Source organism: Pseudomonas frederiksbergensis, from assembly GCF_003732275.1.
GTDB lineage: Bacteria > Pseudomonadota > Gammaproteobacteria > Pseudomonadales > Pseudomonadaceae > Aquipseudomonas > Aquipseudomonas frederiksbergensis_H.
Window position 1 is genome coordinate 479852 of sequence record NZ_MOBM01000039.1, and the last position, 57434, is coordinate 537285.

Genomic DNA, 57434 nt, shown 5'->3' on the forward strand with positions numbered 1-57434 from the left:
CGTTGGCTGGACCAGAAAGCGTTGGCGGGGATGACGGGCTTCACGCTCGTAGAAGGCGTCCAATGGCAAACGGGAAGCAGCAGACATGCGACTTGCTCCTTTATTTTTTGTCTGGAGCAAGCGTAGTCAACCAAGCAAGTGCTTGGTTGACTATTTCACACAAAAAAATCAGGAGCGACACTAAACCTGTGGGAGCGGGCTTGCTCGCGAAGAGGGAGTATCAGTCGACACCATTGTTGCCTGACACACCGCCTTCGCGAGCAAGCCCGCTCCCACATTAGCCCGGGTTCGTCGGGAACTATGGGTGTTTGATGCCGTTGAGCTTCATCGCCCCGATCAGCAGTTCATTGTTCTCAAGCTCGGCCAGGCCGGCGGTGCTGACCTTTTCCGGTGGATAGCCGGCGCCGTGCTGCAGATAGCTCAGCAGGTTGCCCACCAGCGGATTGTGACTGACCAGCAGCACATCACTCACCGATACAAGCTGCTCCGCCACCTTGTCCGGATCAGTATCCGGGGTCAGCCATTCGACGGTGCGGATCTCTGGCTCGAACCCCAGCGCCTCACGCACCAGCAAGGCCGTCTCCTGCGCTCGCAGGAAAGGACTGGCATAAATGGCGGTGAGCGGCTTGCCGATCAATTGGGCGGCCGTGCGCAACACCTCTTCACGCCCCTTGACGGTCAATGCCCGCTCGGAGTCCGGACGAGTACCGTGAGGTTCGGCTTCGCCATGACGCAATACCCAGAGTTTCATAGTTTTGGCTCCTCATCTCGGGCCGGATGCGGTGCTGGCGCCACAACGTGCGGAGCTTCACCTTCCGGTGTACGCGGCGTCGGCCAGTCGGCGAACGGCCAGGGCTTCTGGTCGCTGTGAAAGCTGCCGAAACGACCGATCTGCGCCAGAAACTGGCTCAGGCTGTCACCGAAGTTCATCAGGCTGGCGCTCGGTGCGCCATAAATCAAACGATAGATCAGCTGCACCAACACCACCGCACCTAGGATCAATTGCGCCACTTGCCAGACCAGCACATAGACAATCATCCACAGCACCCGCAGCAGGATGGATTCGTACTTCGCTTCTACTTTCGGATCATTCATGTCTCGCTCCCTGCCCTGTAGATGGGGTGTTTAGTTGAAACCGCTGGTGGAGATAAAGTCGACGTCGGTTTTAGGCTCGGCACGCATCAGTAGACCGATGACCTGCTCCAGCGTGCGCCCTTCGAAGAGGATGGCATGCAATCCGGCGACCAGCGGCATATACACGCCCGCTTCCTGCGCCTTGGCCTTGAGCACCTTCAGGGTATTCACGCCTTCGGCGACTTCGCCAAGACGCGTCACCGCATCCTCAAGGCTCAACCCCTGACCGAGGGCAAAACCGACCTGATAGTTTCGGCTTTTCGGCGACGAGCACGTCACGATCAAGTCGCCCACGCCCGCCAACCCAAGAAACGTCATCGGGTTGGCGCCCTGATTCACCGCGAAGCGGGTCATTTCCGCCAGCGCCCGGGTGATCAGCATGCTCTTGGTGTTTTCACCCATGCCCAGCGCCACCGCCATGCCGGCGATGATCGCGTAAACGTTTTTCAACGCCCCGCCCAACTCCACGCCAAAGCGGTCGGCGCTGGCGTATACACGAAAGGTCTTGCCGTGCAGCGCTTCCTGGACCCGTTGGCAGAGTTCTTCGTCTTCGCTGGCAACCACCGTGGCGGTCAGGGCGTGTTCGGCAATTTCACGGGCCAGATTCGGTCCCGACAGCACGCCAATGCGCGCTTGCGGGGCGATCTCTTCGAGGATCTCGCTCATCAGCTTGAACGTATGGGCTTCGATGCCTTTGGTCAGGCTTACCAGCAGTTTGCCGCTCAAACGTTCGGCGTACGGAACCAATACCGAGCGCAGCGCGCTGGATGGCAGCGCGACGAAGCACAGGTCGCAGGCCTCCAGGGTGGCTTGCAGGTCCGTGACCGCCTCCACCGCCGGAAGAATCTTGATGCCTTTTAGATAACGCGGGTTCTCACGATTGACCCGAATGGCCTCGGCCTGTTCGGGGTCTCGCATCCACAGCCGGACCTGATGCCCATTCTCGGCCAGCAGATTAGCCACGGCGGTACCAAAACTTCCGCCTCCCAGGACCGCAATCGGGCGCTGTTCAGTCATATGCAATCCGTTAATCCATACCAGTGGAGATGCCGGCATTATACGGAGCGGCCCGGTGGCGGCCAGCCCCAGCATCAATTACCGACATTTGTAGGAAGAAGACCAAGAAAACCGAGGAAAATGCCCACAACGTGACTGGAAAAGTCTTTACGCTCGGTTAACATGCGCGCCAACTAATCGCTATCAAGGCCGCGCCGTGTCTTTTGGCTTTCCCTGTCCTCGCTCGCCGCTGGTATTGGCGCTGATCTTCAGCTCGCCATTGCTGGCCGACGACCTGTTCCTCGACAATGATCCGTTGCCGCAAGTGCTGACGGCGACGCGCCTGAAGCAGTCGCCTGCGGCCGTGCCGGGGAGCATGACGGTGATCGACAGCGAACTGATCAATGCCAGCGGCGCGCGGGACATCAGCGAGTTGCTGCGGCTGGTGCCGGGAATGATGGTCGGTAATATCAGCGGCAATCAGGCGGCGGTGAACTATCACGGCACCAACGCCAGCGAAGCGCGGCGCATGCAAGTGTTGATCGACGGCCGCTCGGTGTACCGCGCAGGCCTGGCCACGGTGGACTGGAGTGATATTCCGGTGGCCATGGAAGACATCGAGCGCATCGAGGTTTTCCGTGGCCCGAACACCGTCAGCTACGGCGCCAACGCGCTGATGGCGGTGGTCAATATCATCACCCGCAAACCGACCGACAGTCATGACACGCGGCTGAAAGTCACCCGTGGCCAGCGCGGTATCAACGATTTCTACGCCAGTCAGGGCATGGGCTGGGACAGCGGCGACTTGCGGCTGTCGTTGTCCGGTCAACAAGACGACGGCTTCGACTCGGATCGCACCGGCGCCGATTACCGCGACAGCCGTCGCTTGAACCGCTTCAATCTCGCCGTCAGCCAGACGCTCAATGAAAACCAGAGCATCGACTGGCAACTGAATGCCAAGGACGGGACTAACCAGCGGCCCTATACCTACCGTCCGGTGTTCTCGGGGATTACCGCCGCCGGGAACAATTCCGACGTCATCGCCAAGGACTATGCCGGCTCGCTGCGCTGGAATCTGGACATCAATCCCGATCACAGCCTTTATATTCAAGGCTCGGCGCAACACTGGGATCGCCAGCAGACCTGGCGTGCCTGCGATGCGGAGGTCTCGTTCAGCCCGGAACTGACCCGACTTTGGCAGCTCAACCCCAATTACACCGAACGTCTGGCACGCAACATCGCACGCTTCGCCGGCCTCCAAGCTCCCCCCGGCACCGCGGCGGAACAAGCACTGGCCAATTCGGTTCTGGCGCAATGGCGAAACGGTGCCAGCAAAACGCTGTGCGGCGACATCGACCAGAGCGCCCGGGAATCACGCTACGACCTCGAACTGCAAGACACGCTCAGCCTGTCCGACAGTCTGCGGCTGGTCAGCGGCGTGAATTATCGTTACGACCGGGCAGATTCCGAGACCTACTTCAATGGCACGCTCGACGACACAACCTGGCGGGCGTTCGGCCAACTCGAGTGGCGCGCCACCGAGCACTGGTTGCTGCAGGGCGGGGCGATGTTCGAAGACACACAATTGACCGGCCACTCGCTGACCCCTCGGGTGGCGGTCAATTACCTGATCAATCCGCGCCATGGCTTTCGCGCGGTGTATTCGGAAGCCATCCGTTCGCCGGACATGTTCGAGAACAATGTCAACTGGAGCTATCAGGTCACCAACCTGCGACCCAGTGCCTACGGCCAGACCAGCGCCCGCTATTTCGTCAAGACCCGTGGCCCGGGCGACCTCGAACAGGAACGCATGCGCTCCCGGGAATTGGGCTACAACGGCTACTTCGCCGAATGGGGGCTGGCGGTCGACGTGAAGCTGTTCTATGACGAAATCACCGGCATGATCAGCGAACCGCTGCGCAACAACCAGTACATCGCCAGCAACTCGAACAGCTCGCGCTTCAGCGGAACTGAAACCCAGCTGGATTGGCGCCTCAGCAGCGCCGATCGTCTGCGCCTGACTTATGCCTACGTCGATGCCGAGGCGAGCAACCCGCTGGATGCACAACAGACTGCGCGCAACAGCGGCTCCGCCGGCTGGCTTCGCAACTGGGGCCTGGGCTGGAACAGCGCGCTCTTCTACTATGGTGCCGACGCCCTCAACGGTTACCGCTTCGAACGGGTCGACACCCGCATCGCCAAACGCATCGGTCTGGGCAAGGCCAATCTGGAGCTGGCCGGGGTCGTCCAGCAACGCCTCGACAATCAGCCCACCACCTTCGTCGACAACAACTACGACGAACGCCGGGTGCTCTACTTCAGCGCGGAGCTGGAGTTTTAAGATGCCGCATCGCCCGTCACCGAAGACGCCAACCCTTGGCCGCCTGCTGGCCGGATTGTGCCTGGTGTTTACCGGGCTGCTGTGCAATCTGCCGGCACGGGCCGCTGACATTCTGCTGACCAGCGCCGAGGACAGTCCCGGCGTGCAGTCTTTCGTTCAGGCCCTCAGTGAATTGCGCCCCACCGACAGCGTGCGCTTTCAGCCTGTCGCCAGCCTGCCGGCACCAGGCCAACTGCCCGTCGACATCCGCCTGATTCTGCTCGACTTGCCCAGCCTCGACTGGCGCCTGCAAGACACTCAGGGCCCGGCAACGCTGGTGCTGCGCATCAGCCGCCTGCAAGCCCGCCAACGCTTGGGCAACGACCTGCCCCCGCACCTCAGCCTGCTCTGGAGCGATCCGCCGCTGGACCGACAGTTGCGCCTGACCCGACTGCTCCTGCCTGAAGCCCGGCAGGTCGGCGTGCTTTTCGACAGCCACAGCGAATTCTTGTTGAAGGAACTGCGTCAGGCCGCCCTGCCCCTGGGCCTTGAAGTAGTCACCGAGCGTTGGGATAACACCCATGACAGCCGCCCCTTGCAGGCCTTGCTGAAAAACAGTGATGTGCTGCTGGGCCTGGACGACCCTGATCTGTACAACCCGAAAACCGTGAAAAACCTGCTGCTCAGCAGCTATGCCCGGCAACTGGCGCTGATCGGTCCCAACGCAGCCTTTGTCAGGGCCGGCAGTCTGGCCAGTACCTACAGCGACCAGAACGATTGGCTGAAGATTCTCGACGAGCTGCTCGACCACCCCTCGAGCACCTGGCCGCGCGCACTTTATCCGCAACACTTCAAGGTCTTGAGCAACCCCCAAGTGGCTCGTTCACTAAGTATTGAACCGATGAATGAAGCCTCTGTCGCAACACAGCTGGCCGAAGGAGAACGCCGCCCATGACCTTCCGTCGCGGTTGGGACATCAATACCCGCACCCAGATCATCAGCCTCGGCCCGGCCCTGCTGCTGACGTTGCTGCTGATCAGTTTTTTCACCTTCGTGCGAATCCAGGACCTGCGCCAGGAACTCAATCACACCGGTCAGTTGATCGCCAATCAACTGGCGCCGGCCACCGAATACGGGGTGATTTCGGGCAACAACGAGGTGCTCGAAAGTTTGCTCAAGGCCACCCTGGCCACGCCCAACGTACGCTTTCTGGAAGTACAGGACCGCGCCAACCGGATTCTTGTGTACGTCGAGCAACCGTCGGAAACCCACAACCGCTCGCATCAGGTCGAAGTGTTCCAGGCACCGGTGCGCCTGCAACGCATCGCGCTCCACAGTGACTTTTTTCAGAACAGCCGTACCGCCGCCAGCGCGCCGGGCGAGGATTATCTGGGCCGGGTGATCGTCGGCCTGTCCAATGACGCCTTCAACCAGCGCCAACAGGAAATCCTCTTCAAGGCCGGGATCCTGGCCTTGTTCGCGCTGTTATTTACATTTTTGCTGGCTCGGCGCCTGGCCGGCAGCCTGTCGCAACCGATCCACGACATTGGCAATGCGGTCAAGGCGATCCAGAAAGGCGACTATAAAACGCCCCTGCCGATTGTCGACGACACCGAACTGGGCGCCCTGTCGCAACACATCAACAACCTTGCTCGAGGCCTTGAACAAGCCAGCCGCGAACAACATCAGGCCATGGCGCAATTGATCCAGACACGCGAAGAAGCGGAAAAGGCCAACAACGCCAAATCCGATTTCCTCGCGATGATGAGTCACGAATTGCGCACGCCGATGAATGGTGTGCTGGGCATGCTGCAACTGCTGGAAACCACCGCGATGACCGAGGAGCAGATCGAATACGCGGCGCTGGCCTCGGAATCCACCGAACACCTGCTCAAAGTGATCAACGACATTCTCGACTTCTCGCGCATCGAGCGTTCGGAGCTGGAGCTGGAGCACATTCCGTTCAACCTCGCGGACCTGATCGGCAGTTGCGCCCAGTCGTTCCAGCACAGCGCCGCGCAACGCAGGCTCGACCTGCAACTGCGGATCCCCGAGGACATGCGCGCCCTGCAGGTTCAGGGCGATCCGACGCGGATCCGGCAGATCCTGGTCAATCTGGTTGGCAATGCGCTGAAATTCACCGAGCGGGGTCGCATCACGATCGAATCGCAGTGGCAGTCCCTGGATCACGAACTGCTGTGGTTCACCTGCACCGTGCGCGATAGCGGGATCGGCATCCCGCCCGCAAGCCTGGAATTGATGTTCAACGCGTTCCAGCAGGCCGACAGTTCTATTTCAAGACGTTACGGCGGCACCGGACTGGGCCTTCCGATTGCCCGCACTCTGGCTGAGCGGATGGGCGGCACCTTGCGCGCTCAGAGCGAAGAAGGCGTTGGCTCGGTGTTCACCCTGGAAATCCCGTTGGCTCTGTATAAGCAGCCACTGCCGGTGCTGACCCCGAGAGGTCATACCGGCAATGACCACGGCGAAGGTCGCAATGTGCTGCTGGTGGAGGACAATCCGGTCAACCGCACTGTTGTTGAAGCAATGTTGCGCAGTCTGGGCTTTACTGTCAGCGTCGTCACCGATGGTGCACAAGCGGTGCGTAGTGCCGAGAGCCTGATTTTCGAAGCGATTCTGATGGACTGCCGACTGCCGGTCATCGACGGCTATGAGGCCACCCGACAGATTCGCCGACTGCCCGGCTGCGCTGACGTGCCGATCATCGCCCTGACGGCCAACGCCTTGCAGGGCGACCGCGAAGCCTGCTTATCGGCGGGAATGAACGATTACCTGGCCAAGCCCTTCAAACGCACTGATCTGCAGCAAATTCTGCAGCGGTGGGTGCAGTAGTACAGGCCTTTCGGCTATCTGCGACTGGCGTGAATGACGAAAGTGCGGCAGTCTTAGGCACCCGAACAGGCCCGAAAAGGGGCTTGAATAATAATTTCAGTGCACAAGTGTACATTCATGTCCTTGGTGCTGTGACTTTCACCACAACGCAATAGTCTATGAGTAGGCTGCTGACTCGAGGCATGAACGCTTCGATCGGCCGGGAAGATTCGCCCCACCCTGCCGCATGGACTATTGAGGAGCTCGCATGACCAAACAAAACGCCTTTACTCGGGAAGACCTGCTGCGCTGCAGTCGCGGTGAGCTGTTCGGCCCAGGTAACGCGCAACTGCCCGCCCCGAACATGCTGATGGTCGATCGCATAACCCTGATCAGCGAAGAAGGTGGCAAGTACGGCAAAGGTGAATTGGTCGCCGAGCTGGATATCACTCCGGACCTGTGGTTTTTCGCCTGCCACTTCGAAGGTGATCCGGTGATGCCGGGCTGCCTGGGCCTCGATGCCATGTGGCAACTGGTCGGTTTCTTCCTCGGCTGGCAAGGTCTGCCGGGCCGCGGTCGTGCCTTGGGCTCGGGGGAAGTAAAATTCTTTGGCCAGGTACTGCCGACCGCCAAGAAAGTCACCTATAACATCCATATCAAGCGCGTCCTGAAAGGCAAGCTGAACCTGGCCATCGCCGATGGTTCCGTGACTGTCGACGGCCGCGAAATCTATACTGCCGAAGGCCTTCGGGTCGGCGTTTTCACCTCCACTGACAACTTCTAAGGGTTATCCGCATGCGCCGCGTCGTTATCACTGGTCTGGGCATCGTTTCGTGCCTGGGCAATGACAAAGAGACCGTCTCCGCTAACCTGCGTGCAAGCCGCCCTGGCATCCGGTTCAACCCGGAATATGCTGAAATGGGTCTGCGTAGCCAGGTTTCCGGCTCCATTGACCTTCCCCTCGAAGAGCTGATCGATCGCAAGATCTATCGCTTCGTCGGCCACGCGGCGGCTTACGCCTACCTGGCCATGAAAGATGCCATCGCAGACTCCGGTCTGACCGAAGAGCAGGTTTCCAACGTACGTACCGGCCTGATCGCCGGCTCCGGTGGCGCGTCGACCTTGAACCAGATGGAAGCGCTGGACATCCTGCGCGAGAAAGGCGTCAAACGCGTGGGCCCGTACCGCGTCACGCGGACCATGGGCAGCACCGTTTCGGCTTGCCTGGCCACGCCGTTCAAGATCAAAGGTGTGAATTACTCGATCTCCTCCGCGTGCGCCACCAGTGCTCACTGCATCGGTAACGCCATGGAACAGATCCAGATGGGCAAGCAGGACATCGTGTTTGCCGGCGGCGGTGAAGAAGAACACTGGAGCCAATCGTTCTTGTTCGACGCCATGGGCGCACTGTCCAGCCAGTACAACGAAACCCCGGAAAAAGCTTCCCGTGCCTACGACGCCAAGCGTGACGGTTTCGTCATTGCCGGTGGTGGCGGCATGGTCGTGGTCGAAGAGCTGGAACACGCTCTGGCCCGCGGCGCGAAGATCTACGCGGAAATCGTTGGCTACGGCGCGACCTCCGACGGCTACGACATGGTCGCCCCAAGCGGCGAAGGCGCCATCCGCTGCATGCAGATGGCCATGTCCACCGTCGACGCACCGATCGACTACCTGAACACCCACGGCACCTCGACTCCGGTCGGCGACGTCATGGAAATGAAAGGTGTGCGTGAAGTGTTCGGCGACAAGGCTCCGGCCATCAGCTCCACAAAAAGCCTGTCGGGTCACTCCCTGGGCGCCGCCGGCGTTCACGAAGCGATCTACTGCCTGCTGATGATGGAAGGCAACTTCATGGCGGGTTCCGCCAACATCGACGAACTGGACCCGGAAGTGGCAGACATGCCAATCCTGACCAAGACTCGCGAAGACGCCACCATCAACACTGTGATGAGCAACAGCTTCGGCTTCGGTGGCACCAACGCCACACTGGTACTGAAGCGCTGGCAGGCGTAGGAGCTGCCGCAGGCTGCGATCTTTTGATCTTTAGCGTCCGCTAAACGCTGAAAAGATCGCAGGCTTCGCCAGCTCCTACAGGTTTCGCATAAACCTGATAGAGCGCCACACAAAAACGCCCCGACTGGTTCGGGGCGTTTTTTTTGCGCCTGAAATAATTACTCGGGCAAGGCACAAAACCTGTGGGAGCTGACTTGCGTGCGATAGCGGTGTGTCAGGCAATATCCATGTTTGATGTGCCGACGTCATCGCAGCGGTGCGGCGATCCGACAAGCCAGCTCCCACAGGTTCAGCGGTATGCAATTCATCAGGCTCGAACCGGGGTTTTCATCCTCTCAAACATGAAACATTTGTCATGAAACTCAATGGCCTGCAACTGAATGCCGCGTGTTTCGCGGGCTGCAGGATTTTTGCCGATTCTGCAAAAATGGGTTGCCGAACTCTGCCATTTACTTAGCCAGCTAACAAAATATATAACAAAGGCCTGCACACGCCTTGCTGCAGATAACAGAGATTGGAGCTAGCAGATGACTGTAAAAGTAACTGAACGCGACGATTCACATATGTCCCATGAAGGCATCGCCGCCGGTATCCGCATCTGGGATGTACATCAACAAGACCTGCTGGTCGGGATGTTCCACTCCGAGACCGAAGCCCACCAATACAAGGCCGAACTGGAAACACTGGAGCAGCAGCGCGAAGCGCGCTCTGCATAATGACCGCATTGAAAACGACAAACCCCGCCATGAGCGGGGTTTGTCGTTGTTGCAGTCTCTAACGGCTTACCACATCAGATCATCAGGGATCTGATAGGCCGCGTACGGATCGTCCTCGACGCTGACTTCTTCTGTCTTCACATTCAGCTGCACGATGCGCTGTGGATCGCGCTCCTGGATCTTCAGGGCCGCCTCACGCGGGATCACTTCATAACCTCCGGCGTGATGCACGATCGCCAGGAAGCCATTGCTGAGCTGGTTGCGCATCAGGGTGTTGACGGAGATGCGCTTGACCTTCTTGTCATCGACGAAGTTGTAGTAGTCCTCGGTGGTCAGCTTGGGCAGGCGCGAGACTTCGATCAATTGCTTGACCTGGGCGGCACGGGCCTTCGCTTCGGCCTTCTCCTGCTGCTGGCGGTTCAGCTCCTGGTCGCGCTTGACCTTCTCGGCCATGGCTTCCTGAGCGGCACGCTGCTGGGAGTCATCGAGTTCAATCTGACCTTTATGGGCTAGACGTTGCTGCTTCTGCTTCTCTTTGCCGACCTGTTTGGCCTGCTTTTGATTGACCAGCCCTGCTTTGAGCAACTGGTCGCGAAGGGAAATGCTCATGGTGCTTATTTCTCACTTAGGCAACTGCTCAACCGCAGCTGGGCAAATTCTTTTCCTGACGTTTGGCTTCGCCCCACAAGGCGTCCAACTCTTCGAGGGTGCAATCTTCTATGGGACGGTGGGTATCGCGCAATGCCTGTTCGATAAATCGGAAGCGTCTTTCAAACTTTGAGTTCGCACCGCGCAGTGCGGTTTCCGGATCGACCTTGAGGTGTCGCGCCAGATTGACCACGGAAAACAGCAGGTCGCCAACTTCATCGGCAATCGCCGCCGAGTCATTGTCGGCCATGGCTTCGAGCACTTCATCGAGCTCTTCGCGAACTTTGTCGAGCACCGGCAAGGCGTCCGGCCAGTCGAAACCGACCTGCCCTGCGCGTTTCTGCAGTTTTGCCGAACGGGACAGCGCCGGCAACGCGGCAGGCACGTCGTCGAGCAAGGATAACTGCTCCGGCGCCGAAGACTTCTCGGCCCGCTCTTCAGCCTTGATCTCTTCCCAGCGTTGCTTGACCTGTGCCTCATTCAGACGCGGCACATCCAGCGGCGCGTACAGATCGCCGGCAGGAAACACATGAGGATGACGGCGGATCAGTTTGCGCGTGATGCTGTCGACCACGCCATCGAACTCGAAGCGCCCTTCTTCCCGAGCCAGTTGGCTGTAATAAACCACCTGGAACAGCAAGTCGCCCAACTCACCCTGCAGGTGATCGAAGTCACCGCGCTCGATCGCGTCGGCGACTTCGTAGGCTTCCTCAAGGGTATGCGGGACGATGGTCGCGTAGGTTTGCCTGATATCCCACGGGCAGCCGTACTGCGGGTCGCGCAGACGGTTCATCAGGTGCAGCAAATCTTCAAGTGAATACATCTATCAATCTCTGCGAGAACCTGTGGGAGCGAGCCTGCTCGCGATTGAGGAGGGACAGGCAACACATATGTTGAATGTCAGACCGCTTTCGCGAGCAGGCTCGCTCCCACAGTGGATCAGTGCAAGACATGCCATCAAGGCGTGCGGTTACGGCGGGTTTCGATGATGTTCGGCAACTGGGAAATCCGCCCCAGCAACCGCCCCAGCGCATCCAGCCCCGGAATCTCGATGGTCAGGGACATCAACGCCGTGTTGTCCTCTTTGTTCGAACGGGTGTTGACCGCCAGCACGTTGATCCGCTCGTTGAGCAGCACCTGCGACACGTCACGCAGCAGACCGGAACGGTCGTAGGCGCGAATGATGATGTCCACCGGATAGGTGAGCACCGGCACCGGCCCCCAGCTGACCTGAATTATCCGCTCCGGCTCACGCCCGGCCAGTTGCAGCACCGAGGCGCAGTCCTGACGGTGAATGCTCACGCCACGGCCCTGGGTGATGTAACCGACGATCGCATCCCCCGGTAGCGGCTGGCAGCAGCCGGCCATCTGTGTCATCAGGTTGCCGACACCCTGGATCTGAATGTCGCCGCGCTTGCCCGGTTTGTAGCCAGTAGCTTTGCGCGGGATCAGTTCCAGCTGTTCGTTACCGCGTTCCGGCTCGACCAGTTGCTGCGCCAGGTTCACCAGTTGCGCCAGGCGCAAATCGCCTGCACCCAACGCGGCGAACATGTCCTCGGCGGTCTTCATGTTGGCCTTCTCGGCCAGCTTGTCGAAGTCCACCTGCGGCAGGCCGAGGCGATTGAGTTCGCGCTCAAGCAAGGTTTTACCGGCCGCGACGTTCTGATCGCGGGCCTGTAATTTGAACCAGTGAACGATCTTTGCCCGCGCCCGCGAGGTGGTGATGTAACCCAGGTTCGGGTTCAGCCAGTCGCGGCTCGGGGTGCCGTGCTTGCTGGTGATGATCTCGACCTGTTCACCGGTTTGCAGGCTGTAGTTGAGCGGCACGATCCGCCCGTTGATCTTGGCGCCGCGGCAGTTGTGACCGATTTCGGTATGCACGCGGTAGGCAAAGTCCAGCGGGGTCGCGCCCTTCGGCAAGTCGATGGCGTGACCGTCCGGGGTAAAGATGTAGACCCGGTCCGGCTCGATATCGACCCGCAGTTGTTCGGCAAGACCACCAATATCGCCCAGCTCTTCGTGCCACTCGAGAACCTGACGCAGCCAGGAAATTTTCTCTTCGTAGTGGTTCGAGCCGGACTTGACGTCGGTGCCCTTGTATTTCCAGTGGGCGCAGACCCCCAGCTCGGCTTCTTCGTGCATCGCATGGGTGCGGATCTGCACTTCCAGCACTTTGCCTTCAGGGCCGATTACCGCGGTGTGCAGCGAGCGGTAGCCGTTCTCTTTCGGGTTGGCGATGTAGTCGTCGAACTCTTTCGGGATGTGTCGCCACAGGGTGTGGACGATGCCGAGCGCGGTGTAGCAGTCGCGCATTTCCGGCACCAGCACGCGAACCGCGCGCACGTCGTAGATCTGGCTGAACTCCAGACCCTTGCGCTGCATTTTGCGCCAGATCGAATAGATGTGTTTGGCACGGCCGCTGATATCGGCATCGACGCCGGTGGCCTGCAACTCGTCTTTGAGTTGGGTCATCACGTCGGCGATAAAGCGCTCGCGATCCAGCCGTCGCTCGTGGAGCAACTTGGCGATCTGCTTGTACTGATCGGGCTCAAGATAGCGGAAGGACAAGTCCTCCAGTTCCCACTTGATATGACCGATACCGAGGCGGTGGGCCAGCGGCGCGTAAATGTCGAAGACTTCACGGGCGACGCGGTTGCGCTTCTCGTCGTCAGCGGTTTTCACCGCGCGGATCGCACAGGTGCGCTCGGCCAGTTTGATCAGCGCGACGCGCACGTCGTCGACCATCGCCACGAGCATTTTGCGCAGGTTTTCGACCTGGCCCTGAGTGCCCAGCACCAGGGATTGACGGGGGCTCAGGCTGGCGCTGATCGCCGCCATGCGCAACACACCGTCGATGAGTTTGGCGACCACAGGACCGAAACGCTGGCTGACCGCCGGCAACTGGATCTGGCCTTCGCGCACGCCGCGGTACAGCACGGCAGCGACCAACGAATCCTGGTCGAGTTTGAGGTCGGCGAGAATCTCGGCGATCTCAAGGCCCGTGCGGAAACTCGAGGTCCCTTCGGACCACAGATTCTTCGCCGCATTGGCTTGTTGTTCGGCCTCGCGAGCGAACTCGCAGGCTTCCTTCAAGGCTTCGCGATCCAGTGCCGCATCGACACTGACCGCATGATCGAGCCAAGCCTCGAGGTTGATACTGCCGTCAGTGTTGATCGGCTGGTGTGCTCTCACCTGTACCATCTTGCTTTACCTTCCCTACGACGCAGATTCAATGCGTCAAATCGCTGACCTTTGCTGCCCGTGTGCACTCGTGGGGCTAAGACGAATGCGCTTTGCACGAGCGGGTCAGTCGGACCAGACGAGCCGTCCTAGCTCGCTTCAAATAACGCCATGGCCTCGACATGCGCCGTTTGAGGAAACATATCGAGAATCCCGGCACGTTTTAACCGGTAGCCCTGCTTGATCAATTCGACCGTGTCGCGCGCCAGCGTTGCAGGGTTGCACGACACATACACCAATCGTTTGGCGCCCAGGGACGCAAGCTTGCGCACCACCTCGAAAGCGCCGTCGCGAGGAGGGTCCAAGAGTACCGCACAAAAGCCTTCATCGGCCCATTCGGCATCGGCCAAAGGCTGGGATAAATCGGCCTGAAAAAACTTCGCATTATGCAGATTATTGCTGACAGCATTCGCGGCGGCACGCTCGACCATCGCCTGCACACCCTCCACCGCCACGACTTCGCGAACGGTTTTGGCCAGCGGCAAGGCAAAGTTGCCCAACCCACAAAACAGATCCAGAACCCGTTCATCAGATTTCGGCGCCAACCATGCCAACGCCTGGGCGACCATCGCTTCGTTGACCCCGGCGTTGACCTGGATGAAATCTCCCGGCCGATACGCCAGGTTCAAGTCCCACTGCTCAAGGCGATAGCCCAGCGACTGATCGGCCTCGACCGGTTGCGGTTCGCCGTTGCCATGCAGCCACAACTGGGCTTCATGGAACGCGCAGAATTCCTTGAGTATGGTCATGTCGGCTTCGGACAACGGCGCCATGTGCCGCAGCAATACCGCCAATGACGAACCGCTGAACAACTCCACATGCCCCAGCGCCTGAGGTTTGCTCAAGCGCCGCAGCATCTCCGGCAAGCGGGTCATGATCGGTTGCAAGGGCTGTACCAGCACCAGGCATTCGTTGATGGCGACGATGTCCTGACTGCCGGCAGCGCGGAAGCCGACTTCGAGTTTTTTCGCTTTCATGTCCCAACGCACCGCCACTCGGGCGCGACGACGGTAGCCGAATTCCGGACCGCTCAACGGCGCTGCCCACTCTTCAGGTTCGACACCGGCAACCCGCGACAATTGCTCGGCGAGCATGCGCTGTTTCAGGGCGAGCTGTTCGTTGTGGGGCAAATGCTGCACGCTGCAACCGCCGCAGCGAGCGGCATGAGCGCACGGTGCCGGGCGGCGCAATTCACTGGCCTGGAACACGCGCTCGGTGCGCGCCTCGACCACTTTGCCGTGGGCACCCAAGACCCGCGCCTCGACGTCTTCACCGGCCAATGCGCCGATGACGAACCAGGTGCGGCCTTCGAAAAACGCGATACCGCGACCGTCATTGGCCAGGCGCTCGATGGTCAAGCGCTGCTTTTTGCCGGTCGGGACTTGCGGGGCCTTGCTGCCGCCCGTGGGCTGGAAGCGCAGGCCTCTCTCTTGCTTGGCCATCAGTTGGGCGCGTCGAAAATGCCGGTCGACAGGTAACGGTCGCCACGGTCGCAGATGATCGCGACGATCACCGCGTTTTCAACTTCTTTGGACAGGCGCAGCATTGCCGCCACGGCACCGCCTGAAGACACGCCGCAGAAGATGCCTTCTTCGCGGGCCAGACGACGGGTCACGTCTTCGGCTTCGCTTTGCGCCATGTCGACGATCCGGTCCACGCGCTCGGCCTGGTAGATCTTCGGCAGGTATTCCTGCGGCCAGCGACGGATGCCCGGAATCGCCGAGCCTTCCATCGGTTGCAGCCCGATGATCTGCACGTTGTCGTTCTGCTCTTTCAAGTAGCGCGAAACGCCCATGATGGTGCCGGTGGTGCCCATCGAGCTGACGAAATGAGTGATGGTGCCTTCGGTCTGGCGCCAGATTTCCGGACCGGTGGTGGTGTAGTGCGCCTCGGGGTTGTCACCGTTGGCGAACTGATCCAGCACCTTGCCACGACCTTCGGCTTCCATTCGCTGGGCGAGGTCGCGAGCGCCTTCCATGCCTTCTTCCTGGCTGACCAGAATCAGCTCGGCGCCATAGGCCGTCATGGCGGCTTTACGCTCGGCGCTGGAGTTGTCCGGCATGATCAGGATCATCTTGTAACCCTTGATCGCGGCAGCCATCGCCAGGGCGATCCCGGTATTGCCCGAGGTCGCTTCGATCAGCGTATCGCCGGCGTGGATCTGCCCACGCAATTCGGCGCGGGTGATCATCGACAGCGCCGGACGGTCCTTGACCGAACCCGCCGGGTTGTTCCCTTCAAGCTTGAGCAAAAGGGTGTTGCTGGTGGCGCCAGGCAGGCGCTGCAAACGGACCAGCGGAGTGTTGCCGACGCAATCGGCGATGGTTGGGTACTGCAAGGTCATGGCGTATTCGCAATCCAGACTGCGGGGGCGCCTATCATACCGGCAAACGTGCGCAGGCCATATCACGCAAAGTAAGGGACTTATGGCTAATGGGAATAAGCAGTCTCAGCGGGTTCAGGATTCCTCTGCTTGCGCGACATTCAATGCATAGAACTCATGCAATTTGGCCTGCAATAGCTGTTTGTCCGGTAGCTGGACTTGATACTCAGCAATCAATGCAGGCGACAAGCTGCGGTTAAGGGCGTATTCGACCACCTCGTCATCCTTGCTGGCGCAGAGCAATACACCAATGGCCGGGTTCTCATGGGTTTTGCGCTCCTTGCGATCCAGCGCTTCCAAATAGAAGTTCAGCTTGCCCAAATACTCCGGTTTAAAACGACCGACCTTAAGCTCAATGGCTACAAGACAATTAAGACCACGGTGGAAGAACAGCAGATCCAGGGCAAAATCACACCCACCCACTTGAAGCGGATACTCGGAACCGACAAAGCAAAAATCGCGGCCGAGCTCGCTCAGGAATTCTTTGAGGCGCGCCATCAACCCTTTATGCAGATCAGTTTCGGCATGGCCACTCGGCAGGTCGAGAAAGTCGAGCATGTAAGCGTCGCGGAATATCTCAAGCGCTGCCGGGTGGGCTTGTCTCAGCACTGCTGAGATTTTTGCTGGTTGGGTCACGCTTCGTTCGAAGCGTGCGGTCTTGAACTGACGCTCTAGTTCGCGCTTCGACCATTTTTCCTGAACTGCCAAACGGACGTAGAACTCCCGCTCTTCCGGCCGTTTACTCTGGCTGAAAATGATCAGGTTGTGCGACCAGGACAATTGTCGCACCAGTGGTGCGACTTTCTCTTCAGCGTGATAAGTCTCATAGAACTGGCGCATGCGAAACAAGTTCGACCGGGTAAAACCACGCAACCCAGGTTGAGACGTGGCCAGATGCTCAGCCAATTGACTGACCACAGAATCGCCCCATTCGGCTTTTTCCAGCTTGCGACTGATGTAAGCACCCACCTGCCAATACAGCTCGATCAGCTGGGTATTCACCGCCTGCATGGCTGGAAGAGCCGCATCGCGAGCAGGCTCGCTCCCACAGGAGTCGAGGTTGATCACACTATCTGTGGCCTACACACACCCAATGTGGGAGCGGGCTTGCCCGCGATGGCGTCATCGCTTACACCGTCATCATCCGCCAATAACCGCATATTCAACCGCAACCCTGCCCCGCTGTTCTCCGCCCACAAACGCCCACCCTGCCTCTGCACCGCATTCCTCGCGATGCTCAACCCAAGCCCGAAGCCCCCATCCCCCGGGCGCGAACCATCGAGCCGGATGAACGGCGAGAAGATCCGTTCAAGATCCTCGTCAGCCACCCCGCCACCCTCGTCTTCCAGCCACAGGTGCCAGAAGTCGCCATCGCGCCGACCACCGAGCCTCACGACACCGCCCTTGAGTGAATGACGAATGGCGTTGCGCAGAATGTTTTCCAGCGCCTGGGCCAGGGTATTGAGATGGCCGCGCACCCAGCAGGATGCATCCACCGCACAGTGCAACTGACTCGCCGGCCAGCCACTTTCATAGCAGGCGTTTTCCGTGAGCATTTCCCACAAGGCCTGGACCTGGATCGCTTCATCGGGCAACGGCGCGCGCTCGGTGTCGAGCCAGGCGAGTTGCAGGGCATCCTCGACCAGACGCTGCATGCCGTCGACTTCCCGGCCAATCCGTTCGCACAGTTGCCCCAGGTCCTGCTCGCTTTCGCTGGCCACCCGCAGCCGACTCAGCGGAGTGCGCAATTCATGGGACAGGTCGCGCAGCAGTTGCTGTTGCAGGGCCACCGTGCTTTGCAGGCGCTCGGCCATGTGATCGAAGGCCCTGCCCAATTCCCCCAATTCATCCGAGCGGTTGGTGGTGCGGCTCGATAAACGCACAGTCAGTTGGTCGGCGCGCCAGGCGTTGGCCTGTTCGCGCAGGCTGTTCAATGGAACGACCAGCAATCGATACAGCCCCACGCACAGCAGCAGGGTGAACAGCCCGGGAATCACTCCGTTGGTAATCACTCGCCAAAACACCCGGTAGCGTCCGGGCATGAAACGCTGAGGCAATTCGATCACCAGGCTGCCGACAGACGGGTCGTTGGGAAACGGGATTTTCAGCCATGGCAGGCCCTGGTGACGCCGACTCACCGGCCAATCCAGACCGCGCAAAAAGGTCAGGCGCTGGATTTCCTGGTTGGCCAGCGGATAGCTGCTCAAGGATTGCAAGTCGCCACCAATGACACCGACCCAAGTCGACTCGTGCTGACCGACACGCCGCAACCAGGCATCAATACCTGCACTCTGCTGTTCGTTCCACGCCCGCTCCGCCTCGGCGGCGTAGCGCGTCAGGGTGCCCCGGGCCTCGTCGGACAGGAACAGGTTTTTCTTTTCCATGTAGCGGCCCCAGGACCAGCTCAACCAGATCATCAGCAGACAGAACGCCACCAACAAGCAAGCCAGTTTCCAGAACAGTGAATGCCGGCCCGGCACGTCAGACCATTTCATCGGCCGCACTCAATACATACCCCTTGCCCCAGACCGTACGCACTTCGCGCTCGGTGTAACCGATGGCCTTGAGCTTGCGGCGAATCTGGCTGATGTGCATGTCGAGGCTACGGTCATGGGGCGCGTAACCACGCTGCAATACCTGCTGATACAGGAACGCCTTGCTCAGTACTTCATCACTGTTGCGATTTAATGTATCCAGCAACCGATATTCGCTGCGAGTCAGGCCGGCCGCGTGTTCGCCCAAAAAGACCTCGCACCGTTCATCGTCGAAACGCAGGCTGTCCATCGCAGGGGCAATCGGTGCCGGCGCCGGCCGCCGATCGAGCGCCACCCGCCGCAGGATCGCCTCGATGCGCACCCGCAACTCGGCCATGCTGAAAGGTTTGGGCAGGTAATCGTCGGCGCCGAGGCGAAAGCCACTGATGCGATCCGCCTCCGCGCCCAGCGCCGACATCAGCACCACCGGCGTGGAATGGCTCTGGCGCAGTTGGGTCAGCACCGCCAAGCCATCCAGCCCCGGCAGCAGAATATCCATCAACACCACATCGAAGGGTTGCTGGCGGGCAATGGCCAACCCTTCCTGACCGTTCTGGCACCAGGTCACCTGAAAACCGCAGCGCCCCAGATGCTCATGGACATAAGCACCGAGTACCAGATCGTCTTCGATGGAGAGGATGCGGGGATGGCCGACAGAGATGGGAGTCATGAGTATCTGCAAATAATTCTCAGTTGCCGATTATTCAAGATTGCCCCACCAGGGGCAAGCCAAGGTTTGTCCCCTGCGAGCAAAGCATTGAACTGGCCGACGAATGACGACATCAATTTTACGAAGATTGCCCGCATGCAAATCGCTACACTGCGCAGGTGACGCGTGCCGGACGCATGTGCAGGCCAATAAACAGCTGGATGCGGGAGAGATGCGTGCTCAAGAAACTGGGAATTAAAGGCCGCGTGCTGTTGCTGACTCTGTTGCCGACCACCCTGATGGCGCTGGTCCTGGGCGGCTATTTCACCTGGATGCAGCAATCGGACCTGCAATCCCAACTCATGCAGCGCGGCGAAATGATTGCCGAACAGTTGGCGCCGCTGGTGGCCCCGGCCATGGGTCACAAAGACAACGACCTGCTGGAACGCATCGCCACCCAGTTCCTGGAACAAACCGACGTGCGCGCGGTGACGTTCCTCGCCCCCGACCGCACACCGCTGGCCCACGCCGGCCCGACCATGCTCAATGAGGCCCCTCTGGGCAACGGTTCACAGCTGCTGCGCCGCAGTGGCAATGACGCCACCCGCTATCTGCTGCCGGTATTCGGCAAGCACCGCAACCTGGCCGGCGACCTGATCCCCGATGAAGCCGACCGCCTGCTGGGCTGGGTAGAACTCGAACTGTCACACAATGGCATGTTGCTGCGCGGTTACCGTAGCCTGTTCGCCAGCCTGCTGCTGATCGGCGCAGGACTGGTCGGCGCGGCGCTGTTGGCGTTGCGCATGGGCCGGACCATCAATCGGCCGTTGAGCCAAATCAAACAAGCCGTGGCACAGCTCAAGGACGGCCATCTGGAAACCCGCCTGCCACCCCTCGGCAGCCAGGAGCTGGATGAACTGGCGTCCGGTATCAACCGTATGGCCGGAACCCTGCAGAACGCTCAGGAAGAATTGCAAAACAGCGTCGACCAGGCCACCGAAGACGTGCGTCAGAACCTGGAAACCATCGAAATCCAGAACATCGAGCTCGACCTGGCGCGCAAAGAAGCGCTGGAAGCGAGCCGGATCAAATCCGAGTTCCTGGCCAACATGAGCCATGAAATCCGCACACCGCTCAACGGCATTCTCGGCTTCACCCATTTGCTGCAAAAAAGCGAATTGACACCGCGCCAGCTCGATTACCTGGGCACCATCGAAAAATCCGCCGACAGCTTGCTGGGGATCATCAACGAGATTCTCGACTTCTCGAAAATCGAGGCCGGCAAACTGGTGCTCGACCATATTCCGTTCAACCTGCGCGACCTGCTGCAAGACACCTTGAACATCCTTGCCCCGGCCGCCCACGCCAAAGAGCTTGAGCTGGTGAGCCTGGTTTATCGCGATACGCCATTGTCGCTGGTGGGCGATCCGCTGCGGCTCAAGCAGATTCTCACCAACCTTGTGAGCAACGCGATCAAGTTCACCCGCGAAGGCACCATCGTCGCCCGGGCCATGCTCGAAGAAGAGCATGAAGACAGCGTGCAACTGCGCATCAGCATTCAGGACACCGGCATCGGTCTGTCGAATCAGGACGTGCGCACCTTGTTCCAGGCCTTCAGCCAGGCCGATAACTCGCTGTCCCGGCAACCTGGCGGCACCGGCCTGGGGCTGGTGATTTCCAAACGCCTGATCGAGCAGATGGGCGGCGAAATCGGCGTCGACAGCACACCGGGTGAAGGTTCGGAATTCTGGATCAGCCTGAGCCTGCCCAAAACCCGCGACGACGCCGAAGACCTGCCCGGCCCACCCTTGCTCGGACAACGGGTGGCGGTGCTGGAAAACCATGAGCTGGCCCGTCAGGCCTTGCAGCATCAACTTGAAGACTGCGGCCTGGTAGTCACGCCGTTCAACACTCTGGAAAGCCTGGCCAATGGCGTAACCGGCGCTCATCAGACCGATCAGGCCATCGGTCTGGCAGTGCTCGGCATCACCAGCAATGATATGCCGCCGGAGCGCCTCAACCAGCATATCTGGGACCTCGAACACCTGGGTTGCCGAGTGTTGGTACTGTGCCCGACCACCGAACTGACGCTGTTCCACCTCTCGGTGCCCAACCCCCACAGCCAGCTGCAGTCCAAACCGGCCTGCACGCGCAAACTGCGCCGGGCCTTGTCGGATCTGGTCAACCCGCGCCAACAGCGCAGCGACCCCGGCGAGCCGCTTTCCAGTCGCGCGCCGAAGGTCCTTTGCGTCGACGACAACCCGGCCAATCTGCTGCTGGTACAAACCCTGCTCGAAGACATGGGCGCCAAGGTGCTCGCGGTGGAAAGCGGTTATGCCGCGGTCAAGGCGGTGCAGAACGAGACCTTCGACCTGGTGCTGATGGACGTGCAGATGCCCGGCATGGACGGCCGCCAGAGCACTGAAGCCATTCGTCAGTGGGAAAGCGAGCGACATTGCACGCCGCTGCCGATCGTTGCCCTTACCGCCCACGCGATGGCCAACGAAAAACGTGCGTTGCTGCAAAGCGGCATGGACGACTACCTGACCAAACCCATCAGCGAACGGCAACTGGCACAAGTGGTGTTGAAATGGACCGGCCTGGCGTTGCGCAATCTGGGTCCGGAGCGCTCCAGCGAAAGCCACAACGGTAATGATTTGCAGGTGCTCGATCACGATGAAGGGCTGCGCCTGGCGGCCGGCAAGGCCGATCTGGCGGCGGACATGCTGGCAATGCTGCTGGCTTCCCTGGAAGCCGACCGCGAGGCCATCCGCGTCGCCCGTGAAGCCAATGACCAGAATGCCCTGATCGAGCGAGTCCATCGCCTGCATGGGGCGACCCGTTATTGCGGCGTCCCGCAACTGCGCGCAGCCTGCCAGCGCAGTGAAACCCTGCTCAAGCAACAGGACGCAAAAGCCCCCGGCGCGCTGGAAGAACTCGAACGAGCCATCAATCGCCTGGCGGCCCATGCGCGTATCAATGCCTGATGCAGCGCAATAACGCTGGGCACCTTGAAGGCTAAGCTCAACGCATTCCGGCTTGAGACTTCCAGGAGGACAGCATGCGCACGATTCTTTTCAGCAGCCAGACCTACGACCGCGACAGTTTTCTGAGCACCGACCTGCCCGCCGGCATCGAGCTGCATTTCCAGCCGGCGCGACTGAGCCTCGACACGGTGGCGCTGGCGGAGCATCACGAAGTGGTCTGCGCCTTCATCAATGATGACCTCAGCGCTCCGGTACTCGAACGTCTGGCCGCGGGCGGCACACGCCTGATTGCCCTGCGTTCGGCCGGTTACAACCATGTCGATCTGGCGGTGGCCAAGCGCTTGGGGCTGGCGATTGTGCGGGTTCCGGCCTACTCCCCTCACGCGGTGGCCGAACATGCGGTGGCGCTGATCCTGGCGCTTAATCGTCGCCTGTACCGTGCCTACAACCGTACTCGCGAAGGGGATTTCAGCCTGCACGGGCTGACTGGTTTCGACCTCGTGGGCAAGACCGTCGGCGTCGTCGGCACCGGACAGATCGGCGCGACCTTCGCGAAAATCATGAATGGCTTCGGCTGCCAGTTGCTGGCCTGTGATCCTTATCCGAACCCACAGGTCGAAGCGCTCGGCGCGCGCTACCTCAGCCTGCCGCAACTGCTGGCCGAGTCGCAGATCATCAGCCTGCATTGCCCGCTCAACGAACAGAGCAAACACTTGATCAACAGCGAGTCACTGGCACACATGCAGCCCGGCGCGATGTTGATCAACACCGGGCGCGGCGGTCTGGTGGACACGCCGGCGCTGATCGATGCGTTGAAGGACGGCCAATTGGGCTATCTGGGGCTGGATGTTTATGAAGAGGAGGCGCAGCTGTTCTTCGAGGATCGCTCCGACCTGCCGCTACAGGACGATGTGCTGGCGCGCCTGCTGACCTTTCCGAATGTAATCATCACGGCACACCAGGCCTTCCTCACCCGCGAAGCCCTGGGCGCGATCGCCGCGACCACCCTGCAGAACATCGCGGCCTGGGCGGCCGGTTCGCCACACAACCAGGTCGAGAGCTGAGCGGCTCAGACCTTGGACAAAAGGATCATCAGGGCCAGCCAGCCGAAGCCCAGCAAGCGCTGCCCCAGCGAATGGCCGCGACGCAGCAGGAACCAGACAAAAAATGGCGGCAGAAAGAAAATCATCAATTTCAACCAGAGTTCCACGGGGCGCGGCCCGCCCGGTGCCGGGATCTCTGCCTCGACTGCGGCTTTACGTTTGCGCCCGAAAGCGGCCGGGGTCACCCTGGGCACGCTTTCATTGGTCGGTAAACGCCCGAAAGAAAGAGGGGCCTGCGTTGCCGTCGACGTAGCCGCTTCTGCCACCGAAGGAGCACCGCAATGAATGCAAGCAGGCGCCGTGGAGCTGATGCGTTGCTTGCACTCAAAACATTCGATCAACGCCATTTCTGTTCCTTAGAGATGCAAAAGCGGCAGTGTGCCATGAGTCAGCAGGTAATTCGAACCAGATCGAAGGTCACATGCCCGCACCATGCTGCGTTCATGCCCGTGCTAGCATATCGCGCATATTTGGAGGACCCATGGTCGAACACGATTTCCGCTACAGCCTGATGAACCCGCAACACACCCTCACCGAATGCCGCGCCCTCGTGCCGGGGCGTTATCAAGTCACCGGCAACGGCGGCTCGATTCGTAATAACGACGTGCTGGTAGTGACCCTTAAAGGCAGCAAGGACTTGTCCATGCGCCTGACGGTCGAAACAGTTCGCCATCTGATCAACCCGCCGGGCCAATGGATCGCGGTGGCCAGTGGTCCGGTGTTCGGCGAACTGGCGATCCACACCTGGAAAGTCAACTGCGACAGCTGCGCCAAAGAGCTGAGCTTTGAGTTCGCGGTCGACGCCAAGCTGGGCAACAAGGCCGAAAAACCGGCGGCCACTGCACGGATTGCCGAGCTGGGCTGGGCCACCGTTGCTGACAAGCACCTGTGCAAGAAGTGTCAGGAGCCTGCGTGATGAAACGCCTTGCTCTGACCGCCATGGCCGGCGCCAGTCTGTTGGGCTGCGCCGCCGAACCGGTGCAATTGCAACAAAACCGCAGCTACATTCTGGAATGGATCGGCGAACGTCCGCTGATGGACTACAGCCACCTGACCATCACCCTCGATGAAGACGGTCGGGCCTATGGCAACGGCGGCTGCAACCACTGGTTCGCGCCGTATACCCTGGAAGGCGACAAGTTGAGCTTCGGCAAAATCGGCAGCACCCGCAAAATGTGTGCGCCGGCGTTGATGGAGCAGGAGAAACGCTTCCTGCAGGCGCTGGAAAACGTGCAGCGCTGGGATGTTTCACCGATCGACCAGATGCGCTTCTGGCCGGCGCAAGGCAAACCGTTACGCTGGTGGCTTGAAGAGGGTTAACACCCTAAAAGATCGCAGCCTTCGGCAGCTCCTACATGGATTGCCGAACACCTGTAGGAGCTGCCGAAGGCTGCGATCTTTTTCTCAACAACAACTCAATTTTTAGCCTGCAACGCCTCAAGCTTCGCCATCACCCCCGCCGCCGTCTGTTCCCCCATCAACTGTTCCCGCACCTTGCCCTTGTTATCGATGATGTAAGTCACCGGCAGCGCTTCACTGCGCGGCAACTCGAAAAGGTCGGCCGGGTCCTGGGCCAGCACAGTGAATTTGATCTCCAGTTTCTCGCTGGCGCTTTTCAGCTCTTCACCCTGCACATTGTCGAAGTTGACCCCGAACACGCCGATCTTCTTGCCCTTGAGCTGCTCGGCCAGAACATTCAACTCAGGAATCTCGGTACGGCACGGGCCGCACCATTCGGCCCAGTAGTTGAGCACCAGCCATTGTTTGTCCAGACGCTCGGCGGCGACTTTGTGACCGTTCTGGTCGACGCCATAGTCGTTGCCGCAGCCCCCCAGCAATAACGCCCCCAAGATCGCCAATGCCGCTGCCAGTCGCCTTGTCATGTCTCAATCCTTGTCAAAAATAGAATGCACCTGCGACCCATCGCCTCCCAAGGTTCTGGATTACGCGCCGCACAGTTAGAATAGCCGCCACCTTACGCAAGATGCGACCCGCACATGACCGATCTGACGCTTTATCACAACCCGCGCTGCTCGAAATCCCGCGGTGCGCTTGAACTGCTCGAAGCCCGTGGCCTGGCCCCGACCGTGGTCCGCTACCTGGAGACCCCGCTGGACGCCGCGCAAATCCAGAGTCTGCTGAGCAAGCTCGGCATCAGTGCCCGACAATTGCTGCGCACCGGCGAGGACGAGTACAAAACCCTCAACCTGGCCGACAGCAGCCTGAGCGAGGCGCAATTGATCGCCGCCATCGCCGCGCACCCGAAACTCATGGAGCGCCCGATTCTCGAAGTCGGCGATAAAGCCATCATCGGCCGTCCGCCGGAGAATGTGCTGGAGTTGCTGCCGTGAGTGCGCCGTACATTCTGGTTCTGTATTACAGCCGCAGCGGTTCGACCAATGAAATGGCCCGGCAGATTGCCCGTGGTGTCGAGCAGTCCGGTATGGAAGCGCGCCTGCGCACCGTGCCGGCGATCTCCACTGAGTGCGAAGCCGTATCGCCGGACATTCCCGATGAAGGCGCGCTGTACGCCAGCCTCGACGACTTGAAGAACTGCGCCGGCCTGGCCCTCGGCAGCCCGACCCGCTTCGGCAACATGGCCGCACCGTTGAAGTACTTTCTCGATGGCACCAGCAATCTGTGGCTGACCGGTGCCCTGGTGGGCAAACCGGCCGGGGTCTTCACCTCCACCGCGAGCCTGCATGGCGGCCAGGAAACCACGCTGCTGTCGATGATGTTGCCGTTGCTGCACCACGGCATGCTGATCACCGGCCTGCCTTACAGCGAATCGGCGCTGCTGGAAACTCGCGGTGGCGGCACGCCTTACGGCGCCAGCCATCACGCCGGTGCCGATGGCAAAAGCGGTTTGAATGAACACGAAGTTGCGCTGTGCCGGGCCTTGGGCCTGCGGTTGGCAAAAACTGCGCAAAAGTTGGTGAGCTGAGATGGCCAAAAAGCCGAAAATCCTGCCTTCCATCGAATGGCTCGAACCGCGAGTACGGGCGATGCGTGTCATCAGCCTGCTGTGCTTTTTCGGCCTGGTGGGACTGCTCTGCGCCTACTACCTGATATTCGCCGACCTGCACGGCGCGCGGCCTTGGGTGATTCTGCTGATCGAATTGGTGCCGCTGCTGTTGCTGGCGCCGGGGATGATCGTCGGCAGCGCCCGTGGGCATTCGTGGATGTGTTTTGTGGTGAACCTGTATTTCATGAAGGGCGCATTGGCCGCGTATGACCCGAACCGGCAGCTGTTCGGTTTACTGGAGATGGGCGCGAGCCTGGCGGTGTTCTGCTCGGCAATGTTGTATGTGCGGTGGCGGTTTCAGTTGAATCGCAAGTTGGCGGGTGAAGGCGAGCCCAGCGTCGCGTGACAGGACGCCATCGCGAGCAGGCTCGCTCCCACAGGGGATTTGTGAACGACACTAATCCAATGTGGGAGCGAGCCTGCTCGCGATGCGGGCGACTCGGTCTCAATGATTCACGGTGTACGCCAGCATCATCGAAATCTGGCTCATCGGCCGCCCACCGCTCTGTTCATGCCACTGATTGAATACATCCTGCACTAACGCCAGGTCCCGCTGGCTGCTCGGCACCTTGTCGACGATCTTCTGCGCACTCAGCGCCGCCACCACATCGTAGCTCGGCACGAAGGTGTCCTTGCCCACCATCCGCAAGAATCGCGGTGCCGATAACCCGCCTAACTGGTGCCCGTGTTTTTTCAGGTAGGTCCACAAGCCGACGATATCGGTCACCGGCCATTCGGCGATCAACGCGCCAAAACTGCCCTTCTCATGGGCCACGTCCAGAATGAACTGCGCATTGCACGGCACGCTCTTGAGCTTGCCCAAGTGGCGGATGATCCGCGCGTCCTGCATCAAGCGCTCCAGATGTTCGGCGCTCATCAGCACGACTTTTTCCGGGTCGAACTTGAAGAACACCTCTTCGAACGCCGGCCACTTGGCGTCCACCAGGCTGTGCTTGAGCCCGGCGCGGAACACCCGCAACGCCATGGTCGAAAGGTAGCGATCATCGCTGATCTTGCGCAATTGCGCCGGGGTCTTGGGAACGGGCAGATGGGCTTCCAGTTCAGCCGCCGAACCGAAGCGGTTCAAGCAGTATTCGTTCAGCCACTTGTAGTCGCGCATGCCCTCTCCTGAGGATTGAAATGAAAACGGCGCCTGCGAGCGATAAAACCTGTGGGAGCGGGCTTGCTCGCGAAAGCGGTGTGCCATTCAACATGAATGTCGACTGACACTACGCATTCGCGAGCAAGCCCGCTCCCACATATTGCTCAGAGGTTTACAACATTGACGAAGCGCGAAGCCGCCGTTTCGTCAATCTTGAGGCTGGTGAAGTCAAACAGGTTACGGTCCGCCAGTTGCGACGGAATCACGTTCTGCAAACTGCGAAAAATGCTTTCGGTACGGCCGGGGGTCTTGCGTTCCCACTCCTGCAGCATCTCTTTAACCACCTGGCGTTGCAGGTTTTCCTGGGAGCCGCAGAGGTTGCACGGGATGATCGGGAATTGTTTGAAATCCGAGTAGGCCTGAATGTCTTTTTCGTTGCAGTAGGCCAGCGGACGGATCACCACGTTGCGACCGTCATCGGCGCGCAGCTTCGGCGGCATGGCCTTGAGCGAACCGTTGAAGAACATGTTCAGGAAGAACGTCTCGACGATGTCGTCACGGTGGTGACCGAGGGCCATTTTGGTCGCGCCGATTTCATCGGCAAAGGTGTAGAGCGTGCCGCGACGCAGGCGCGAGCACAGCGAGCAGGTGGTCTTGCCTTCCGGGATCAGCTCCTTGACCACCGAATAGGTGTCTTTCTCGACGATGTGATACTCGATGCCCAGTTCTTTGAGGTAAGCCGGCAGCACGTGCTCGGGAAAGCCTGGCTGCTTCTGGTCCATGTTCACGGCCACGATCTCGAACTTGATCGGAGCGACCTTCTGCAAATGCATCAGCACGTCGAGCATGGTGTAGCTGTCCTTGCCACCGGACAGGCAGACCATGACCTTGTCGCCATCTTCAATCATGTTGAAATCGGCGACAGCCTCACCGGCCTGGCGGCGAAGGCGCTTTTGCAGTTTGTTCTGGTTGACCGTGAGAGTGCCCATGACGCGAAATCCGTGAGGTGTGACGAAAGGCCGGCATTTTACGCAAAAACCCTTTCGGGGCGAAGCCTGCACTTATATGACTTGAGCATACCCCTGTGGCGAGGGAGCTTGCTCCCGCTCGGCTGCGCAGCAGTCGCAAAACCTGCCGCCGCGGTTTGCCTGACACAAACAGGGTGGCTGTCTTGGGGCCGCTTCGCGCCCAACGGGGGCAAGCCCCCTCGCCACAGGTTTCTATTCGGCACAGATCCTGCGGCGATTAACAAAATTGTTTACAGCGCGATTTGCTCTAAAGCCCTCGCACTATTGCCGTTAACTCCTTTCTATACTGCGGCATAAGGTCGCACACGTATCAGACCTGTACTTACCTGGCCACTTTGGCCCGTAAGCGCTCCGCTGGGGGGCGATGGCAACAACAAGAGGAGTGACTGGCATGATCCATCACGTAGTGGGGCTCTTCACCCACCCTGACCAGGAATGGAAAGAAATCCGTGGCGACCAGGAGGAAAGCATCAGCCACATGTACCTCACGCACACCCTGATTCTGGCGGCAATCCCCGCCGTGTCAGCATTTATCGGTACCACGCAGGTCGGCTGGGTCATCGGTAGCCGGGCACCGGTGATGCTGACCACGGAAAGCGCACTTTGGATGACCGTCATGTCGTACCTGGCGATGCTCGGCGGTGTCGCGGTGATGGGGGCGTTCATCCACTGGATGGCCCGCACCTATGACGCCAACCCGAGCCTGGCGCGCTGTGTCGCGTTCGCCACGTACACCGCGACTCCGTTGTTTATCGGCGGCCTGGCAGCGCTGTACCCGCACATGTGGCTGGGGATGATCGTCGGCACCGCGGCCATCTGCTACACGGTGTACCTGCTGTATGTGGGCTTGCCAACGTTCATGAACATTCCGTCGGACGAGGGATTTCTGTTCTCAAGCTCCGTGCTCGCGGTTGGATTGGTGGTGTTGGTGGCCATCATGGCGTTCACGGTGATTGTCTGGGGACTTGGCGTGGGACCGGTCTATACGAATTAGCCACACACCCGCCAAAAACTCGATCTGCCAATACAGGCCGCCGCAAGGCGGCCTTCTACTCTCTAAGAAAGAGCAGGAGGTACGACCATTCGGCGCCTCGGCGATTCGCAAGTCCCGAGGGTTGCGGCATACTCGACGTCTCTGGAGATCCATCAAGCATGCCCGAGCAACTCAATACCCGCGTCGAAGACTGTTTTCAACAAGCCGAATCCTTTTTCAAACGACCTTTCAAACGCCCCGTGGTGAGCCTCAAGCTGCGCGGGCAAAAAGCCGGTGTCGCGCATTTGCACGAGAATCTGCTGCGCTTCAATCCGCAGCTGTACCGGGAAAACACCGAAGACTTTCTCAAGCAGACCGTGGCGCATGAAGTCGCCCACCTGATCGCCCATCAATTGTTCGGCGACCGCATCCAGCCTCACGGAGAAGAGTGGCAATTGATCATGCGCGGTGTTTACGAACTGCCGCCCAATCGCTGCCACACCTACGACGTCAAACGCCGCAGCGTGACCCGCTACATCTACAAATGCCCGTGCGCCGACAGTGATTTCCCGTTTTCGGCGCAGCGTCATGGTTTGGTGAGACAGGGGCGGCGGTATTTGTGTCGGCGGTGCAGGAGCACATTGGTGTTCAGTGGGGAAATGCGGGTCGAATAGCTGGATTTATGGTGCGCGTGCCGACGCCATCGCGAGCAGGCTCGCTCCCACATTTGATCTGCGGCGTTCGCAAATAATGTGTTCACAACAGATCCCCCTGTGGGAGCGAGCCTGCTCGCGATGGCGTCTAACCAGTCACTACACAACCACCCTCGCACGCCGCAATTCCTCGATCCGTTCAACACTAAACCCCAACTCCCCCAACACCTGATCCGTATGCTCACCCAGCCCCGCCCCGATATGCCGAGGCTCAGGCAACCCATCCGAAAACTTCAATGGGCAAGCGATCTGAGCCTGAGTCGAACCATCGCCCCTCGGCACCTCAGTCACCAATTCCCGCGCCTTCAACTGCGGATGCCGAACCGCTTCGCCCAGGCTCAACACCGGCTCGACGCAGGCATCGACCCCGGCAAACAGCTCACACAACTCGGCAAAGTCATATTTTTCGAATTCAACTTTCAGCGCCTCCTTGAGCGCCTGTTGCCGGGCTGGTTCGGGTGACAACCCCTGGGCCGCCAGTTCTGGCCGGCCCAACGCCGTGCAGAGTTGCAGCATGAACACCGGCTCCAGACTGCCCACCGACAACCAGCGTCCATCGCGCGAACGGTAGTAATCGTAGAAGCTGCCACCATTGAGCATCTGCTCTTCCCTGCCCGGCTCCACGTCACAGGCCAGGTACCCGGCACCGACCATGGCATTCAGGCTGAAGGCGCAGTCGGTCATGCTCACATCCAGATGCTGCCCTTGCCCGGTCTGCTGCCGCGCGATCACCGCCGCCAGCAGGCCGATCACCCCGTGCAGCGAGCCGCCCGCGACATCCGCTACCTGCATGCCCAACGGCACCGGGCCGCTGTCGGCACGGCCGGTGTAGCTCGCCAGCCCCGCCAGCGCCAGGTAGTTGATGTCGTGCCCGGCGCGATCCTTATAGGGGCCGGTCTGGCCATAACCGGTAATCGACACATAAATCAGCTTCGGGTTGATCGCCTTCAAGGCTTCATACCCCAACCCGAGCCGGTCCATCACGCCGGGACGAAACTGCTCCAGCACGATGTCGTGGTCCTGCAGCAATTGCTTGATCACCTCCAAAGCCTCGGGCTGTTTGAGGTCCAGTGCCAGGCTGCGCTTGTTGCGGTTGAGGTACGCGTGGCTGGCCGACACACCTTGATCATGCGGCGGCAATACTCGCAGGAGGTCCATGCGGGTCGGCGATTCAATGCGCAGTACCTCGGCGCCCATGTCTGCCAGCAGCAACGAGGCGAACGGCCCCGGCAGCAGTGTCGAGAAATCCAGAACCTTGAGTGATGCCAGTGGACCGAGCATGAGATGTTCTCCAGTGCGATCCCCCAAGCCTAGGCAGCCTGGGACATTGCAGCAATCACCTTATGTGTCAGTGGCGGTGACCGTTGCGCTCAAATCGCAGGCATGAAAAAACCCGCCGAAGCGGGTTTTTCATTACAACAAGGCTTACTTGGCGCTCGTCGGGGTTGCCCCTTCGACGTGGCCCAGAACATCGTCTTTAGGTTCGTCGGCAATACCGCGACCGCCCGAGGCCAGCTCGGCTTGCAGCACGTCGGTATCCAGTTCCTTGACCCACTTGGCCACAACAAGGGTGGCAACCGCGTTACCGATCAGGTTGGTCAGCGCGCGGGCTTCGGACATGAAGCGGTCGATACCAAGGATCAGCGCCAGGCCAGCGACCGGCAGGTGGCCGACAGCGGACAAGGTGGCAGCCAGAACGATGAAGCCCGAACCTGTCACGCCGGCAGCGCCTTTGGAGGACAGCAGCAATACCACCAGCAGGGTAATCTGGTGAGTGATGTCCATGTGGGTGTCGGTTGCCTGAGCAATGAACACTGCCGCCATGGTCAGGTAGATCGCCGTACCGTCGAGGTTGAACGAGTAACCGGTCGGGATCACCAGGCCCACAACGGATTTCTGCGCGCCCAGGCGTTCCATCTTGATCAGCATGCGTGGCAGCACCGATTCCGAAGAAGACGTACCCAGCACGATCAGCAGTTCTTCACGGATGTAGCGAATCACTTTCAGCACGCTGAAGCCGTGAGCGCGAGCGATACCGCCCAGTACGACCAGAATGAACAGCAGGCACGTGATGTAGAAGCAGGCCATCAGCTGACCCAGTTGCACCAGCGAGCCAACACCGTAGGCACCAATGGTGAACGCCATGGCGCCGAAGGCACCGAGTGGCGCGAGCTTCATGATCATGTTGATGATGTTGAACATCACGTGGGCGAAGCGATCAATGAAGTCCAGGATCGGCTTGCCGTAGGCACCCAGGCGATGCAGGGCGAAACCGAAGATCACCGAGAACATCAGCACTTGCAGGATATCGCCAGTGGCGAACGCGCCGATGATGGTGGTCGGGATGACATTCAGCAGGAAGCCAACGACGCTTTGATCCGCACCGGCAGCAACGTAGGTGGCGATTTTGGAGGCATCCAGCGTGGTGACGTCGATGTGCATGCCGCTACCCGGCTGCACGATGTTGACCACTACCAGACCGACCAGCAAGGCGATGGTCGAAACGATTTCGAAATACAGCAGCGCGTAACCGCCGGTCTTGCCGACCGACTTCATGTTCTGCATGCCCGCGATACCGCTGACGACGGTGCAGAAAATGATGGGGGCGATGATCATTTTGATCAGTTTGATAAACCCGTCACCCAGCGGCTTGAGGGCCACACCGGTCTGCGGGTAGAAGTGACCGAGCAGGATGCCGATAGCGATGGCAACGATCACCTGGAAGTACAGGGATTTATACAGTGGCTGACGAGTCGTCATTGCAAAGTTCCTCAAGAGTGCCTCAGTAACAACATCCATCTGTTGTCCCTGACACCTCAATTGCGAACCCTCCTGCACTGGAGGGATTTGTTTTGTCGAGCTGCGCGACGCAGGTCTCTGCGGCTTGTATCGCAAGCCCCGTGCCACCTCGGGTAAAAAACCTGTCAGCCTTGTGACATCAAGGGTTACAGGTTTTTTTCGTCACTCATCGGCTACAAAGATGTGGCGGATTTCCGCCCATCAGCCAAACCCGGTCCTGCAATTTGGCGGATATCCGCCTTGTTCATTCTCGACAGGCACCGCTACCATCCATTGCTCAGTAGACGGACCTGCCCCCTATGCGCGAACGCACCATCGCCAGCCATTTCGCCCGCGCCGCCCTCGGTGGCGCGCGCCGACGTGGCTACGACTATTCGAGCCTGTTGCAACAACTGGGCATCAGTCCCGAGTTGCTTGAGGAGCCGCGTGCGCGCATCGCACCTGAGCAATTCACCCGGTTGATCCAGGGCTTGTGGCTGGCCCTGGACGACGAATACCTGGGCTTCGGGCAGGCACCGAGCAAACCCGGCAGCTTCGCCATGATGTGCCACGCGGTGATCCACTGCCGCACGCTGGAGAAAGCGCTCAATCGCGGCTTACTGTTTTACAGCCTGTTCCCCGGGGCACCGCGTCTGACGCTGAACCGCGAAGGCGACATGATTCGCCTGAGCCTGGACGATTCGCCGCTGTGGGACCCGGACCACTTTCTCAGCGAAAGCCTGTTGGTGATCTGGCATCGGTTCGGCAGTTGGCTGATCGGCCAGCGCATTCGTCTGGAGCAGGCCACGTTCAGCTACCCGAGGCCCGAACACGGAGCCGAATACGACTTGCTGTTTTCCTGCCCTCTGGAGTTCTCCACTATTCAGAGTAGCCTGCTGTTCCACAGTCGCTACCTGAACATGCCACTGCTGCAGGACGAACGAACCCTCAAGCACTTTCTCGAGCGCTCCCCCGCCGACCTGCTATCGCGCCCCGACGAAGGCGACAGCCTGGGCAGCCAATTGCGGCGCTTGCTCAGCCGCGACAATGCACGCTGGCCGGACCTGGACGCGGTAGCCGCGCACCTGCACATCAGCCCGCAAACCTTGCGTCGGCATTTGCGCGAAGAAGGCACGAGTTTTCAGGAGTTGAAGGATCAGTTGCGGCGCGATATTGCGATTTATCACCTGGGGCGCGCGGATCTGTCGTTGCAACAGATTGCCGAGCAGCTGGGGTTCTCCGAGCCTTCGGCGTTTCACCGGGCGTTCAAGAAGTGGACGGGGTTGACGCCTGGGGCCTATCGCGCCCAAGAGAATTGATTTTTGCGTTGAATTGACTGGCCCCATCGCGAGCAGGCTCGCTCCCACATTGGATCGGCGTCACTCACAAATAATGTGTTCACAGCAGATCCCCTGTGGGAGCGAGCCTGCTCGCGATGAGGCCCGAAAAAACACCGCAAAAACTGTGCAACCAGCCAAGCGGTTGTGGCGAGGGAGCTTGCTCCCGCTGGGCTGCGAAGCGGCCCCAAACCCGCCAATCGCGTTTTTTCAGACATACCACAAGCACCGGTTTTACGACTGCTTCGCAGCCGAGCGGGAGCAAGCTCCCTCGCCACAGGTGCTTCGCTAGCCTCGCGGATCGAAGTTATCCAGCACCCGATTGACGGCCAGCTCACCAAGCATGACCACCTGCTGAATCCCTAACATCATGTTGCGATGTGGCATGTCCATCAATCCGGCGAACTCACTGAGCATCATGCTCGCTGACGCCAGGGATTCGCAGGCGTTGACCAGCAGGGTTTCGTTATCGACCTCGGCGCCGACATGGTAAATGGTGCTGGGTTTGCGCACGGTGTCTTTGGGGATGGGCGGCTTGAGGTAGTAATCGAGGGCGCGGTCGGCGGCTTCGTTGAGTTTTTTGGAGTCGGGGGTTTCGTACGGGGAAACGTCGTCGGTTTCCGGTGGGTTGGGCGTGATCTTGAACATGTGAAGCTCCGTGGTTGATTGAGCCGCCACGACCTATCGCTAAACAAGTAAAGGTGGCGGCTGTACGCAGGTTAGCGATCCGGGTCACAGAAACCCCGGGTAGACTCGAAGGTCTCCCACGCACAGCCACCATTACGCGAATTGCAGGCAATAAAAACTGCAATCAAAACTTGGGCGCTTTTGCGTCTGTGTATGGGATCGGATCGCTAAACCCGATCGCTGATTCGTCAGCGACCCGCAAACGATAGAACCCGGCCCTTAGGCGCACAAGCCGGCGGATTCTGGCGTAGTCGTAGGCAGCGGCGCAAGGATGTGTAGCCTGGGAGAGTATCTGGAAGTGTCGTTTAAACAGTGCTTGTTTAGCAGTCTGACACTGAGCCTTGTGGTGGCTGTACCGGCCTCATCGCGAGCAGGCTCGCTCCCACAGGGGACCTGTGGTGAATCCATTTTTTTGCGAACGCCGCAGATCAAATGTGGGAGCGAGCCTGCTCGCGATGAGGCCAGCCCTGCCAATCACTAAACCACCGGAAAATGAATCCGGAATGCCGCCCCGCCCATCGGCGAATCCCCCAGTGTCAGCTTGGCGCTGTAGCTTTCGATGATGTCCTTGACCACCGCCAACCCGATCCCCTGCCCCGGATGCTGGCGATCCAGCCGTTCCCCGCGCTCGAGAATTCGCGCGCGCTGGTCCAGCGGTACACCAGGGCCGTCATCTTCAACGCACAACTCAATCCCGCTGAGGGTTTCGCGCACGCTGATGCGCACTTCGCTCAGGCACAGGCGATAGGCGTTTTCCAGCAGGTTGCCCATCATTTCCAGCAAGGCGCCTTGCTCGATCGGCACGTAGCACTGCTCCGGCAGATCGAAAGCGACCCGCACACGTTTATCGCGATAGACCTTGTCCAGGGTGTTGCAGAGGCTTTGCAGCACCGGACGCAGGCGCACCTGATGGCGCACCAGGCCACTTTTGCGCAGGCTCGCACGTTGCAGCTGATAGCCGATCTGCTGGCTCATGCGTTCGATCTGGGTTTGCAGCACCCAGGCCTGCTCGCGCTCTTGCGGCTTTTGCGCCATGTCTTCGCTGACCCCTTGCAACACCGTCAGCGGGGTTTTCAGGCTGTGGGCCAGGTCGTCGAGGGAATCGCGATAACGGCTGCGCTGTTCGCGTTCGCTGTGCAACAAGCGGTTGAGCGAGCCAGTCAGACGCAGCAATTCACGCGGGTGTTGTTCGCTGAGGCTTTCTCGGGTGCCGCTTTCGATCTGGTCCAGTTCCTGACTGAGCCGGCGCAACGCCTGCAAACCCCAGGTCAGGCCGATCCACAGCAAAGCGAGCAACACCAGCAAGGCTGCGCCGAAGCCCAGATAAAGGTTTTCCCGCAGGCCTTGGAGGGTGATTTCGTATTCGCGCACCGGTTGCAGCGCGACGATGCTGAATGCCGCACTTTTGCCACCCAGCAATTTGACCTCGACGTCATAGACGAAGAACTCTTCACCATTGGCTTCACGAATTCTCGCGAACTCATTGCCGCGCCCGTCGTAACGCGGCTTGTAGTTGATTTTCTCTTCCTGGGTGGCTTTCGAGCGCCAGACCAGGTGACCTTCGCGATCATAGATGTAGCCGAGCAAACGGCTGTCGGTGAGGTTGAAGCGCTCATCGGGCAGCTGCGTCGGCATCTGCAAGCGGTTGTTATCCACCCGCGCGGCGGAGATCAGCGTGGTGACGTCCGACGCCAGGCGCTGTTCGATGGAATCCTGCAACGCCAGGCTGAACGCGCCCTGCATCGCCGGCAGCAACGCCAGCATGAACAACACCGCCAGAATCGTGGCGGCGAGCATCAATCGGACACGAAGGGAACGAATCAAGTGCAGCGCTCGTTAAACAGGTAGCCGAGGCCACGCACGGTATCGATCGGCTTGAAGCCGGCCGGGCCTTCAAGTTTGCGGCGCAAGCGGCCGACCAGCACTTCGATCACATTCGGATCGCGCTCGCCGTCATCCGGGTAGAGCTGCTCCATCAAGCGGTCCTTGGCCACCACTTGCTGGTGATGGCGCATCAGGTACTCGAGGATCCGGTATTCGTAGGCGGTCAGCGCCAGCGGTTGCTCGTCGAGGGATGCCTGTTTGCGATTGAGGTCCAGCAACAAGGGACCGGCGACGATGGTCGACTGGGTGAAACCGCTGGAGCGGCGCAGCAAGGCATTCAGGCGGGCGTCCAGCTCTTCGAACTGGAACGGCTTGACCACGTAGTCGTCGGCACCGGCGGCGAGGCCTTCGACCTTGTCCTGCCAGTTGCCGCGCGCGGTGAGGATCAGGATCGGAAACGTCTTGCCCCGGGAGCGCAATTGACGAATCAGATCGAGCCCGCCCATGCCCGGCAGGCCGAGGTCGATCACCGCCAGGTCATGGTTGAACTGCTCGGCCTGATACAACGCCTCCTCGGCGTTGGCCACGGACTCGACCACGTGGCCGCTATCCGTCAGACGTGTTTGCAGGTGATGGCGCAACAGCGCTTCATCTTCGACGACCAGCAATTTCATAACGCTCTCCTGGGCAAATCAACATCTCCAAAGACAAACCTCGATGGCTGACAGGGCGACGCCAGTCAATCAAGCCGCGGAACCTGTGGGAGCGAGCCTGCTCGCGATAGCGGCGGGTCAGCCAATATTCATGCTGAATTTACCGCCGTCATCGCGAGCAGGCTCGCTCCCACAGGGATTGCGTTTAACTGACTGGCGCATACCCTCGCAAAACGCTTTTTAGAAAGCGTAGTTGGCGGACAGGTACGTCTGGGCGCTGCTGGTCAAGTCCAGCGAACCCTGTTTGCTGCCGCCGCGCTCGCTCATCTCGGTGCTGGCGTTGCTGCGCAGGTAACGGTAACCCAGCTCGACCGAGGTGTTTTACGAAACTTGCTGCAATACACCGACCTGGCCGCCAATGGCGTAACCGATGTCGCTGTCGCGGCTGAAGCCTGGCGAATCCTGGGTCAGTTTGGTCAGACCGGCGGTGGCACCGCCGAACAATTTGGTGCTGCCACCTACCGGGTAGAACAGATCGTAGCTGCCCAGCAGGTTTTCCTGACGCAGTTTAATGCCATTGTGCGAGCCCGACACGTTGTCATAAGTGGCGTAGTAGCGGCCCTTGCTGTCTTGCTGGCCCAGACGCACACCCCAGGTGTTGTCCTTGCCGATCACACCGTCGGCGTTCGGGTGGTTGAGGTTGTCGTTCAGGGCGTTGGATTTTTTAACCTTGTCGCTGGTCTGGCCAAAGGTCAGGCCCGCAAAATTGGTGGTATCGGCATGGGCCGCCACACTGGCGCCCATCATGGTGAAAGCCAGAAGCAGTTTTTTAAAAGTAGTCATTGGGGAGTTTCCTCATGCGCTATGTGCTTTTTGGGTACGGGGCAAGGTTACCGCCCCCTCCCTGTACTGCCCCTGAACGCACTCTGAACCTGGGCTGAATCACATCGACTACGCTGTTCTGACGACTCTTGATAAGGAGATTTGATCATGCGCGCGTTTCTCGCCCTCGTATTACTGGCTCTGAGCGGGGTCAGCCAGGCCGCCATCCAGACCCAGGAAATTCCCTACCAGAGTGCCGACGGCACCAAGCTGATCGGCTATTACGCGTACGACGACGCCATCAAAGGCCCACGCCCGGGCGTGGTGGTCGTGCATGAATGGTGGGGCCTCAACGACTACGCCAAGCGCCGCGCCCGTGATCTGGCTGGTCTGGGCTACAGCGCACTGGCGATCGACATGTTCGGCGACGGCAAGAATACCGAACACGCCAAGGATGCCATGGCCTTCATGCAAGCAGCATTGAAGGACAGCGCAGCAGCCAGCGCGCGGTTTCAGGTCGGGCTCGATTTGCTGAAGAAACAGCCGCAAACCGATCCGGACAAACTGGCAGCCATCGGTTATTGCTTCGGTGGCAAGGTGGTGCTGGATGCGGCGCGTCAAGGCGTCCCGCTGGCAGGCGTGGTGAGTTTCCACGGTGCGCTGGTGACCAATACGCCGGCGACGCCTGGCAGTGTGAAGGCGAAAGTCCTGGTGGAGCATGGCGCGCTGGACAGCATGGTCACGGCGGAAAACGTGATGGCATTCAAAGCGGAAATGGACAAGGCCAAAGCCGACTACAAGTTTGTCACCCTCGAAGGCGCCAAGCATGGGTTCAGTAATCCCGAGGCGGATCGTCTGAGCCATGGCGACCATGGCGGGCCGGACATTGGTTACAGCAAGACTGCTGATGAGAAGTCCTGGGCGGACATGCAGGCGTTTTTCAAGAAGATTTTTGGTTAAACCGGTAGACCGTGTCGCGGCCATCGCGAGCAGGCTCGCTCCCACAGGGATTTGTGAAGTTGCATAAATCCAGTGTGGGAGCGAGCCTGCTCGCGATGGCCGCACCGCAGATCTGAACCTCGGGACTACCCAGCCTCAAGGCAACCCGGCAAAATGCCCGTCATGAATCCCGTCCCCGCCCTACCCGTCTGCTGCTCCCCACTCGACGCCCATTGGCCGCTGCCGTTTGTGCTGCCCGATACAGTCCTGCTGGGTACCCACTTCGATACCAAGCAACTGGCCAGCGATGATTTCCAGCGCAGCGCCATCGAGCCGCCTGCGAGCATCCAGCGTTCGGTGGCCAAGCGCCAAGCCGAGTTTCTCGCCGGGCGAGTCTGCGCTCGGGCGGCGCTGCAACAACTGGAAGGGCTGAATTTCATTCCGGCCATCGGAGAAGACCGCGCACCGGTGTGGCCGGCGCATATCACCGGTTCGATCACCCACAGCACCGGCCGGGCCGCGGCGATTGTCGCGAACAAGGCGCACTGGCGCGGTCTGGGGATGGACCTGGAAAATCTGCTCGACGCGGAGCGCGCCGAACGCCTGGCCGGAGAAATTCTCACCGGGCCTGAGTTGCAGCGCATGGCTGGCGGTGCTCGCGATCAATTGGCAATGCTGGTGACGTTGACGTTTTCGGTGAAGGAAAGCCTGTTCAAGGCGCTCTACCCGATCGTGCAGAAGCGCTTCTATTTCGAACACGCCGAAGTGCTGGAGTGGAGCGCGGGAGGTGAAGTGCGTTTGCGGTTGCTGACTGACTTGTCCAGTGAATGGCGTAGCGGCATTGAGCTGGATGCGCAGTTTGCAGTGATGGATGGGCAGTTGTTGAGTCTGCTCAGTATCAAGGCTTGAGGATTCGTAGTGGTCATGCGGGCCTCATCGCGAGCAGGCTCGCTCCCACAGTTGATCTCTGTTGTTCACAAATTGTGTGTTCACAGAAGATCCAAATGTGGGAGCGAGCCTGCTCGCGATGAGGCCCCCCAAAGCAACAAAGATATCAACGCCTCTCCTGATTCCTCGGCCAGCTCAAACTGAAACAGGCCCCGCCCAGGCTTTTACTCTTGCCGATCAACGCTCGCCCGTCATGCCAATGGATGATCCGCCGCACAATCGATAACCCTAATCCATGCCCGCCCGAGGCGCGGGTGCGGCTGTCATCGAGGCGCAGGAACGGGGTGAAGATTTTCTCCCACGCGGTTTCCGGTACGCCCGGCCCGTCATCCTCAACATCCACACGACAACGCTGCTGCCCCACCTGATAACTGACGGTCACCCGGGAATGGGCGTGGCGCATGGCGTTGCTCACCAGGTTCTGCAACGCCCGGTGCAAGTAACGCGGCTCGGCCTCGACCCAGGCGTCGTCGCAATCGGCGGCCGACAGGCACAAGCCGCGCTGTACAGTGACCTCGGCGCGCAGTGGCGCCAGTTCTTCGATCACCTGATTGACCAACGCATCCAGATCGATCCGCTGAAAGTTCAGTGCCGGCGAACCCTGCTCCAGCCGCGCATAAGTGAGCATCTCGTCGACCAGCCGATCGAGGTCCTCGATGTCGTGGTCCATCCCTTCGCGGTATTTTTCCAGCGCCTCAGGTGTGGTGGCCGATCCGATCATCTCCAGGCCAAAACGCAAACGCGCGACCGGCGTGCGCAGTTCATGGGACACGGCACGCACCAGTTCTCGCTGAATCGCCAACAATTGCTGCAAGTGCTCGGCCATGCCGTTGAACGCCGAAGCCAGGCGCCCCACCGAGTCCGCGCCGCGTGCCGGTACGCGGGTTTCCAGGCTGCCCTTGGCGATGCGCGTGGCGGCGGCTTCCAGTCCGCGCAAACGGCGCTCCAGCTGACGCACCAACAGATAGACAATCAAACCGATCAGGCTCAAGCCAAGGGCCGCGATCAGCACCAGCCACTCGGGCGGGTAAGGATTCATCTGATACAGCGGGCCGATTTCCAGCACCCACGGCGTACCGACCATGCCGGCAAACACCCGGATCGAATCGCCGCCCTTGCCCAGCGCCATTACCGTGTCGCCTTCGGATACGCGGCGGCTCTGGTCTTCGTCCATGTCGGCCTGATCGATCGTGACCAGTTGCAGATCGAAGCCGAAACCCTTCTCTTCCTTTAACTGCGCCAGACGCTTGGGCTGCTCGGCCACCGGGTAGCGCACCAGTTCATCGGCCAGCAGATAAATGGTCGCTCGCGCCAGTTGCTCGCTGATCTGCTGGACTTCCCCCGTGAGCACCAGTTGTTCCTTGTCGCTGACCAGGCGGTAAACCTTTGCCGCGTGCGGGCCGGTCTGCTCCACCAGGGCCTGGCCGCGCAGCACACGGGTGCGCTGGGTCAGGTCGAGGTCGGTCTGAGGGAATGTCTTCAGCGCCAACGGAATGCCGAGCAAGCGCTCCCATACCAGCAAGGCCCGGTGGCGCTCGGTTTCGTTCATCGGTTGCAGGTTGTCGGCCATCAGCGAGAACGTGCCGTGGGCCAGGCGCTCGCGGTATTGCTCGCTGCGCACCTGATTGAGCAAGTGCAAGGCCAGCACGCCGAGCACGGCCACCAGAATCAGCGCCGCGCACATGCCGCCGTAGATGCGCAGGAAGATGGAGTTCACAACGACAAGTCTGCGCAGGCTTCGGGAACGAACAGATAGCCTTTGCTGCGGATGGTTTTGATCAGCCGCGGATGCTCCGGGTCATCGCCGATCTTCGGGCGGATGCGTGAAATGCGCACGTCGATGGAACGGTCCTGGCCGTCATAACCGATACCGCGCAGCGCGGTGAAGATTTCTTCGCGAGACAGAATGCGCCCGGCGTTGGCCACCAGCAACCAGAGCAAATCGAACTCGGCACTGGTCAACTCGATGCCTTTGTCATGCAGCCAGGCCTCGCGCAATGCGTTGTCCACCACCAATGGGCCGAACTGCAGACGCCGTTGTTTTTCCGGAGCGGTTTCAGGGGGCTCACTGCGCCGCAACAAGGCCTGGATGCGCGCCAGCAGCAGGCGTGGACGAACGGGTTTGCAAACATAGTCGTCGGCGCCGAGGTCAAGGCCGAGGATTTGATCGGTGTCGTCGGTGCGAGCGGTAAGCATCAGGATCGGGCCGTCATACTTGTCGCGAACCTTGCGGCAAATGCTCAGACCATCTTCGCCAGGGAGCATCAGGTCGAGGATCACCAGGTCCGGTTTCTCCTTGATGATGCGTGCCGCCGCAAGGGCGCCGTTGCCCTCGATCGAGACGCGCAGGCCATTGGCTTCCAGGTAATCGCGGGTCAGTTCGGCCAGACGCTGGTCGTCCTCGACAATCAATACCTGCCAGACTTCTTGCTCCACGGAGACCTCTGCTTGCCAACATCACTTTAAAGGGAAGGATCCTCCCGTCTTTTTGTAATGATTGGGGAGGATAAGAATGCATCTGCATTGGCCGATTGTATAAACGGCGCACGTCTGGAACACAAGCCGGTAAATGCGTTCGGACACAACGGTTTTTTGTGATAGGGTTCGCGCCCTTAAAAATCCGAATGACTGTTTTCAATCGCTGAAAATCAGTGAAAAACAGTCCGCTCCAGCTAGGTCGCGGCCTACACGCTTGTTCCACCTTTCACACACAATTTACGCACAGGTTTATCCACAGGCAGTACGTTGCAACACCCTCAAAAACGCATTATCTTGTACCTCGGCGCTAAAAAAACCCTACATGTAGGGTTTTAGCTAAAAAGCCCAACCACATTTCAGACCAGAAACTCAAGCGCTTTATTGCCTGTTCATGGTTGAACCAAGCACGATTTTACAAGCCCAAACCGCATGCGCGGATGGCACCGTTTTTTCAGGCCAGAACAGCCAGAACGGTACGGGTGTTGCAGTCAATACTGGCACCCCTGAAAGGAATCCGGTTTCGAGCCCAGGCTCGCGGCCAAAGACTTCGGCAAGGAAGCGGCATCATTAGCCTTTTTCCTACTGTCCCGAAGTTGTTATGCCCGACGCCACGTCGGTTGTAGTGCTTCAGGACAGAACGGTGGGCACCGTGATGGTGCCCAAACAAACATAGAGAATGTGGAGACAACCCCCCATGCAAACCGACACAACTCGCGAGAACCCGCAGGGCACCTTGCCGCAGGCCGCCGATTCGAATTCGGATCTGTCCGCCACCGCGCCAGGCCAACTGCGCGTGATCAAGCGTAACGGGACTGTCGTTCCTTACACCGATGACAAAATCACCGTCGCCATCACCAAAGCGTTTCTTGCAGTTGAAGGCGGCACCGCTGCCGCTTCGTCGCGCATCCACGACACCGTTGCTCGCCTGACCGAACAGGTCACCGCGACCTTCAAGCGTCGCATGCCATCGGGCGGCACCATCCACATCGAAGAAATCCAGGACCAGGTCGAACTGGCCCTGATGCGTGCCGGCGAGCAGAAAGTTGCGCGCGACTACGTGATCTACCGCGACGCCCGTTCCAAGGAACGCGCTGTACGCACCCCTGCCGAGGACGCGGTACAGGCTCACCCGTCGATCCGTATCACCCGCGCCGATGGCAGCCTTGCACCTCTGGACATGGGTCGTCTGAACACCATCGTCACCGAAGCGTGCGAAGGCCTGGAAGAAGTCGACGGCGACCTGATCCAGCGCGAAACCCTGAAGAACCTGTACGACGGCGTGGCCCTGACCGACGTCAACACCGCACTGGTGATGACCGCCCGTACGCTGGTCGAGCGTGAGCCGAACTACTCGTTCGTGACGGCTCGCCTGCTGATGGACACCCTGCGTGCCGAAGGCCTGAACTTCCTGGGCGTCGCCGAGAGCGCGACCCACCACGAAATGGTCGACCTGTACGCCAAGGCGCTGCCGGCGTACATCGCCAAAGGTATCGAATTCGAATTGCTGAACCCGGTTCTGGCGACTTTCGACCTGGAAAAACTCGGCAAGGCAATCAACCACGAGCGCGATCAGCAGTTCACGTACCTGGGCCTGCAAACCCTGTACGACCGTTACTTCATCCACAAGGACGGGATCCGCTTCGAACTGCCGCAGATCTTCTTCATGCGCGTGGCCATGGGCCTGGCAATCGAAGAGAAGAACAAAGAAGACCGTGCGATCGAGTTCTACAACCTGTTGTCGTCCTTCGACTACATGTCCTCGACCCCGACCTTGTTCAACGCCGGCACCCTGCGTCCACAGCTGTCGAGCTGCTACCTGACCACCGTGCCGGATGACCTGTCGGGCATCTACCACGCGATCCACGACAACGCCATGTTGTCGAAATTCGCTGGCGGCCTGGGCAACGACTGGACGCCGGTTCGTGCGCTGGGTTCGTACATCAAGGGCACCAACGGCAAATCCCAGGGCGTTGTGCCGTTCCTGAAAGTGGTGAACGACACCGCCGTCGCCGTTAACCAGGGTGGCAAGCGCAAAGGCGCTGTCTGTGCCTACCTGGAAACCTGGCACATGGACATCGAAGAGTTCATCGAACTGCGCAAGAACACCGGTGATGACCGTCGTCGTACCCACGACATGAACACCGCCAACTGGATCCCTGACCTGTTCATGAAGCGCGTCTTCGATGACGGCCCGTGGACCCTGTTCTCGCCATCCGAAGTTCCGGATCTGCACGACCTGACCGGCAAGGCTTTCGAAGAGCGTTACGAGTACTACGAAGCCCTGTCCCAGTACCCAGGCAAGATCAAGCTGTTCAAGACCATCCAGGCCAAAGACCTGTGGCGCAAAATGCTGTCCATGCTGTTTGAAACCGGCCACCCATGGCTGACCTTCAAAGACCCGTGCAACCTGCGCAGCCCGCAGCAGCACGTGGGCGTGGTTCACAGCTCGAACCTGTGCACCGAGATCACCTTGAACACCAACAAGGACGAGATCGCCGTTTGCAACCTGGGTTCGATCAACCTGCCGAACCACATCACTAACGGCAAGCTGGACACCGCCAAGCTGGAACGCACCGTGAACACCGCCGTTCGCATGCTCGATAACGTTATCGACATCAACTACTACTCGGTGCCACAAGCGAAGAACTCCAACTTCAAGCACCGTCCGGTCGGTCTGGGCATCATGGGCTTCCAGGACGCTTTGTACCTGCAGCACATCCCTTACGGTTCCGACGCTGCCGTCGAGTTCGCCGACAAGTCGATGGAAGCGGTCAGCTACTACGCGATCCAGGCGTCCTGCGACCTGGCCGACGAGCGCGGCGCTTACGAGACGTTCCAGGGTTCGCTGTGGTCCAAAGGCATCCTGCCGCTGGATTCGCAACAGATCCTGATCGAGCAACGTGGCCAGCAGTACATCGACGTTGACCTGAACGAAACCCTGGACTGGGCACCGGTTCGTGCCCGTGTGCAGAAAGGCATTCGTAACTCCAACATCATGGCCATCGCACCGACCGCGACCATCGCCAACATCACTGGCGTGTCGCAGTCGATCGAACCGACTTATCAGAACCTCTACGTGAAATCGAACCTGTCGGGCGAATTCACCGTAATCAACCCGTACCTGGTTCGCGACCTGAAGGCTCGCGGCCTGTGGGACTCGGTCATGATCAACGACCTGAAGTACTACGACGGTTCGGTACAGCAGATCGAACGCATCCCGCAAGAACTCAAAGAGCTCTACGCGACTGCGTTCGAAGTGGACACCAAGTGGATCGTCGACGCGGCCAGCCGCCGTCAGAAGTGGATCGACCAGGCTCAATCGCTGAACCTGTACATCGCCGGCGCTTCGGGCAAGAAGCTGGACGTGACCTACCGCATGGCCTGGTACCGTGGCCTGAAAACCACCTACTACCTCCGTGCCCTGGCCGCGACCAGCACCGAGAAGTCGACCATCAACACCGGTAAGCTGAACGCCGTCTCCAGCGGCGGCAACCACGGTGACGATTCGGTTCTGGCGGCTCCTGCCGGCCCTGCTCCAGTGCCGAAGGCTTGCGCCATCGACGAGCCGGATTGCGAAGCTTGCCAATAAGCTGAGCGGGTGAGCGCTGAGAGGCGCTTACCTCGATAACCCCCGATCAGTCCTCTGGATTGACCGGGGGTTTTCTTTTGCCTTGAGGAACGTGGTGGCCCGGCTGACGCCATCGCGAGCAGGCTCGCTCCCACAGGGATTTGTGGTGTTGCATAGATCCAATGTGGGAGCGAGCCTGCTCGCGATGAGGCCAATACAGACAACCACGATGTCAGTGCCTGAGACAAATCCCGGCTATAAAAAAGCCCCTCTTGCGAGGGGCTCTTTGTGAAACGCTACCCGCCAACCCGCATCAGGTCATCTGAATGATGGTCTGCATGATGGTGCTCTGGGTGGAGATGGTCTTGGCGTTCGCCTGGTAGTTGCTCTGCGCCTTGATCAGGTCAACCAGTTCGTTGGTCAGGTTGACGTTGGACTCTTCCAGGGAGTTGGATACGACCGAACCCAGAGTACCGGTTTTCGGCGCGTCGACACCGGCCACACCGGAAGCGAAGGTTTCTTTCCAGCGGGTACCGCCCACTGGCTGCAAGCCTTGCTCGTTGGCGAAGCTGGCGACCGCCACCTGGCCGATGGCCTTGGTCTGCTGGTTGCTGAAGTTGGCGGTCATGACGCCGCTGGCGTCGATGGTCAGGCTGGAGATCTGGCCAGTGGCGTAGCCGTCCTGGAATTGGGCAGTACGAGCGGTTGGCGAGTTGTAAGAGGTGGTCAACGCCATGTTGAACGCAATACCACCAGTGGCCGCGACGGAACCGTTCGGACCCCAGGTCACAGGAGTCGTTGCGGCGTTGGTCACGGCACCAGGCACCCAACCAGTCATGGTCAAGGTGTTGCCAGTCTGGGTCCAGCCAGCACCCGCCGTCAGCGTGTTGATGCTGCCGTCGGAGTTGAAAGTGATGTCGGCGGTGATCGCCACTGGAGGCGTGGTAGCAGGGTTGGCCGGGGAACGACCGTCCATGTAAGTGTGAACACGCCAAGCGTTGGTACCCGTTTTCACGTAGTACTGATCCATGGTGTGCTCGTTACCCTGGCTATCGTAGACCTTGGTAGAAATGGTCTTGTTATAACTGTTGGTATCGGTGGGACTGAACGGCGTCACCGTCGGCGTTGTTTCAGCCGAGTTCAGGTTCATCGTCTGATCAACCTTGGTCGTCGGGTTCGGCTTCAGACTCGAAGTATCAATCTTCAAGTCAGTCAACACGCCATTGATGATCTTGCCGTTGGCATCGACGCCATAACCCTGCAGACGGTTGCCGTTGTTATCAACCACATAGTTTTCAGCGTCAGTCTTGAACGCACCGGCACGGGTGTAGCTCAGGGAACCGTTGTCGCTGAGGATGAAGAAGCCGTTGCCCTGGATGCCCATGTCGAGCACGTTGCCGGTGTTGTTCACGTCGCCCTGGCCGAACTGCTGGGAAACGTTGGCCAGACGCACGCCGTTGCCGACGGTCTTGCTGCCGGTACCCAAGCGAGTGGCCGAGTACACGTCTTCGAATTCTGCACGGGACGATTTGAAACCGGTGGTCGCAACGTTGGCGATGTTGTTGCCGGTCACATCCAGTTGTTTGTTGGCTGCATAGAGACCGCTAAGGCCGATATTGAAAGACATATTCCACTCCTTTGTGCCGTGCTAGTCGGCTCTATATACCAATGGTTTGTACTTTGGACAGGGCAACGCTGCCCATGCCTGCCAGGTTCAGCATCAACTCACCGCCGGTCTGGCTGATGGTCACGCTGTTGACCGTTGCCGGCAGGTAAGTAATCAGTGAAGTGTTCGTGTCGTCGATGGTGGTCGTCGCGCCGAAGGTGTAGGTGCCCGCCGGCGCCACGACGCCCGCATCGTCCTTGCCGTCCCAGATAAAGCTGGAATTGCCCGCGCTCTGGCTACCCAGTTCGAGCGTGCGAATGGTTTTACCCTCGGCGTTGTTGATCTTGATGGAGACCCCGGATACTGACGAAGGCACGACGACGGTCCCGTTGAGGCTCTTGGAGGTGTCGACCACTGCTTTGTCGGTTTGCGCAATGACCGAGCGGCCCACCAGCGAAGAAGCCTGCAAGGCTTGCGAGGAGCTGTAGCTGCTGGCAAGGCCGCTGACCGTATCGTTCAGCGTGGTGATACCTTCCAGACTACTGAACTGCGCCAGCTGTGCCACGAACTCGCTGTTGTCCTGAGGATCGAGCGGGTTCTGGTTTTTCAGCTGAGTCACCAGCAATTGCAGGAACGCATCCTTGCCCAGCGCCTGCCCACCGGTAGCGGCCGAGGTCAGACTGTCTTTGATGGTAGGAGTCTGGACCGAAGAGTTGGCCAGAACATCGCTGATAACGCTCATATGAATCGCCCCTTATCACTGACCGAGGGTCAGGACCTTCTGCATCATGGTTTTGGCGGTGTTCATCATTTCGGCGTTGGTCTGGAACGAACGGCTCGCGGAAATCATGTCGGCCATTTCTTCGACGACGTTGACGTTCGGGTAGTAGACGTAGCCCTTGGCATCGGCGGCCGGATGGTTCGGCTCGTAGCGCGCTTCAAGGTTGCTCTGGTCTTCGACCACGCCCAGCACTTGCACGCCTTGACCGGCCGCGTCCTGGTTCTGGAACAGCGAATCGCTGCCGCCGCTCTGGCCGCCCTGGAACATGGTGGCAAACACGGGGTGACGGGCACGGTAGGTCTGGTCGATGCTCGACGAGACGGTCTCGGCGTTGGCGATGTTCGAGGCCACGGTGTTCAAGCGAGTGGTCTGAGCACTCATGCCGCTACCGGCAATGTTGAAAACACTGGATAGAGACATGGATTACTCTCCGCGCAGGGCTGACACGAGCCCTTTGAATTTACTGTTGAGCAGGGTGAAGCTGGCCTGGAAGTTGACCGCGTTTTCCGCGTAGTTCGACTGTTCCAGTTGGGCGTCCACGGTGTTCTGGTCGATCGACGGTTGCATCGGCGTGCGATACATCAGCGACTCGTCGCCATTGCCCAGGCCTTCAGCTTCGATATGACGGCTGTTGGTCATGTTCAAGGCGAAAGTGCCGTTTTTGGTTTTCTCGTTCTGCTCGGCGAGCACTTTCGAGAAGTCCAGATCCCGAGCCTTGTAGTTCGGGGTGTCGGCGTTGGCGATGTTGTTGGCCAGGACTTCGGCACGCTGAGCGCGGAAGCCCAGGGCTTGTTCGTGGATACCGAGCGCTTTATCGAAGCTGATGCTCATGTCGGGAAACCTTTGGGTGACCTGATTTTTCGTACGATGGATATAGCAAGCGGCGTGCCAATTCAAAAAAGCCCGTAAACCGGGGCTTTGCCGGCAGTGGCAAGGCGGCAATGCCAGAAAAGCGGCAACCGATTTCCGCCGCCTGCCGCTTTTCTGCCGCTTCTACGCCGGTAAGCACATACCTGTAGGAGCTGCCGAAGGCTGCGATCTTTTGATTTTGTTTTTTAAGATAAAGATCAAAAGATCGCAGCCTTCGGCAGCTCCTACGTGATGCAAGAGCGACAGGCATAAAAAAAGGGAGCCCTTTGGGACTCCCGTTTTTTTATGCCTGTCGCTCTTGCATCACTTCGCCTTGTAAATGATCCCCGGGCTGCACTGGACCATTTGATAATGATCCGGCAAACCGTTCAGCGCTTCGGACGCGCCAAGGAACAGATAACCGCCGGGCTTGAGCGTGCTGTGGATGCGCAACAGGATGTCTTTCTTCACCTCGGCGGAGAAGTAGATCAGCACGTTGCGGCAGAACACGATGTCGAACTTGCCCAGGCTCGCGTAGCTGTCCAGCAGGTTGAACGAGCGAAACTCCACCCGACTCTTGATCGGCGCCTTGATAGCCCAGCGCCCCGGCCCTTTCGGGTCGAAGTAACGCTGCAGGCGCTCGGGCGACAGACCGCGGCCGATGGCCAGGCTGTCGTACTCGCCGGTCTTGCAGTTGGTCAGCATGGTGCCGGACAGGTCCGTGGCAACGATCTGCACGCCCATCTTCAACTGACCCATATTGACCCGCTCGAACTCATCGATGGACATCGACAGCGAATACGGTTCCTGACCCGACGAACACGCCGCCGACCAGATCCGCAGGCGCTGTCCGGGGCTGGCCTTGATCGACTCAGGCAATACCTTGTTCTTCAAGACTTCAAACGGATAGGTGTCACGAAACCACAGGGTTTCGTTGGTGGTCATGGCATCCACCACCATCTCGCGCAAACCGCTGCGCGGTTGGGTCTGGATGCGCTGAACCAGTTCACCCAGCGATTTGATGCCCTGCTGTTCCATCAGTTTGCTGAGACGGCTCGAGACCAGGTATTGCTTGTTTTCACCGAGCAAAATGCCACAGGCTTTTTCCAGGAAGACCCGGAACTGTTCGAAATCCAAATTACCCGTAGACAAAGATACCGCCTCTTAAATCGTGTTGACCGCCGGGGCAGAAGGCCCCTAGCTGTTATCTGCTGCTTTGATCCGGTCGACTACCCGGGATGCCAGGTCATCAGGACGGAATTTGGCCAGGAAGTCGTCAGCACCAACCTTCTTGACCATCGCCTGATTGAACACACCCGACAACGAAGTATGCAGGATGATATGAAGCTTTTGCATGCGCGGGTCGGCGCGGATCTCAGCCGTCAGGGTGTACCCGTCCATTTCCGGCATCTCGATGTCGGAAATCATCATCAGGAACTCTTCTTCCGGCTTCTTGCCCTCGTCGACCAGTTTGCGCAGGTAATCCAGCGCTTGCCGACCGTCGTTCAACGCCACCACTTCGACGCCGACCGTTTGCAGGCAACGGGTCACCTGCTTGCGCGCCACCGATGAGTCATCGACCGTCAGCACGCGCAAGGACAATGCCTTGTGCTGAGTCTCGACATCCACCACGCCCACCGAAATCGCTTCCGGTGTCGGCGCCACTTCCGCCAGCACCTTCTCGACGTCGATGATTTCGACTAACTGGTTGTCGACCCGAGTCACAGCCGTCAGGTAGTGATCGCGCCCGGTGCCCTTGGGTGGCGGATGGATCTCCTCCCAATTCATGTTGACGATGCGCTCCACCGACCGAACCAGGAAACCCTGGGTCTTGGTGTTGTACTCCGTGATGATCACGAAGGGATTGCTTTGATCTTTCAGCGCCCCGGAACCGGTCGCCATCGCCAGATCCAGAATCGGAATGGTCGCCCCCCGAATATTTGCCACACCGCACACGACAGGACTGGACTTGGGCATCAGGGTCAGCTTGGGGCATTGCAGCACCTCGCGAACCTTGAACACGTTGATCCCATACAGCTGCTGGCCGTCGAGACGGAACAACAACAGCTCAAGGCGATTCTGCCCTACCAGTTGCGTGCGCTGGTTCACCGAATCCATTACACCAGCCATGCCCAGACTCCTACACCAACGCTAAGTGTGTTGCGACGCACATTCATCACTAAACGGCACGGCGCTTGCTTTTTAACTCTTATGAACACAGAACCGACATTTTTCCGACGCCTGACATCAACCTGCCGCAGATTACTCTGCGCGATGTCGGCCGTTTGCCTGTTCAACGCTGGCAGCCCTGCCCTTGCTGACGCAGTTACCTTGCCTGACATGCTTATCGGCGTCACACAGGGCTTTCTTGAATTCACCGTAGAAGACTATCTGGCCACGAGCCAAACACAAGGACGCTACGAGATCGAGGTCAACCAGCTCAATCCGCGCCTGCGCATGCCTATGTGCGACAAGGAATTGACAGCCACCCTCGAGAGCCCGGCGAGGCCTCTGGGACGGGTCACGGCCAAGGTTCGCTGCGAGGGCGCCTCCCCCTGGACAGTCTTCGTACCCGCTCAGGTACGGCTGTTTCGCGACATCGTGACCACCACCCGCCCCCTCAAGCGCACAGGGATTATCGAGCCTCAGGACGTGACCCTGCGAGAGCGCGATATCAGCCTGATAAATCAGGGTTTTCTGACCTCCGTGGATCAGGCGATCGGACAAAAACTTACCCGACCAATGGTCGCCGATCAGGTCATTACCCTGGTGCATCTCGAACAGGCGGAAGTCATTCGCAAGGGCGATCAGGTGGTGATTACCGCCCGCAGTGGTACGCTCAGTGTACGCATGCCGGGTGAAGCGCTGTCCAACGGCGGCATGAGCGAACAGATTCGCGTGAAAAACCTTAACTCCCAGCGGGTCATCAAGGCGCAAGTTACCGCGCCCGGCCAGGTGGAAGTGGCCATGTAGGGATCTCTGTTCGTGAAAATATGGCGCGTTGCCTGGCTGTTCCCTAAACTGTGCCGCATGCGGAAGACGCGCTGGCGCATGCAAGCTCATTGATAAATGGGCCTAAAGTTTTCCGGGGGAGAGCCGAAAACATGGCAAGCGTCCAAATACCCAGAGGTTTTTTGTCATGGTCATCGATTTCAGTCGTTTAAACAGCTCCTCGTCACTTACGGGCAGTACACGTACCAGCGCCGCGAAGGAGACCGCCGAAGCCGGCCAATCCGCGCCGCTGAATACCCCGGCCGAACAGGCCAGTACCACCAAAAGCGGGGAATCGGTACACCTCAGCAATGAGGCTCAACAGTTGCAGAAGGTCACTGACAAGCTGCGCGATCAGCCTGCCGTCGACAAAGCCCGCGTGGCCGAGTTAAAAGCAGCGATTGCCGATGGCAGCTATAAAGTCGACAGCAACCGTGTAGCCAGCAAACTGCTCAACTTCGAAGCCCAGCGCTAGGCCACGGCCCGCGCCGGCTTTTGGACGCTTAAAACCCAAGGCCAGCCATGCACGATACTAATTTACTGCAACTGATCATCGACGACTTTGCCCCGGCGCAACACCTGCTGGAGCTGCTGCAAACCGAGTCCCTCGCGCTGCACGGTCGCGACATGCCACTGCTCGAAGAGATTCTGGCGCAGAAACAGGCATTGATCATTTTGCTTGAGCAGCATGGCCGCAAGCGCAGTGAAATCCTCGCCAGCCTCAACCTGCCGACCAATCGCCAAGGCCTGGAGCAACTTGCCAGCCATTCGAGCATTGGCGATCAGTTGCTGGCACAGAGCGACGTGTTGACCGACCTCCTGGCCCAGTGCCAAGCCGCCAACGTCAACAATGGCCAGTCGATTCTGGTGCAGCAGGCCGCCACGGCCAACCAGCTGAAAATCCTCACCGGCGGCGAGCCGCCAGCGCTCTACGATGCCCGCGGTTCAACCTCCAAACTCGCAAAACCACGCCCGCTCAGTCAGGCTTGAGCCTTTCAATGAGCACGCTCTATCAAGACGCGAAACATGCTGGCAGAATGCTGGCTAGTAGTCATATTTGTCTGGAGATTGATACCCCGTGTTCAATGCCTTAAGCGCGGAAGATGCTCCGCAGCCACCCAAGGTGCTCACCACGCCCCTGGAAATCTCCGGCAATCTGCGTCAGCTGCAAGACAGTCATGACCCGCTGATCATCACGTTCCATGAGCGCAGCCAGCGCTTCCAGAGCTATCTGGTGGACATCGACCGTGACAGCAACATGATCGCCCTGGACGAAATGATCCCGCGCGACGGCGAACGCTTTCTGCTGGCTGGCGAACCGTTCAAGGTCGAAGGCTTTCACGACGGTGTACGCATCGCCTGGGAAAGCAATGGCCCGCTGACCATCGACGAATCCGGCGATGGCCGCTGCTACCGTGGCGCGCTGCCCGATGAGGTGGTTTACCACCAGCGCCGCAATGCTTTCCGCGCCGCGTTGAAGCTGGCGCAACTGGTCAATGTCGATCTGGGGGGCGACAAACTCAAGTCGCCTATCAGCGGCAAACTGCTGGACATCTCAGCCACCGGCTGCAAGTTGCGTTTCGAGGGCGACATCACCGCCAGCCTGCAACTGGGCCAAGTCTATGACCGTTTCGTCGCTGCCCTGCCCTTCGGCAGCATGACGGCACCGGTCGAGCTGCGTTACCTGCACTTCGAAGAAAAGATCAACACCACCTTTGCCGGCGTGCGTTTTCACAACATGAGCGGCCTGGTGCAGCGGCAGGTCGAGCGGTTCGTCTATCAGCTTCAGCGCGAAGCGCGACGCTTCGATAAAGACGACTTCTGATACGCCTCTCCCATAAAAAACGGGCAGTCCCTTGCGGTGACTGCCCGTTTTTTTATGCCTTGATCAAGGCCTCGCTTCGGTAAAGCTTTGCTCGCGACCCGAGTCTGGGTTTTCGGGTTCCGGATCGGTTTCAGGTGCTGATTCGGGCTCGGCTTGCGGATTGAAATCAGCCTCCGGGGTGACCGGGTTCTGCATCTGGTCCTGCACTACCTGCTCATCGACTCGCGGGTCAAGGCAAGCGACCAGTGGCGAACTCGACATGCTGTCCGGCATGGCCACGTGATGCAGCGGAGCATCGTCCACCTGATGCAGGTTGGTGACCGCTTTCGGGCGAATTCGCCACACCAGCACCAAGGCGAAAAAGCTGAAGAAGGCATAGAGCATCTGGCTGCCGAACAGCTTCATCAACACCCCGGCCACCAGCGGCCCGATACTCGCGCCGACACCGTAGGTCACCAACAGCATCGCCGTCAGCGACACCCGGCGGTCACCCTCGACGTGGTCGTTGGAGAACGCCACCGCCAACGGGTACAGGCAGAACTGCACCAACGAGCAGAGGAACCCGGCGATGAACAACACCTCCAGCGGCACTTGCCGCATGATCGCCAGGGGCAATGCAGCCAGCGCCAGGCTAAACGCGAAACAGCGGATCAACAGCGCCCGGTCATAGCGGTCCGACAGCCAACCCAACGGCCACTGCACCACCAGGCCTGCAAAAATGCAGCTACCCATGAACAGACCGACCTGTTCGGTCGACAACCCTTGCTGCGAGGCATACAGCGGCGCCAGACCGTAGAACGAACCGACGATCAAACCCGACCCCAACACCGTACTCAGTGACTGCGGCACGCGCTTGATGAAGAACCGTGGTTCCATCGGCGCCGGGTGCAAAGGCGCCGGGTGAATCCGCCGCGTCAGGGCTACCGGCACAAGGCACAGGGCGAAACACAGAGCGACCAGCATCAGCAACTCCAGGCCCAGGCCCGGGTGCATGACCAGAATCAGCTGACCCAGCACCAGCCCCAGGTACGAGGCGATCATGTAGCCGCTGAATACCACGCCACGCTGCTTGGCTTCTGCCTGCTCATTGAGCCAGCTTTCGATCACCATGTACTGGCACATCATGCCCAGGCCGACGATCACCCGCAGGAACAGCCACGCGGGCAGCCAATCCACCAGGCCATGGCCCAGCACTGCCGCGCCGACAATCCCGGCGCAGGCTGAATAGGCTCGAATGTGCCCGACCCGGGCAATCAGCCGGTGGCCGATCTTGCCGCCCAGCACCAGGCCGAAATAGTTGGCGGCCATCAACGCACCGACCCACAGGCTGTCGACTTTATCGGCCGCCAGGCGCAGGGCAAGGTAAGTACTCAACAGGCCCGAGCCGATCAACATCATCAGCGAGGCGAAATAAAGCCCCCGAAAAGATTTCAAGATTTGGCGCATCGGCGTTCCGAGCGGCTCCTTGCAGTGAATATCGGACTATCGACAAACGATAGCCCGACGGCGACGGGTCGTCAGGCCTGGGCTGCTAGAACACGCCGTTCCCAGGGAGTAATTTCATCAAAGAAGCTGGTCAACTCCATGGTCTTCGAAGCGATGTAGCCTTCGATGAACTCCTTGCCGAACAGTTCCTTCGCCAATTGGCTACGTTTCAGACGTTCGAGAGCGGCATGCAAGGTACACGGCAACGAAAGATTATCCGGCACAACGAACTCACCCTGGATCGGCTCGCTCGGCTCCAGTTTGTTCTCGATACCGTACAACCCCGCGGCCAGGCTCGCGGCGATCGCCAGATACGGATTGGCATCGGCCCCCGGCAAGCGGTTTTCGACCCGACGAGCGACCGGTGAACTGGCCGGAATGCGCAGTCCGGCCGCGCGATTGTCGTGGGACCAGCAAGCATTATTCGGCGATGCGAAAGGATGGCACAGGCGCTGATAGGAGTTCACGTTCGGCGCAAACAACGCGGTGAAATCCGCCAGGCCGGCCTGCTGGCCGCCGATGAAATGACGGAAGGTCGCCGTCGGCTCGCCGGCCTTGTCGCTGAACACGTTACGCCCGGAGCCGATCTCGACGATGCTCTGGTGGATATGCATCGAACTGCCCGGCGTGTGAGCCAACGGCTTGGCCATGCAAACCACGGTCAGGCCATGCTTGAGCGCCACTTCCTTGAGCAGATGCTTGAACAACAAGGTCTGGTCGGCCAACAGTAGCGGATCGCCGTGCAGCAGGTTGATCTCGAACTGGCTGACGCCCATCTCGTGCATGAAGGTATCGCGCGGCAAGCTCAGCGCCGCCATGCATTCATAGACTTCATTGAAGAACGGCCGCAAGCCGTTGTTGGAACTGACGCTGAACGCCGAATGACCGTCCTCACGACGACCGTCCAGGCCCAGTGGTGGCTGGAAGGGTTGCGTCGGGTCAGGGTTGGGCGCGAAGACGAAGAACTCCAGCTCGGTCGCCACCACTGGCGCCAGGCCAAGAGCGGCGTATCGAGCGATCACGGCCTTGAGTTGGCCGCGGGTCGACAATGGCGAGCTCTCGCCAGTCAGCTCGTCCGCATCGCAAATGGCCAACGCCCGAGGCTGCGAACTCCAGGGCAGGCGGTGGATCTGCGCGGAATCAGGCACCAGCGCCAGGTCGCCATCATCACTGCCGTAAAAGCGCGCCGGCGGATAACCGCCCATGATGCATTGCAGCAGCACTCCCCGCGCCATCTGCAAACGCCGCCCTTCGAGGAAACCTTCGGCGGTCATCACCTTGCCGCGTGGTACGCCGTTCAGGTCCGGCGTGACACATTCAATCTCATCAATGCCCGTCAATCGCTGCGCGAGTGAACGATGGCCATCGGTTGTCATGACGCAATCCTTGTTGTTGTACGAGCCGCGAACGGCGACTCGTACAAAATAGGCTCCGGCTGTTCGGAATATCAAGCAGCGTCAAACAAAA

General features: G+C 59.6%; 54 protein-coding genes and 1 pseudogene (1 of these 55 cut by a window edge). 23 read left to right on the plus strand and 32 right to left on the minus strand.

Annotated elements, in window-relative coordinates:
- From BK662_RS28290 to BK662_RS28310, 4 genes are all read right to left on the minus strand, one after another.
- On the minus strand, positions 1 to 87 hold the beginning of the coding sequence (locus BK662_RS28290; RefSeq protein ID WP_123360278.1) for an AMP-binding protein. It extends 1581 nt beyond the left edge of the window; only the first 87 of its 1668 coding nucleotides appear in the window; its start codon is at positions 85 to 87; the stop codon falls past the left edge of the window.
- Positions 88 to 298: 211 nt separating this feature from the next.
- A complete protein-coding gene (gene sixA / locus BK662_RS28300; protein ID WP_123360279.1) occupies positions 299 to 751 on the minus strand; it encodes a phosphohistidine phosphatase SixA in 453 nt (150 codons plus the stop codon).
- Positions 748 to 1095, minus strand: coding sequence for a DUF4389 domain-containing protein (locus tag BK662_RS28305; protein ID WP_052966905.1), 348 nt, complete (start codon positions 1093 to 1095; stop codon positions 748 to 750). Before BK662_RS28305 ends, sixA begins: the two co-directional genes overlap by 4 nt.
- 30 nt (positions 1096 to 1125) lie before the next feature.
- A complete protein-coding gene (locus BK662_RS28310) occupies positions 1126 to 2151 on the minus strand; it encodes an NAD(P)H-dependent glycerol-3-phosphate dehydrogenase (protein ID WP_123360280.1) in 1026 nt (341 codons plus the stop codon).
- A 196-nt stretch (positions 2152 to 2347) separates the two neighbouring features.
- Between BK662_RS28310 and BK662_RS28315 the strand changes: the two genes are divergently transcribed.
- The 6 genes from BK662_RS28315 (at position 2348) to BK662_RS28340 (ending at position 10011) form a co-directional block, all read left to right on the plus strand.
- A complete protein-coding gene (locus BK662_RS28315) occupies positions 2348 to 4471 on the plus strand; it encodes a TonB-dependent receptor plug domain-containing protein (protein ID WP_123360281.1) in 2124 nt (707 codons plus the stop codon).
- Position 4472: 1 nt separating this feature from the next.
- Positions 4473 to 5405, plus strand: a complete 933-nt coding sequence (locus BK662_RS28320; protein WP_123360282.1) for an ABC transporter substrate-binding protein — start codon at positions 4473 to 4475, stop codon at positions 5403 to 5405.
- On the plus strand, positions 5402 to 7303 hold the full coding sequence (locus BK662_RS28325) for an ATP-binding protein (RefSeq protein ID WP_123360283.1): 1902 nt from the start codon (positions 5402 to 5404) through the stop codon (positions 7301 to 7303). Before BK662_RS28320 ends, BK662_RS28325 begins: the two co-directional genes overlap by 4 nt.
- Positions 7304 to 7550: 247 nt before the next feature.
- Positions 7551 to 8066 (plus strand): 3-hydroxyacyl-[acyl-carrier-protein] dehydratase FabA, encoded by a 516-nt coding sequence (gene fabA, locus BK662_RS28330; RefSeq protein ID WP_003179264.1) that lies wholly within the window; start codon positions 7551 to 7553, stop codon positions 8064 to 8066.
- Positions 8067 to 8077: 11 nt separating this feature from the next.
- Positions 8078 to 9295, plus strand: coding sequence for a beta-ketoacyl-ACP synthase I (gene fabB, locus BK662_RS28335; RefSeq protein WP_123360284.1), 1218 nt, complete (start codon positions 8078 to 8080; stop codon positions 9293 to 9295).
- Between the two features lie 527 nt (positions 9296 to 9822).
- Positions 9823 to 10011, plus strand: coding sequence for a hypothetical protein (locus tag BK662_RS28340; RefSeq protein WP_030130084.1), 189 nt, complete (start codon positions 9823 to 9825; stop codon positions 10009 to 10011).
- 66 nt (positions 10012 to 10077) lie between these two features.
- On the opposite strand, the gene BK662_RS28345 is transcribed toward BK662_RS28340, so the two are convergent.
- The 8 genes from BK662_RS28345 to BK662_RS28380 all read right to left on the minus strand — a co-directional run bounded on the left by BK662_RS28345 (position 10078) and on the right by BK662_RS28380 (position 19486).
- Positions 10078 to 10620: a DUF2058 domain-containing protein gene (locus tag BK662_RS28345; RefSeq protein WP_052966627.1), complete on the minus strand. Its 543-nt coding sequence runs from the start codon at positions 10618 to 10620 to the stop codon at positions 10078 to 10080.
- Between the two features lie 28 nt (positions 10621 to 10648).
- Positions 10649 to 11482, minus strand: coding sequence for a nucleoside triphosphate pyrophosphohydrolase (mazG, locus tag BK662_RS28350; RefSeq protein WP_123360285.1), 834 nt, complete (start codon positions 11480 to 11482; stop codon positions 10649 to 10651).
- A 134-nt stretch (positions 11483 to 11616) separates the two neighbouring features.
- Positions 11617 to 13860: a GTP diphosphokinase gene (relA, locus tag BK662_RS28355; RefSeq protein WP_038979473.1), complete on the minus strand. Its 2244-nt coding sequence runs from the start codon at positions 13858 to 13860 to the stop codon at positions 11617 to 11619.
- A 128-nt stretch (positions 13861 to 13988) separates the two neighbouring features.
- Positions 13989 to 15341 carry a 23S rRNA (uracil(1939)-C(5))-methyltransferase RlmD gene (rlmD, locus tag BK662_RS28360; RefSeq protein ID WP_123360286.1) on the minus strand — a complete coding sequence of 451 codons (1353 nt, stop codon included), beginning with the start codon at positions 15339 to 15341 and terminating at the stop codon, positions 13989 to 13991.
- On the minus strand, positions 15341 to 16243 hold the full coding sequence (cysM, locus tag BK662_RS28365) for a cysteine synthase CysM (protein ID WP_007899067.1): 903 nt from the start codon (positions 16241 to 16243) through the stop codon (positions 15341 to 15343). Before cysM ends, rlmD begins: the two co-directional genes overlap by 1 nt.
- A gap of 114 nt (positions 16244 to 16357) precedes the next feature.
- Positions 16358 to 17350 carry a PDDEXK nuclease domain-containing protein gene (locus BK662_RS28370; protein ID WP_311196294.1) on the minus strand — a complete coding sequence of 331 codons (993 nt, stop codon included), beginning with the start codon at positions 17348 to 17350 and terminating at the stop codon, positions 16358 to 16360.
- Complete coding sequence (locus BK662_RS28375) at positions 17347 to 18777, minus strand: sensor histidine kinase (protein ID WP_123360287.1); 1431 nt, start codon at positions 18775 to 18777, stop codon at positions 17347 to 17349. The genes BK662_RS28370 and BK662_RS28375 overlap by 4 nt, the downstream gene beginning before the upstream one ends.
- Positions 18764 to 19486 carry a response regulator transcription factor gene (locus tag BK662_RS28380; RefSeq protein ID WP_123360288.1) on the minus strand — a complete coding sequence of 241 codons (723 nt, stop codon included), beginning with the start codon at positions 19484 to 19486 and terminating at the stop codon, positions 18764 to 18766. Before BK662_RS28380 ends, BK662_RS28375 begins: the two co-directional genes overlap by 14 nt.
- A 215-nt stretch (positions 19487 to 19701) precedes the next feature.
- Here BK662_RS28380 and BK662_RS28385 point away from each other — a divergent pair, with 215 nt between their 5' ends.
- Both BK662_RS28385 and BK662_RS28390 read left to right on the plus strand, forming a co-directional pair.
- Entirely contained in the window at positions 19702 to 22452 is a 2751-nt protein-coding gene (locus BK662_RS28385; RefSeq protein WP_123360289.1) for a response regulator, read from the plus strand.
- Between the two features lie 74 nt (positions 22453 to 22526).
- Positions 22527 to 23516 carry a 2-hydroxyacid dehydrogenase gene (locus BK662_RS28390; protein ID WP_123360290.1) on the plus strand — a complete coding sequence of 330 codons (990 nt, stop codon included), beginning with the start codon at positions 22527 to 22529 and terminating at the stop codon, positions 23514 to 23516.
- 5 nt (positions 23517 to 23521) lie between these two features.
- Here the strand turns inward: BK662_RS28390 and BK662_RS28395 are convergent, their stop codons facing one another.
- Positions 23522 to 23902: a hypothetical protein gene (locus BK662_RS28395; RefSeq protein ID WP_123360291.1), complete on the minus strand. Its 381-nt coding sequence runs from the start codon at positions 23900 to 23902 to the stop codon at positions 23522 to 23524.
- A 134-nt stretch (positions 23903 to 24036) separates the two neighbouring features.
- Between BK662_RS28395 and BK662_RS28400 the strand changes: the two genes are divergently transcribed.
- A complete protein-coding gene (locus BK662_RS28400; protein ID WP_123360292.1) occupies positions 24037 to 24471 on the plus strand; it encodes a hypothetical protein in 435 nt (144 codons plus the stop codon).
- Positions 24471 to 24875: an META domain-containing protein gene (locus BK662_RS28405; RefSeq protein ID WP_123360293.1), complete on the plus strand. Its 405-nt coding sequence runs from the start codon at positions 24471 to 24473 to the stop codon at positions 24873 to 24875. The genes BK662_RS28400 and BK662_RS28405 overlap by 1 nt, the downstream gene beginning before the upstream one ends.
- 95 nt (positions 24876 to 24970) lie before the next feature.
- Here the strand turns inward: BK662_RS28405 and BK662_RS28410 are convergent, their stop codons facing one another.
- Entirely contained in the window at positions 24971 to 25438 is a 468-nt protein-coding gene (locus BK662_RS28410; protein WP_123360294.1) for a TlpA family protein disulfide reductase, read from the minus strand.
- 114 nt (positions 25439 to 25552) lie between these two features.
- Here BK662_RS28410 and arsC point away from each other — a divergent pair, with 114 nt between their 5' ends.
- From arsC to BK662_RS28425, 3 genes are read left to right on the plus strand one after another with little or no spacing between them, the layout of a single operon-like run.
- On the plus strand, positions 25553 to 25906 hold the full coding sequence (gene arsC / locus BK662_RS28415) for an arsenate reductase (glutaredoxin) (protein ID WP_052966616.1): 354 nt from the start codon (positions 25553 to 25555) through the stop codon (positions 25904 to 25906).
- On the plus strand, positions 25903 to 26499 hold the full coding sequence (gene wrbA / locus BK662_RS28420) for an NAD(P)H:quinone oxidoreductase (RefSeq protein ID WP_008011647.1): 597 nt from the start codon (positions 25903 to 25905) through the stop codon (positions 26497 to 26499). Before arsC ends, wrbA begins: the two co-directional genes overlap by 4 nt.
- A gap of 1 nt (position 26500) precedes the next feature.
- On the plus strand, positions 26501 to 26926 hold the full coding sequence (locus BK662_RS28425) for a DUF2069 domain-containing protein (RefSeq protein WP_123360295.1): 426 nt from the start codon (positions 26501 to 26503) through the stop codon (positions 26924 to 26926).
- Positions 26927 to 27025: 99 nt separating this feature from the next.
- Here the strand turns inward: BK662_RS28425 and BK662_RS28430 are convergent, their stop codons facing one another.
- Both BK662_RS28430 and ttcA read right to left on the minus strand, forming a co-directional pair.
- Positions 27026 to 27700, minus strand: coding sequence for a DNA-3-methyladenine glycosylase I (locus BK662_RS28430; RefSeq protein ID WP_123360296.1), 675 nt, complete (start codon positions 27698 to 27700; stop codon positions 27026 to 27028).
- Positions 27701 to 27846: 146 nt separating this feature from the next.
- Positions 27847 to 28671, minus strand: coding sequence for a tRNA 2-thiocytidine(32) synthetase TtcA (gene ttcA / locus BK662_RS28435; protein ID WP_052966613.1), 825 nt, complete (start codon positions 28669 to 28671; stop codon positions 27847 to 27849).
- Positions 28672 to 29101: 430 nt separating this feature from the next.
- On the opposite strand from ttcA, the gene BK662_RS28440 reads away from it, so the two are divergent.
- Positions 29102 to 29704 carry a Yip1 family protein gene (locus tag BK662_RS28440; RefSeq protein ID WP_123360297.1) on the plus strand — a complete coding sequence of 201 codons (603 nt, stop codon included), beginning with the start codon at positions 29102 to 29104 and terminating at the stop codon, positions 29702 to 29704.
- Positions 29705 to 29862: 158 nt separating this feature from the next.
- A complete protein-coding gene (locus BK662_RS28445; protein ID WP_008011643.1) occupies positions 29863 to 30357 on the plus strand; it encodes a SprT family zinc-dependent metalloprotease in 495 nt (164 codons plus the stop codon).
- 138 nt (positions 30358 to 30495) lie between these two features.
- Here the strand turns inward: BK662_RS28445 and BK662_RS28450 are convergent, their stop codons facing one another.
- Both BK662_RS28450 and BK662_RS28455 read right to left on the minus strand, forming a co-directional pair.
- Entirely contained in the window at positions 30496 to 31677 is a 1182-nt protein-coding gene (locus tag BK662_RS28450; protein ID WP_123360298.1) for a CaiB/BaiF CoA transferase family protein, read from the minus strand.
- Between the two features lie 144 nt (positions 31678 to 31821).
- On the minus strand, positions 31822 to 33156 hold the full coding sequence (locus BK662_RS28455; protein WP_123360299.1) for a dicarboxylate/amino acid:cation symporter: 1335 nt from the start codon (positions 33154 to 33156) through the stop codon (positions 31822 to 31824).
- A gap of 338 nt (positions 33157 to 33494) precedes the next feature.
- Here BK662_RS28455 and BK662_RS28460 point away from each other — a divergent pair, with 338 nt between their 5' ends.
- Positions 33495 to 34493: an AraC family transcriptional regulator gene (locus BK662_RS28460; protein WP_123360300.1), complete on the plus strand. Its 999-nt coding sequence runs from the start codon at positions 33495 to 33497 to the stop codon at positions 34491 to 34493.
- A 306-nt stretch (positions 34494 to 34799) separates the two neighbouring features.
- Here the strand turns inward: BK662_RS28460 and BK662_RS28470 are convergent, their stop codons facing one another.
- From BK662_RS28470 to BK662_RS28490, 4 genes and pseudogenes are all read right to left on the minus strand, one after another.
- On the minus strand, positions 34800 to 35159 hold the full coding sequence (locus BK662_RS28470; protein WP_123360302.1) for a DUF6124 family protein: 360 nt from the start codon (positions 35157 to 35159) through the stop codon (positions 34800 to 34802).
- A 516-nt stretch (positions 35160 to 35675) separates the two neighbouring features.
- Positions 35676 to 37022: an ATP-binding protein gene (locus BK662_RS28475; RefSeq protein ID WP_123360303.1), complete on the minus strand. Its 1347-nt coding sequence runs from the start codon at positions 37020 to 37022 to the stop codon at positions 35676 to 35678.
- Positions 37019 to 37696, minus strand: coding sequence for a response regulator (locus BK662_RS28480; RefSeq protein WP_007899104.1), 678 nt, complete (start codon positions 37694 to 37696; stop codon positions 37019 to 37021). Before BK662_RS28480 ends, BK662_RS28475 begins: the two co-directional genes overlap by 4 nt.
- A gap of 219 nt (positions 37697 to 37915) precedes the next feature.
- Positions 37916 to 38518: pseudogene (locus tag BK662_RS28490) on the minus strand (hypothetical protein).
- Between the two features lie 147 nt (positions 38519 to 38665).
- Between BK662_RS28490 and BK662_RS28495 the strand changes: the two are divergent.
- The gene (locus tag BK662_RS28495; RefSeq protein ID WP_123360305.1) at positions 38666 to 39457 is read left to right on the plus strand and encodes a dienelactone hydrolase family protein; all 792 of its coding nucleotides are present in this window, start codon (positions 38666 to 38668) and stop codon (positions 39455 to 39457) included.
- A 162-nt stretch (positions 39458 to 39619) separates the two neighbouring features.
- Positions 39620 to 40345, plus strand: coding sequence for a 4'-phosphopantetheinyl transferase family protein (locus BK662_RS28500; protein WP_221179116.1), 726 nt, complete (start codon positions 39620 to 39622; stop codon positions 40343 to 40345).
- Between the two features lie 145 nt (positions 40346 to 40490).
- On the opposite strand, the gene BK662_RS28505 is transcribed toward BK662_RS28500, so the two are convergent.
- Positions 40491 to 42101, minus strand: a complete 1611-nt coding sequence (locus BK662_RS28505) for an ATP-binding protein (RefSeq protein WP_123360307.1) — start codon at positions 42099 to 42101, stop codon at positions 40491 to 40493.
- The gene (locus BK662_RS28510; RefSeq protein ID WP_095634362.1) at positions 42098 to 42820 is read right to left on the minus strand and encodes a response regulator; all 723 of its coding nucleotides are present in this window, start codon (positions 42818 to 42820) and stop codon (positions 42098 to 42100) included. The genes BK662_RS28505 and BK662_RS28510 overlap by 4 nt, the downstream gene beginning before the upstream one ends.
- Positions 42821 to 43556: 736 nt before the next feature.
- Here BK662_RS28510 and BK662_RS28515 point away from each other — a divergent pair.
- Positions 43557 to 46451, plus strand: a complete 2895-nt coding sequence (locus tag BK662_RS28515; RefSeq protein WP_123360308.1) for a ribonucleoside-diphosphate reductase subunit alpha — start codon at positions 43557 to 43559, stop codon at positions 46449 to 46451.
- 292 nt (positions 46452 to 46743) lie between these two features.
- Here BK662_RS28515 and flgE read toward each other — a convergent pair whose 3' ends face one another.
- The 6 genes from flgE to BK662_RS28555 all read right to left on the minus strand — a co-directional run bounded on the left by flgE (position 46744) and on the right by BK662_RS28555 (position 51796).
- Positions 46744 to 48057 (minus strand): flagellar hook protein FlgE, encoded by a 1314-nt coding sequence (gene flgE, locus BK662_RS28525; protein ID WP_123360310.1) that lies wholly within the window; start codon positions 48055 to 48057, stop codon positions 46744 to 46746.
- A 31-nt stretch (positions 48058 to 48088) separates the two neighbouring features.
- Positions 48089 to 48778, minus strand: coding sequence for a flagellar hook assembly protein FlgD (gene flgD, locus BK662_RS28530; protein ID WP_123360311.1), 690 nt, complete (start codon positions 48776 to 48778; stop codon positions 48089 to 48091).
- A 15-nt stretch (positions 48779 to 48793) separates the two neighbouring features.
- Positions 48794 to 49237 carry a flagellar basal body rod protein FlgC gene (gene flgC, locus BK662_RS28535; protein WP_007937507.1) on the minus strand — a complete coding sequence of 148 codons (444 nt, stop codon included), beginning with the start codon at positions 49235 to 49237 and terminating at the stop codon, positions 48794 to 48796.
- Positions 49238 to 49240: 3 nt separating this feature from the next.
- Complete coding sequence (flgB, locus tag BK662_RS28540) at positions 49241 to 49648, minus strand: flagellar basal body rod protein FlgB (protein WP_123360312.1); 408 nt, start codon at positions 49646 to 49648, stop codon at positions 49241 to 49243.
- Positions 49649 to 49990: 342 nt separating this feature from the next.
- Positions 49991 to 50818 carry a protein-glutamate O-methyltransferase CheR gene (gene cheR, locus BK662_RS28550; protein WP_123360313.1) on the minus strand — a complete coding sequence of 276 codons (828 nt, stop codon included), beginning with the start codon at positions 50816 to 50818 and terminating at the stop codon, positions 49991 to 49993.
- Between the two features lie 45 nt (positions 50819 to 50863).
- Positions 50864 to 51796 (minus strand): chemotaxis protein CheV, encoded by a 933-nt coding sequence (locus BK662_RS28555; RefSeq protein WP_123360314.1) that lies wholly within the window; start codon positions 51794 to 51796, stop codon positions 50864 to 50866.
- An 81-nt stretch (positions 51797 to 51877) separates the two neighbouring features.
- Here BK662_RS28555 and flgA point away from each other — a divergent pair, with 81 nt between their 5' ends.
- From flgA to BK662_RS28575, 4 genes are all read left to right on the plus strand, one after another.
- Complete coding sequence (gene flgA, locus BK662_RS28560; RefSeq protein WP_123360315.1) at positions 51878 to 52639, plus strand: flagellar basal body P-ring formation chaperone FlgA; 762 nt, start codon at positions 51878 to 51880, stop codon at positions 52637 to 52639.
- Between the two features lie 166 nt (positions 52640 to 52805).
- Entirely contained in the window at positions 52806 to 53132 is a 327-nt protein-coding gene (flgM, locus tag BK662_RS28565; protein WP_105346318.1) for a flagellar biosynthesis anti-sigma factor FlgM, read from the plus strand.
- Positions 53133 to 53179: 47 nt separating this feature from the next.
- A complete protein-coding gene (locus BK662_RS28570) occupies positions 53180 to 53647 on the plus strand; it encodes a flagellar protein FlgN (RefSeq protein ID WP_008071798.1) in 468 nt (155 codons plus the stop codon).
- A gap of 88 nt (positions 53648 to 53735) precedes the next feature.
- Positions 53736 to 54482 (plus strand): flagellar brake protein, encoded by a 747-nt coding sequence (locus BK662_RS28575; RefSeq protein ID WP_123360316.1) that lies wholly within the window; start codon positions 53736 to 53738, stop codon positions 54480 to 54482.
- Positions 54483 to 54545: 63 nt separating this feature from the next.
- On the opposite strand, the gene BK662_RS28580 is transcribed toward BK662_RS28575, so the two are convergent.
- Positions 54546 to 55928 (minus strand): MFS transporter, encoded by a 1383-nt coding sequence (locus tag BK662_RS28580; protein WP_123360317.1) that lies wholly within the window; start codon positions 55926 to 55928, stop codon positions 54546 to 54548.
- A gap of 71 nt (positions 55929 to 55999) precedes the next feature.
- Positions 56000 to 57241 (minus strand): glutamine synthetase family protein, encoded by a 1242-nt coding sequence (locus tag BK662_RS28585; protein ID WP_185047207.1) that lies wholly within the window; start codon positions 57239 to 57241, stop codon positions 56000 to 56002.
- Between the last annotated feature and the right edge of the window lie 193 nt (positions 57242 to 57434).

Bases quoted from the DNA above. Each gene is read 5' to 3' on its own strand.
- sixA (WP_123360279.1), bottom strand. From the start codon at position 751: ATGAAACTCTGGGTATTGCGTCATGGCGAAGCCGAACCTCACGGTACT.
- BK662_RS28305 (WP_052966905.1), bottom strand. From the start codon at position 1,095: ATGAATGATCCGAAAGTAGAAGCGAAGTACGAATCCATCCTGCTGCGG.
- BK662_RS28310 (WP_123360280.1), bottom strand. From the start codon at position 2,151: ATGACTGAACAGCGCCCGATTGCGGTCCTGGGAGGCGGAAGTTTTGGT.
- BK662_RS28320 (WP_123360282.1), top strand. From the start codon at position 4,473: ATGCCGCATCGCCCGTCACCGAAGACGCCAACCCTTGGCCGCCTGCTG.
- BK662_RS28325 (WP_123360283.1), top strand. From the start codon at position 5,402: ATGACCTTCCGTCGCGGTTGGGACATCAATACCCGCACCCAGATCATC.
- fabA (WP_003179264.1), top strand. From the start codon at position 7,551: ATGACCAAACAAAACGCCTTTACTCGGGAAGACCTGCTGCGCTGCAGT.
- fabB (WP_123360284.1), top strand. From the start codon at position 8,078: ATGCGCCGCGTCGTTATCACTGGTCTGGGCATCGTTTCGTGCCTGGGC.
- BK662_RS28340 (WP_030130084.1), top strand. From the start codon at position 9,823: ATGACTGTAAAAGTAACTGAACGCGACGATTCACATATGTCCCATGAA.
- BK662_RS28345 (WP_052966627.1), bottom strand. From the start codon at position 10,620: ATGAGCATTTCCCTTCGCGACCAGTTGCTCAAAGCAGGGCTGGTCAAT.
- mazG (WP_123360285.1), bottom strand. From the start codon at position 11,482: ATGTATTCACTTGAAGATTTGCTGCACCTGATGAACCGTCTGCGCGAC.
- relA (WP_038979473.1), bottom strand. From the start codon at position 13,860: ATGGTACAGGTGAGAGCACACCAGCCGATCAACACTGACGGCAGTATC.
- rlmD (WP_123360286.1), bottom strand. From the start codon at position 15,341: ATGGCCAAGCAAGAGAGAGGCCTGCGCTTCCAGCCCACGGGCGGCAGC.
- cysM (WP_007899067.1), bottom strand. From the start codon at position 16,243: ATGACCTTGCAGTACCCAACCATCGCCGATTGCGTCGGCAACACTCCG.
- BK662_RS28375 (WP_123360287.1), bottom strand. From the start codon at position 18,777: ATGAAATGGTCTGACGTGCCGGGCCGGCATTCACTGTTCTGGAAACTG.
- BK662_RS28380 (WP_123360288.1), bottom strand. From the start codon at position 19,486: ATGACTCCCATCTCTGTCGGCCATCCCCGCATCCTCTCCATCGAAGAC.
- BK662_RS28390 (WP_123360290.1), top strand. From the start codon at position 22,527: ATGCGCACGATTCTTTTCAGCAGCCAGACCTACGACCGCGACAGTTTT.
- BK662_RS28395 (WP_123360291.1), bottom strand. From the start codon at position 23,902: ATGGCGTTGATCGAATGTTTTGAGTGCAAGCAACGCATCAGCTCCACG.
- BK662_RS28400 (WP_123360292.1), top strand. From the start codon at position 24,037: ATGGTCGAACACGATTTCCGCTACAGCCTGATGAACCCGCAACACACC.
- BK662_RS28405 (WP_123360293.1), top strand. From the start codon at position 24,471: ATGAAACGCCTTGCTCTGACCGCCATGGCCGGCGCCAGTCTGTTGGGC.
- BK662_RS28410 (WP_123360294.1), bottom strand. From the start codon at position 25,438: ATGACAAGGCGACTGGCAGCGGCATTGGCGATCTTGGGGGCGTTATTG.
- arsC (WP_052966616.1), top strand. From the start codon at position 25,553: ATGACCGATCTGACGCTTTATCACAACCCGCGCTGCTCGAAATCCCGC.
- BK662_RS28425 (WP_123360295.1), top strand. From the start codon at position 26,501: ATGGCCAAAAAGCCGAAAATCCTGCCTTCCATCGAATGGCTCGAACCG.
- BK662_RS28430 (WP_123360296.1), bottom strand. From the start codon at position 27,700: ATGCGCGACTACAAGTGGCTGAACGAATACTGCTTGAACCGCTTCGGT.
- ttcA (WP_052966613.1), bottom strand. From the start codon at position 28,671: ATGGGCACTCTCACGGTCAACCAGAACAAACTGCAAAAGCGCCTTCGC.
- BK662_RS28440 (WP_123360297.1), top strand. From the start codon at position 29,102: ATGATCCATCACGTAGTGGGGCTCTTCACCCACCCTGACCAGGAATGG.
- BK662_RS28445 (WP_008011643.1), top strand. From the start codon at position 29,863: ATGCCCGAGCAACTCAATACCCGCGTCGAAGACTGTTTTCAACAAGCC.
- BK662_RS28450 (WP_123360298.1), bottom strand. From the start codon at position 31,677: ATGCTCGGTCCACTGGCATCACTCAAGGTTCTGGATTTCTCGACACTG.
- BK662_RS28455 (WP_123360299.1), bottom strand. From the start codon at position 33,156: ATGACGACTCGTCAGCCACTGTATAAATCCCTGTACTTCCAGGTGATC.
- BK662_RS28460 (WP_123360300.1), top strand. From the start codon at position 33,495: ATGCGCGAACGCACCATCGCCAGCCATTTCGCCCGCGCCGCCCTCGGT.
- BK662_RS28470 (WP_123360302.1), bottom strand. From the start codon at position 35,159: ATGTTCAAGATCACGCCCAACCCACCGGAAACCGACGACGTTTCCCCG.
- BK662_RS28480 (WP_007899104.1), bottom strand. From the start codon at position 37,696: ATGAAATTGCTGGTCGTCGAAGATGAAGCGCTGTTGCGCCATCACCTG.
- BK662_RS28495 (WP_123360305.1), top strand. From the start codon at position 38,666: ATGCGCGCGTTTCTCGCCCTCGTATTACTGGCTCTGAGCGGGGTCAGC.
- BK662_RS28500 (WP_221179116.1), top strand. From the start codon at position 39,620: ATGAATCCCGTCCCCGCCCTACCCGTCTGCTGCTCCCCACTCGACGCC.
- BK662_RS28515 (WP_123360308.1), top strand. From the start codon at position 43,557: ATGCAAACCGACACAACTCGCGAGAACCCGCAGGGCACCTTGCCGCAG.
- flgE (WP_123360310.1), bottom strand. From the start codon at position 48,057: ATGTCTTTCAATATCGGCCTTAGCGGTCTCTATGCAGCCAACAAACAA.
- flgD (WP_123360311.1), bottom strand. From the start codon at position 48,778: ATGAGCGTTATCAGCGATGTTCTGGCCAACTCTTCGGTCCAGACTCCT.
- flgC (WP_007937507.1), bottom strand. From the start codon at position 49,237: ATGTCTCTATCCAGTGTTTTCAACATTGCCGGTAGCGGCATGAGTGCT.
- flgB (WP_123360312.1), bottom strand. From the start codon at position 49,648: ATGAGCATCAGCTTCGATAAAGCGCTCGGTATCCACGAACAAGCCCTG.
- BK662_RS28555 (WP_123360314.1), bottom strand. From the start codon at position 51,796: ATGGCTGGTGTAATGGATTCGGTGAACCAGCGCACGCAACTGGTAGGG.
- flgA (WP_123360315.1), top strand. From the start codon at position 51,878: ATGAACACAGAACCGACATTTTTCCGACGCCTGACATCAACCTGCCGC.
- flgM (WP_105346318.1), top strand. From the start codon at position 52,806: ATGGTCATCGATTTCAGTCGTTTAAACAGCTCCTCGTCACTTACGGGC.
- BK662_RS28570 (WP_008071798.1), top strand. From the start codon at position 53,180: ATGCACGATACTAATTTACTGCAACTGATCATCGACGACTTTGCCCCG.
- BK662_RS28580 (WP_123360317.1), bottom strand. From the start codon at position 55,928: ATGCGCCAAATCTTGAAATCTTTTCGGGGGCTTTATTTCGCCTCGCTG.
- BK662_RS28585 (WP_185047207.1), bottom strand. From the start codon at position 57,241: ATGACCGCCGAAGGTTTCCTCGAAGGGCGGCGTTTGCAGATGGCGCGG.